This window comes from Bradyrhizobium altum, from assembly GCF_020889705.1.
Lineage (GTDB): Bacteria > Pseudomonadota > Alphaproteobacteria > Rhizobiales > Xanthobacteraceae > Bradyrhizobium > Bradyrhizobium altum.
Map to the genome: position 1 here is coordinate 1 of NZ_JACMYP010000012.1, position 56513 is coordinate 56513.

Below are 56513 nucleotides of genomic sequence, written 5' to 3' on the forward strand. Positions count from 1 at the left end.
CTCGCCATAGGCGCGCGTCACGTGGTGAGATCGATGTCGAGCGCCGACGCCAGCGCGCGGTGGGTCGGCAGCCGCTGACCGCGCACCAGCCGGCCGCTCGCGATATCGGCGGCGAGCGCATCGACGATGCGCAGGAAGATCGGTCCGTGCCATTCCGAAACTGTAGGGATCCAATCCATGCAATTCGGCGCTTTGTCTTTGATTGTATGCTCCACAATTCATATTGTATGGATCATCAGATCAGGTCAAGGACGATAGTCATGACGGAGACAGTTTCCCTTCCCAAGGCAATGTGGCGCGGCTTCACGATGAAGTGCCCGAACTGCGGGCGCGGCCATCTGTTCGGCCGCTTCCTCAAGGTGGCTGACCATTGCGAGGTCTGCGGCGAGGACTTCACCCCGCAGCGCGCGGACGATTTCCCGGCCTATCTTGTGATCGTCGTGGTCGGCCACGTCGTGGTGCCGGCGCTGCTCTGGATGGAAATGACCTACGCGCCGCCGGCCTGGCTGCAACTTGCGATCTGGCTGCCGTTCACGCTGTTCAGCGCGCTCGGGCTGCTGCAGCCGACCAAAGGCGCGATCGTCGGCCTGCAATGGCAGCTTGGGATGGAGGGATTTGCGGCGACGCGGCGTGTCGCCGCGCCGGTGCGGGCGCGGGGCAGTGTCGGACGGACGAGGGAAGTCTGACGCGAATTCAGACTTGTAGCCCGGATGAAGCGAAGCGAAATCCGGGGCTCGTGCCGCAGGCGATACCGTCCCGGATTGCGCTTCGCTCCATCCGGGCTACGGATCAAATCGGATGATGATGCGGCCGGAACATGCGGCCCTTCTCCGTCACCAGCACGACGGCGAGCGCGGCCAGCGTGCAGAGGAAGAAGCCGGTCGCGAACGGCAGCAGCGTGCCGTCGTAATCCTGGCCGATCGTGGTGCCGACGCCGATCCCGAGCAGGGTGGTGATGGTGCCGTAGAGCGACGACGCAGTGCCGGCGATCTTGCCCTGCGGCTCCATCGCAAGCGCGGTGAAGTTCGCCATCATCAGCCCGAACGCGAACATCATCAGACCGGCGAGGACCATGAACAGCGGCAGCGACAGCGTGTCGGTCTTCACCGCGAGGAACAGCGCGCCGGCGACGACGGCAAAACCGGTCAGCGCGGCGTGCGAGATCACCCGCATGCCGATGCGGCCGACGATACGCGAATTGAGGAAGCCAGCGATCGCGACGCCGACCGCGCACGCAGCGAAGGCGACCGGGAAGTAATGTCCGAGCTTGAAGATCTCGGTGAAGATCTGCTGCGAGGAGAACACGAAGGCAAACAGCGAGCCCTGCACGCCGCCGGCGGCGAGCGCGTAGCCGAGCGTCTGGCGGTTGGTGACGGTCTGGCGGAACGCGGACAGCACCTCGGGGATCGCCAGCGACTTGCGCAGTTCGAGCGGCAGCGTCTCCGGCATCCGCATCGCGCTCCAGGCCAGCGCGATCACGCCGTAGATCATCAGCAGCACGAAGATGCCGCGCCAGTGCGTCAGCAGCATCACCGCCTGGCCGAATGACGGCGCGATCACGGGCACCGCGATGAACACCATCATCGCCAGCGACATCACGCTCGCCATCCGCCGGCCGGCGTAGCAGTCGCGCACGATCGAGGTCGCGATCACGCGGGTTGCCGCGGTACCGAGCCCTTGCAGCGCGCGCGCCAAGAGCAGCGTCTCGAACGAGGGCGCCATGATCGCGAGCAGGCCGGCGATGGTGTAGACGGTCATGCCGCCGAGCAGCACCGGGCGGCGGCCGAAGCGGTCCGACAGCGGGCCCATCACGAACTGGCCGACGCCGAAGCCGACCAGGAAGATCGACAGCACCATCTGCGGACGGTTGGCGTCGGCGATCTGGAACGCAGAACGGATGTTCGGCAGCGCCGGCAGCATCATGTCCATCGCCAGCGGGTTGAGCGCCATGATGGAGGCGATGACGACGACGAATTCCGGAAAGCCCATCGGGCGGTGGCCTGAGGACACCCAGGCATCGGCATTGATGTCAGACACTTAAAACCTCTTGGAGACTCCCAGCATAGCGGCCTTGCTGCATTGCACAATCGGCGTTTTGGGATGGGAGACCGTCGGCGGCGGGTGAGGTAACCGGGTCATGGAACCGGCCGCGAGGCCGTCGGCTGGTCCTATATCGTTGCTTCTGCAACTATTTTGCTCGTCCCGCGCCGGAAGCTCTGCTATCCCGGTACCAGCATCCGTGCGGGACAGGCGCATCGCGGCCGATCACACGCCTCGCACGGCCAAGAACGGGTTTGGGGAGGCCACATGTCCATCGAAATCTCCGCGCGCTCGCGCGGCGCTACGCTGTCGGATGAGGAGCGCAAGGTCCTCACCGCAACGCTCGTCGGCACCACGATCGAGTGGTACGACTTCTTCGTCTACGCCCAGGCCGCGGGCCTGGTGTTCGGCGCGCTGTTCTTTGCGCCGATGAACGCGAACAATCCGCTGCTGGCGCAGATCGTCTCGTTCGCGACGCTCGGCCTCTCATTCCTGTTCCGCCCGTTAGGGGCCATCGTCTGCGGCCATCTCGGCGACCGCTTTGGGCGCAAGAATATGCTGGTCGTCACGCTGCTGTTGATGGGCGCTGCGACCGCGCTGGTCGGCCTGTTGCCGACCTACGCGCAGATCGGCGCCTGGGCGCCGGCACTCCTGATTCTTCTCCGCATCCTGCAGGGCTTCTCGGCCGGTGGCGAATGGGGCGGCGCGGCGCTGATGTCGGTGGAATCGGCACCGCGCGACAAGCGCAGCTTCTTCGGCTCGTTCCCGCAGATCGGCACGCCGCTCGGCATGATCCTGGCAACCGGCGTGTTGTGGGTGCTGACCGCGACGCTCGGCAAGCAGGCGATGATCGAATGGGGCTGGCGCATTCCGTTCCTGCTCTCGATCTTCCTGATCGTCGTCGGCATCATGATCCGCCGCACGGTCGAAGAGTCCCCGGTGTTCCTGGCGATGCAGCGCCGGCACAAGGAGTCCTCCGCGCCGCTGCGCGAATTGATGCGCAATCACAGCAAGGAAATCCTGCGCACCGCGTTGATCTTCATGGCCAACAATGCGGCCGGTTACATCCTGATCGCGTTCATCATCAGCTACGGCACCAACACGCTGAAGATGCCGTCGGAGCAGCTGCTGCTGATCGGCACGCTGGCGGCGGTGAGCTGGTTCATCTTCACGCTGCTCGGCGGCATCCTCGGCGACAAAATAGGCCGCGTGCGCTGCTTCCAGATCGGCTACGGGTTGATGGTGCTGTGGGCGGTGCCGATGTGGTTCTTGATCGACAGCAAGAACCTGCTGCTGTTCTTCGTCAGCGCCGTCGGTCTCACCATCGCGCTCGGTCTGTCCTATGGCCCGCAGGCGGCGCTCTATGCCGAGCTGTTTCCGGCCAAGGTGCGCTATTCCGGCGTCTCGATCGGCTACGCGCTCGGCGCCATCTTCGGCGGCGCCTTCGCGCCGATGATCGCGCAATGGATCATCGGCACTTACGGCCAGTCCTGGCGTGTCGGCGTCTACATCGCGGTGCTGTCGCTGATCTCGCTGATCACGGTATCGACCATCAAGGATCCGCAGGGCGTCGATCTCAACGTGAATGACGCGGGCGGGTAGTGGTTCTGTAGATGGGGTGGATCAGCGTCAAGGCGTCATCCGCCTCCTCGTCGCGGTGGATGACGCCTTTGGCTTCAGCGTGAATCCAACTTCGGAGCGGTCGGGGACGTCCGCTTCTGTGCGCATTCTGAGCCCGAACCAGCGGTGAATTGTCCCCACGGCGGCAAGTCGTTCGGCAGCAGGCGCCACGGGCAGCCCGCTCGCGTGACACAGAAGACGCCGTTGACGATCTCGCGCATCGGTCATTCGCGCAGCCTGCCCGTCGCGCCAGGCCTTGGCAGGCGCGGCGCGGTCACGCGCCACTCTGCGTATGTCAGATCGGTCTGGTACCGGGCGACAATGCGGCTATGCTGGTGTTGGATAGTTGGCGTCCACACGGCGAATCCAGGTCGGCTCGGGAAACCCCTGGAATCGCGGCGGGTGCCAAAGACACAACCCTTTTTCAAGAACTGCCTTTGACAAGGCCTAGGGGATTGAAATTGGACATCGACGGTTGGCTCCGCGGGATCGGCCTCGCCCAGTATGCCGAGATGTTCCGTGCCAACGACATCGACATCGAGCTGCTAGGCCGGCTGACCAACGACGACCTCAAGGACCTCGGCGTCGCATCGCTTGGTCATCGCAAGAAGCTGCTGGAAGCTATTGCCGGGCTTGCCGTTGCCGTTCCGGTGTCGCTGCAGCCCGCGTTGATTGGACCGAAGGCGCAGAATGCTGCCGAGCGCCGCCAGGTCACGGTGATGTTCGCGGACCTTGTCGGCTCGACAGCCCTCTCCACCCGCATGGACCCGGAAGACCTGCGCGATATCATTTCCGCCTACCGGAAATGCGCCGCCGAAGCCGTGCGCCGCTTTGGCGGGTTCGTGGCCAAGTACATGGGCGACGGCTTGCTCGTGTATTTCGGCTATCCCCAGGCGCATGAGGACGACGCCGAGCGGGCAGTGCGGGCGGGGCTGGAGCTGGTGGCTGCGGTGAGCGCACTCAAGTCACCCGTTTCGTTGCGAACCCGCGTCGGCATTGCAACCGGCCTCGTTGTAGTCGGCGACCTGATCGGATCGGGGGAGGCACAGGAGCGCGGCATCGTTGGCGAGACGCCGAACCTCGCGGCGCGTTTGCAGGGGATCGCCGAGCCGAACATGGTCGTCATTGCGGAGAGCACGCGAAGACTTCTCGGCAATCTCTTTGAGCTCACGGACCTCGGGCCGAAGGATCTTAAGGGCATCGGCGGGCTGGTACCGGCCTGGGCCGTGCTCCGGACGAGTTCGGTGGCAAGTCGCTTCGAGGCGATGCACGCGGCCGGCCTGACCGCGCTGGTCGGACGGGAAGAGCAATTCGAGTTGCTGCAACGGCGCTGGTCGAGAGCAAAGACCGGTGAAGGCCAGGTGGTGCTCATTTCCGGCGAGGCCGGTATCGGTAAATCACGACTCACCGCCGCGCTGATGGAAAGCCTTGCCGGCGAGCCGCACAAGCGCTTGCGCTATTTCTGCTCGCCGCAGCATATTGACAGCGCGCTTTATCCGGTGATCGGGCAGATGGAGCGGGCCGCGGGGCTAGCGCATGACGACACCCCGCAAGCTAAGCTCGACAAGCTCAATGCCGTACTCGCGCAGACCTCAACCTCCATCCCGGACGTCGCGCTCTTTGCCGAGATGCTGTCGCTACCGAATGATGGACTATATGCCGCGCTTGAGCTGACCCCGGAACAGCGTCGGCAAAGAACCCTGGAGGCCTTGACGACACAGTTCGCCGGATTGGCCGGGCGGCAGCCGGTGCTGGTGATCGTCGAGGATGCGCATTGGGTCGATCCGACGAGTCTGGAAGTGTTCGGTCGGACGGTGGACCAAATCAAGACTCTCCCGGTGTTGCTCATCGTGACTTTCCGTCCCGAGTTCAGCGCGCCCTGGGCCGGGCAATCGCATGTGACCAGCCTGAAGCTGAACCGGCTTGCGGAGAACGAAGCAGCCGCCATCGTTGCAGGCCTGGTCGGCAGTAGGCAGGTGCCGGCAGATGTCGTGGCTGAGATCATCGACCGCACCGACGGTGTCCCGCTGTTCGTAGAGGAAATGACCAAGGCGGTGTTGGAGGCTGAGAGCGAAGGCGAAGCACGAAGGACCGCTGCTGCGGTCCCATCCTCGGTCCTGGCTGTCCCTTCAAGCTTGCACGCAACGCTGATGGCGCGACTTGACCGCCTTGGGTCAGCGAAGGAGATCGCACAAATCGGCGCGGCGATTGGGCGGGAATTTTCGCATGCCTTGCTGGCCGCCGTTGCGATGTGGAACGAGCGCCGCCTGTGTACTGCGCTGGATCAACTCCTGGACGCTGGGCTGTTATTCCGGCAGGGCGTGCCGCCCGGAGCCTCCTATCTGTTCAAGCACGCGCTGGTGCGGGACGCCGCTTACGGCTCTCTTTTGCGCGAGCCGCGTCGCAACCTGCACGCTCGCATAGCGGGAGCCGTGGAAGGCGCCTTCCCGGAGGTAGCTCAAAGCCGCCCCGAGTTGTTAGCGCTCCACTACTCGGAGGCAGGAATGATCGAGCGGGCAGCGAAGCTCTGGGGGATTGCCGGCCAGCGCTCGATCTCCCGCTCTGCGCTGGCCGAGGCAGCCGCTCAACTGAGCCGCGCGGTGAGCCAGATGGCAAGCCTGCCAGAGACATCCGCGCTGCGCCGCGAGCAGATCAAGTACCAGATCGAGCTCGTGACCGTCCTTATGCATGTCAAAGGTTATGGCGCGCCGGGTACCAAGGCGGCGGTCGATCATGCCCGCCTTCTGATCGAGAAGGCCGAGGCGCAGGGTGAGCCTTCCGAGGACCCGCTGTTGCTGTTCTCCGTACTCTACGGCGCCTGGGTGCTTAATGTGGCCGCGTTCAACGGTGAAGCTGCCGGCGCTCTCGCAACCCAGTTCATGGCCCTCGCCGAAAAGCAACGGATGACGGGGCCGCTGATGCTTGCGCACCGTATGGTCGGAATGACCGCGATGTCCACCGGAGACCAGGTCGCAGGATGAAAGCATCTTGATCGGGCGCTCGCGCTTTATGATCCCGCGGAGCACCGCGCACTGGCAACGCGTTTTGGCACCGACGCAAGGGTCGCTATCCTGGAGTGGCGTTCGCGGACGCTATGGCTCCAAGGTTACCCCGATGCTGCCCTCAACGACGTCGACGAGTCGTTTAGGGGTGCGCGAGAGATAGGTCAGGCTGCCACGCTGATGCATGCTCTGGCCCATTCGATTGCCACCCTGATTCTCTGTCGTCATTACAAGTCTGCAAGCGTCCGAGCAGCCGAACTCGTCGACCTGGCGGAAGAAAAAGGCTCTTTGTACTGGAAGGCGAATGGATTGATCTGGCAGGGCTGCCTGTCGGCGCTGACTGGCCGGCCGTTGGATGCGATCGAGATACTCACCACAGCAGTCGCAGCTTACCGATCGACCGCGGCAACAATTTATATGCCTTTCGTGTCGCTGCACCTGGCGCGCGCCCATGCGGAACTAGGGAACTTCACTGACGCCTGGCATCACATCGACGATGCGATCGCAGGAACGGAAAGGAGTCAGGAAAAATGGGCCGAGTCGGAAATGCACCGTACCGCTGGCGAGATCGCGCTGATGCTTCCTGAGGCCGACGAGACCAAGGCCGAAGCCTGTTTCGAGCGCTCCCTGACGGTGGCGCGCAGACAGAAGGCCAAATCCTGGGAACTTCGCACAGCAACAAGCCTTGCACGGCTCTGGCGCGACCAAGGCAAGCGACCGGCGGCCCATAATCTTCTTGCCTCGATCTACGGCTGGTTCACCGAGGGCTTCGATACGCTCGATTTGAAGCAAGCCAAGGCGTTACTGGACGAGCTGAACACCTGACAAATCAATTTCGAAACGGCCTCTAGCCGCACCCGAGCATCCCCTTCAGCTTCTTGACCGCGCTGTCGGGCGTCGTCAGCACCTCGCGGCCGGTGACCTCGGCGACGCGCTCGGCCGCCGGCGCCATGCTGTACTGGGCGAGTGCGATCAGGTCGCAATCGCGCAAGTCCTTGCTGGCTTCGACCACGATGCAGTCGTGCTCGGCGCGGTCGCCGCGATCGAGTGCGGCCAGCGCGCCTTCGGCGAGTTTCGGCACCAGCGTAACGTGCGATGGAAATTCCGGCGGCATCGACACCAGCGTCGGCGGGAAAGTCGAGAGCAGGCCGATGCGTTTTCCCTTCGCCACCGCCTGTTCGATCATCGCCTCGTTCGGCCTCAGCACCGGCATCGGCGCGTGCGCGCGCGCCACCGCCTCGATGCAGGGGCCGAACGCCGAGCAAGTGAAGAGAATGCCGTCGGCGCCGGTGCTCACGGCGTAGCGGCCCATGGTGAGGAAACGCTCGGTCATGCGCTCGCTGAGCTTGCCGTCGCGCGCAAGATCGGCCGACAGGCTGTCGTCGAGCAGGTTCATCAGCCGCGCCTCCGGCCAATGCTTAGCGAATGACGCCTCGATCGGCACGATCGAGTGCTTCAAAGCATGAATGAGGGTGATGCGCATGGCTGCTGTTTTCTTCTCCCTCTCCCCGCTCTTCGCGGGGAGAGGGTTGGGGTGAGGGGCTCTTTCCCCGCAATCGGGGCGAGGTAAGAAGAGTTACTTGAACGGGATCGCGTACATCAAGCCACCCTTGCTCCAGGTGCCGTTGAGGCCGCGCTCGAGCTTCAAGGGGCTCGCCTTGCCGACATTGCGCTCGAAGATCTCGCCGTAATTGCCGCCGGCCTTGATCGCGGCGACCAGCCATTTGTTGTCGAGGCCGAGCCGCGAGCCGAGATCGCCGGACGCGCCGAGCAGGCGCTGGATCGCCGGGACCTGCGACTTCGTCATCTCGTCGACATTGGCCTGCGTGACGCCGAGCTCTTCGGCTTCGACGAGGCCGTAATGCAGCCAGGTGATGATGTCGCTCCAGACCTCGTCGCCGTTGCGGGTGAACGGGCCGAGCGGCTCCTTGCTGATGGTCTGCGGCAGCACGACGTAATCTTCCGCCTTTGGTGCGGCGGTCGCGACCGCGCCCGCGAGCGCCGAGGCGTCCTGGGTCATGGCATCGCAGCGGCCGCCGAAGAAGGTCTGGTACATGGTGTCGGGGCGGTCGAACACCAAAGGCTTCCAGTCGATGCCGTTGGCGCGGCCGTAATCGCCGAGCGTCACCTCATGCGTGGTGCCCTGCGCGACGCAGACGGTGGCGCCCTTAAGATCCTTCAGCTCCTTCACGCCGAGGTCCTTCTTCACCACAAAGCCCTGGCCGTCGTAGAAATTGACCGGGCCCTGGCGCAGGCCGAGCGTGGTGCCGCGCAGATAGGTCTGCGTCGAGTTGCGGTAGAGCACGTCGATCTCGCCGGACTGCAGCGCGGTGAAGCGGTTCTGCGCGGTCAGCGCGACGTAACGCACCTTACTGGCATCGCCGAGCACGCCGGCGGCAAGCGCGCGGCAATAGTCGACATCGAGGCCCTTGAAGTTGCCCTGCGAGTCCGGCGCCGAGAAGCCGGCAAAGCCGGTCGAGACGCCGCACACCAGCGTGCCGCGCTGCTTGATGGTGTCGAGCGTCGCCGCGCTTGCGCCCGCGATGCCTGCGACGAGAACAGCTGTCGTGATCAATCCCCTGTACATTTTACACCTCCTGCTAATGACCAATGTCCTTGAGCGCGCTGTCTACCGCAGCGCCTAGCCTTTCGACGATCATGTCGATGTCGCCGGAAGTTGCGATATAGGGCGGGGCGAGCAGCACATGGTCGCCGCGCTGGCCGTCGGCGGTGCCGCCCGACGGATAGCAGCCGAGCCCGCCGGCAAACGCCGTGGACTTGATCCGCTGATGCAGCTTCAGCTTGGGATCGAACGGCTGCCGCGTGCCGCGGTCGGCGACCAGCTCGATCGCCCAGAACAGGCCGCGGCCCCGGATGTCGCCGACATGGCGGTGATTGCCGAAGCGCTCGGTGAGCCGCTGCTCGAGCTGGCGGCCGCGCTCCTTGACCTGGTCGAGCAGCTTCTCCTCGCTGATCACCTTCTGCACCTCGAGCGCGGCGGCGCAGGCGAGCGGATGCGCGAGATAAGTGTGGCCGTGCTGGAACGCGCCGGAGCCGTTGCGCACGGTGTCGACGATGGTGCTGCTGGCAAGCATCGCGCCGATCGGCTGGTAGCCGCCGCCGAGCCCCTTGGCGACCGCCTGGATGTCCGGCGCGATGCCCTCCTGCTCCCACGCATGCAGCGTGCCGGTGCGGCCCATGCCGCACATCACCTCGTCGAGGATCAGGAGCGCGCCGTGACGGTTGCAGATCTCGCGCACCGCCTTGAAGTAACCTTCCGGTGCCGGCACGCAGCCGGCGGTGGCGCCGACCACGGGTTCGGCGATGAAGGCGGCGACGTTCTCGGGGCCGAGCCGTTGGAATTCCGCCTCGAGCTCGGCGGCGAGCCGCGCCACGAAGGCCGCCTCCGATTCATCGTCGCGCGTCTCGTGATAAGCAAAAGCGGGCGTGACATGGCTGAACGCCGGCGACAGCAGCGGCGCATAGGGCTCGCGGCGCCAGGCATTGCCGCCGGCCGACAGCGCGCCCAGCGTGTTGCCGTGATAGCTCTGGCGGCGCGCGATGAAGCGGGTGCGCTTCGGCTCGCCGCGCTCGATGAAATATTGCCGCGCCAGCTTGATCGAGGCCTCGATCGCCTCCGATCCGCCGCTGACGAAGTAGACATAGCCGAGACCGCCGGGCTCGTGGCCGACCAGCCGCTCGGCGAGCTCTTCCGCGGGCTCCGACGAGAAGAAGCCGGTATGCGCATAGGCAAGTTTGGACGCCTGCTTTGCGATCGCGGCGAGAATCCGCGGATGCTGATGCCCGAGACAGGACACCGCGGCGCCACCGGAGGAATCCAGAATGCGGTGGCCGTCCTCCGCGATCAACCAGACGCCGTCGCCGCCGACCGCTTTCGGCGGGGTTTCGCGCAGGCTGCGATGCATCACGCGGCTCTTGTTGGCGGCCATGATACTTATCCTTTCTCGACAAAATATTGCGACATCGCGGCAAGCCGCCCCTCGGTCTCTTCCAGCTTGCGCTTGGCGCCCGCACCGCCCAGCGTGAAGGCGACGGCGGCAAGCGACTGGGCGACTGCGATCGCACCGGTGAGGCTCGGGAAGAAGCCGGGCGAGGAGGCGGCCTCGAACAGCAAGAGATGATCGGCGCCCTCGGCCATCGGCGCGCTGATCGTGTCGGCGATCGCGATCAGCGTGGCGCGCGCTTGGTGCGCCGCACGCGCGGTCTCGACGCTGACCAACGTGTAGGGCGCAAAGCCGATCACGACCACGGCGTCTTCGGCGCGGAAGGCGCCATGGTCGAGATCGAACGGGCCGGAACCGCCGACCAGCTGCACGGCATCGGGACGGAACAGGCGGAGCTGGTAGGTCAGGAGTTCCGCAACGCTGCGGCAGCTGCGAAAACCCGTGATCCAGATTCTATCAGCGGAATGCAGCGCACGCGCGGCGTCCGCAATCGCGCTCGCCGAAATCCGTGCAAGCCCGGCGGCTTCGGCCTCGATCTTGTCGTGCACCAGTTTGACATCGGCATTCGGCCCGGCGCGCCGGCCCTTGGCGCGGCCAGAGAACGGTGAGCCCTGCGCCGGCCGTCGCGCCTCGGTGAGTGCTGCGCGCAATTCGTCCCAGCCGGAATAGCCGAGTGCCTTGGCAAGACGGGTGAAGGATGCAGGATCGGCGCCGGCGACCGAGGCGAGCTCGCGCATCGAGCGGGTGGTGGCGTCGTAATCATTGGCTGCGACAAAACGCCCGACCTCCTGCAAACGCATCGGCAGCGACGGCAATGCGCTGCACAATTCGTTCAGGGGCGATGGTTTCGGCTGAGCCTGGGCCATGAAACATATGTTGCACGAATATCAATTTGGTGCAACATATGAAGTGCGCAGCTCCGAATACGCTCTTGCGCATGGCAGAAGATCGCTTCTCACTGGGGTCCTTGTGCTGTGACGACATCGACGCCGAAACGCTCTCCCGCCCGGGCTCCAAGTCGGTCCTGGCGGCTTTCGCTCAGCGATCCCCGCGTCGCCGGCCTGTTCTGGCAGGTCTTGGTGGTCGCCATCGCGGTCGCCATCGTCGCCTGGCTGTGGTCGAACGCGGTCCATAATCTCTCGGTGCGGCGCATCTCGACCGGCTTTGCCTTCCTCGGCCGCGAAGCCGGCATGCCGATCGCAGATTCCTGGATCGATTACTCGCCGAAGAACACCTACCTGCGCGCCTTCATCGTCGGCATCGTCAACACGCTGCGCGTCGCTGTCATCGGCATCGTGCTGGCGACCGTGATCGGCACGCTGGTCGGCATCGCGCGGCTGTCGTCGAACTGGCTGCTGGCGCGGCTCGCCGCTGTTTATGTCGAGGTGCTGCGCGACCTGCCGCTACTGCTGCAGTTGTTGTTCTGGTACGTGCTGATGCAGGGCCTGCCGGCGGCGCGCCAGGCGTGGAAGCCGGTCGAGGGCGTGTTCCTCTCCAACCGCGGGCTGATATTGCCGTCGGTCCCGCTGGATGCGGCCAATTGGTGGACGATCCTGGCGCTGGTCGCGGGCCTCGTCGTGCTCCATCTCGTCAGGCGCCGCCTGATCGCGCAGCAGATGCTCGACGGCAAGGCGCGGCCGGCCTGGCCTTACGCGCTCGGCCTCGTGATCGCGCTGCCTGCGCTGGTGTCGTGGCTTCTGGGCGCGAGCTGGAGCATCACGCTGCCGGAGCTGCGTGGCTTCAACTTCGTCGGCGGGCTGACCCTGGCACCGGAATATTTTGCGCTGCTGATCGCGCTCGTCACCTACACCTCGGCGTTCATCGCCGAGATCGTGCGCAGCGGCATCCAGGCGGTGCCGCGCGGCCAGTCGGACGCCGCCAAGGCGCTCGGGCTGAAGCGCAGCTTCGTGTTGCAGCAGATCGTGCTGCCGCAGGCGCTGCGCGTCATCATCCCACCGATGACCAGCCAGTATCTGAACCTGACGAAAAATTCCTCGCTTGCGGTCGCGGTCGGCTACCAGGACATCGTCTCGATCGCCAACACCACGCTGAACCAGACCGGGCAGGCGATCGAGTCGATCGCGCTGATCATGATGGTGTTCCTCACCATCAGCCTCGGCATCAGCCTGTTCATGAACTGGTACAACGCGCGGATCGCGCTGGTGGAGCGCTGAGATGAGCTCGGTCGCCCACCTTCCGCAGGATCCGCTGCCGATCGGGCCGCGACCGGCGCCGCGGGCGCTCGGCGGACATCTCACCGCGTGGCTGCGCGCCAATTTGTTCGCCTCGATCCCGTCCGGCATCATGACGCTGCTGCTGCTGTTTGTGCTCGGCAAGGCCTCCATCGCTCTCTGGCAATGGGGTATTGCCAACGCGGTCTGGATCGTCTCCGGCAGCGACAGCAGCGCCTGCCGGGCGCTGCGCGGCGTCGGCGCCTGCTGGGCCGTCGTCCCCGAGAAGTACCGCTTCATCCTGTTCGGCACTTATCCGTTCGACGAGCAGTGGCGGCCGGCGCTCGCGGTCGTGATCTTCATCGCGCTGTTCGCAGTCTCGAGCCGCCGCAGCTTCTGGCGCAAGGAGCTGTTCCTGCTGTGGGCCGCAGCCTTGATCGCGATCGGCTGCCTGATGTGGGGCGGCTTCCTTGGCCTCACCTTTGTCACGCAGGACCGCTGGGGCGGGCTGCCGGTAACCTTGATCCTCGCGACGTTCGGATTGGCGTTCGGTTTCCCGCTCGGAATTTTGGTCGCGCTCGGTCGACGCTCGAAACTACCGGCGATCCGCTCGCTCTGCGTGCTCTATGTCGAGCTGATCCGCGGCGTGCCGCTGATCAGCCTCCTGTTCATGGCGAGCGTGATGTTCCCCCTGTTCATGCCCGACGGCGTCAACATCGATAAATTACTGCGCGCGCAGATCGCCTTCATCCTCTATGCCGGCGCCTACCTTGCGGAAGTGGTGCGCGGCGGCTTGCAGGCGGTGCCGCGCGGACAATATGAGGCCGCCGATGCGCTCGGGCTGTCCTACTGGGAGAAGAACGCGCTGATCGTGCTACCACAGGCGATCCGCCACGTCATCCCCCCGCTGGTCAACACCTTCATCGCCTTCTTCAAGGACACCAGCCTGGTCCTGATCATCGGCATCTTCGATCTCCTGACCACCGCCAAGACCGCGATCGTCGATCCGGCCTGGCAGTCGTTCAGCGTCGAGGTCTACGTGTTCGTCGGCGTGATCTACTTCGTGTTCTGCTTTGCGATGTCGCGCTACAGCCGCGGCCTCGAGGCACAGCGCGGAACCAACTGAGCGATCGGCTCTCGCCAATTCCTGCAAATCCGGTCGGCCGTCATGCCCGGGATGAACCCCGGGTACGACGATCTTTTGGGGCGATCGCCCCTTGCCAAGCCGTCTCGATCCTATTTATGATCATAAAATGGATAAATCGGCTCTCCCCTCCCTGGACCCGTCGCGGCGCGCCTCGATCAAGCGCAAGCGCTCGGACGCGGTTGCCGATCTGATCCGCAGCCACATCTTCCAGGCCGGCTTGCAGCCGAACGACCGGCTGCCGCAGGAGGTTGAGCTGATCGAGATGTTCGGCTGCAGCCGCTCGACCATCCGCGAGGCGCTCAAATCGCTGGAAGTGCAGGGGCTGGTGCAGAACACCACCGGTCCCGGCGGCGGCGCGCGGGTGGCGCCGGTGTCGATCAACCGGATCGTCGGCCTGCTCAGCAACTACTTCTATTTCCAGTCGATCAGCACCGCGCAGATCTACCAGATCCGCCGCCTGATCGAGCCGGAGCTCGCCTTCAGCGTGGTCGGCCACCTCACCGCGGCGCATTTCGCCGCGCTCGACAAGGCGATCGCGGTTCAGGAGCATCATCCCGGCGGCATCGCGGACTGGGAGCACCACCGTCACGCCGAGATCGATTTCCACGACATCCTGATCGAGGCCTGTCCCAATCCGTTGCTCGGCCTGGTCGCCCGCTTCGTCAACGAGGCGATCCGGCATTTGATCGGCAAGCTCGGCGTGCAGGAATTCGCATCCAGCTTCGCCTGCGAGAATATCGAGTTTCACAAGCGCCTGATGGCCGCGTTCCGCTCCGGCAATGCCGCGCGCGCCCGGCGCGTGATGCTCGACCATGTGCTGAGCGCCGAAGCCGTGGTCGTCCCCGCGGAAGACCGCCGCATGGATCTGCCCGTCTTTCACCAGCCGTTGCGGCTCGACTGAACCGCATCGGCTGACTGTTGCATCACGCGTTGGAGGAAACAACAATGGTCACGCGGCGCGAGAATGAATTGTGGAGCTGGTCGGCCGTCGATCTGGCGCGCGCGATCGCGACGCGTGTGATCTCGAGCCGGGAAGCCGTGCAATCCAGCCTCTACCGGATCGCGCAGGTCAATCCGGCATTGAACGCCATCGTGGAGGTGCTCGCCGATGAAGCGCTGGCCGCGGCAGATGCTGCGGATGAAGCGGTGAAATCCGGCGCGGAGCTCGGCGTACTGCATGGCGTGCCGGTCACGATCAAGGTCAATGTCGATCAGCGCGGCCACGCCACCACCAACGGCGTCGTCGCCTTCCGCGACGTCATCGCGACAGAGGACAGCCCGGTGGTCGCGAATTTCCGCAAGGCCGGCGCCGTCATTGTCGGCCGCACCAACACGCCGGCCTTCTCGCACCGCTGGTTCACCAACAACGATCTGCATGGCGCGACCTATAATCCCTGGAGCCGGCGGCTGACGCCGGGCGGCTCCAGCGGCGGCGCGGCATCGGCCGTCGCCTCCGGCATGGGCGCGATCGCACACGGCAATGATTTCGGCGGCTCGATCCGCTATCCCGCCTATGCCTGCGGCGTCGCCGGCCTGCGTCCGACGCCGGGACGAATTCCTTCGTTCAATCCGTCGACGACTTCAGATCGTCCGATCACGGCGCAGATGATGTCGGTGCAGGGGCCGCTCGCGCGCTCGGTCGCCGATCTGCGCACGGGCCTCGCCGCAATGGCGCAGGCGGACGCGCGCGACGGCACATGGCTGCCGGTGCCGCTGCAAGGTGCGCCACTCAAGCGTCCGGTCGGCGTTGCGATCGCGCCGGCGCCGTTCGGCGACGAGGCGCCGGAGGTCAGCGCAGCGGTGCGCGCCGCCGGACGCTGGCTCGCGGAGGCCGGCTTTGCCGTGGAGGAGACCTCGCCGCCGCGGCTCGCGGAGGCCGCCGATCTCTGGCATCGCCTTGTCATCAATGAGGAGCGGCGCGTGCTGGCGCCGATGATCCGCAAGTTCGGCGACGATCGGAGCCGCTACAATCTGGACGGCCATATTGCCTATGCGCCTGAGCTCGACGGCGATCAGGTGCTGGCCTGCTTCGAGCAGCGGCTGGCCATCGTGCGGGCCTGGCAGCTGTTCCAGGAGCGTTGCCCGGTCATCATCCTGCCGGTCTCGGCGCAACTGCCGTTCCGCTTCGATCAGGATCAGGAGGACGCTACCGTCGTGCATGCGTTGCTCGATGCGCAGCGGCCGCTGCTCGCCGTCCCCGCGCTCGGCTTTCCGTCGGTCGTGGTGCCGACGGGGACCGCCGGCGGCGTGCCGGTTGGCGTGCAGGTGATCGCTGGCCGCTTCCGCGAGGATGTCTGTCTCGCGGTCGCCGAGGTGATCGAGGCGCGTGCGTCGACGCTGACGCCGATCGATCCGCGCGACTGAACCAACAACAAAGCACTCAACATAACGGGAGAACACCACGTGACGAATGCACCGATCTGGCAATGGTCCGCCGTCGAGACGGCCGCGGCGATCAGGAACAACGAAGTGACGTCGGAGCATGTGGTTCGTGCCCATCTTGACCGCATGCACGCGGCCAATCCGGCGCTCAACGCCGTTGTCATCGATCTCGGCGCGTCAGCGATGCAGGCCGCCAAGGCCGCCGACGAAGCGCTGGCGGCAAGCAAAGGGAAGGGCGGCGCGGTGGGACCGCTGCATGGCGTGCCGGTCACGATCAAGATCAACATCGACGTCGAGGGCCAGGCCAATTCGAACGGCGTGGTCGCGTTCAAGGACAATATCGCGCCGGGCGACTCGCCGGTAACGGCCAATCTCAAGAAGGCCGGCGCCATCATCATCGGCCTGACCAACACGCCAGAATTCTCGCTGCGCGGCTTCACCGACAATCCGCTGCACGGCTTGACGCGCAATCCCTGGAACGCGGACGTGACCTGCGGCGGATCCTCGGGCGGCGCCGGCGCGTCGATCGCGGCCGGCATCGGCACCATCGCGCATGGCAACGACATCGGCGGCTCGTTACGCTGGCCGGCCCATTGCAACGGCATCGCCACCATCAAGCCGACCCAGGGCCGGATTCCGGCGTTCAATCCCAGCGCCACGGCGGAACGGCCGCTGATGGCGCAGTTCATGTCGTCACAAGGACCGCTGGCGCGCCACGTCGCGGACGTGCGCCTCGGCTTGGAGGTGATGGCGCAGCGCGACCCGCGCGATCCCTGGTACGTGCCGGCGCCATTGACGGGGCCGAAGCCTGCCGCACCGGTCAAGGTCGCGGTCGCAAAGATCCCTGAAGACATGGCGACCGATCGCGGCGTGATTGCGCTTCAGCGCAAGGCGGCCGATCATCTGGCCGACGCGGGCTACGCGGTCAGCGAGGTCGAGGTCCCTGATCTCAACAAGGTCTGGCAGCTCTGGTGCGATCTGATCATGACCGAGACCCGCGTCCTGCAGCAGGACCAGATGCTGGCGACCACGAGTGCCGACTTCCAGAAGACGTTCCGCGGCTTCATGGCGCTGGCCAACCCGCTCGACCAGGCCGGCTACATGAAGGCGATCGCCGAGCGTTCGCGCCACATCAGGAACTGGATGATGTTCCTTGAACAATATCCGCTGGTGCTGATGCCGACCTCGGTGCGCAAGACACCGGAGGTCAATGCCGATCTCGGCGGCGACCAGCGCGTCAAGGAGTTGTTCTGGAACGACCTGCGCTTCATTTCGTCGATGAACGTGCTGGGGCTGCCGGCAGCCGTGGTGCCGGTCGGCCTGCATGAGGGATTGCCGGTCGGCGTCCAGATCGTCGGCTCGCGCTATCGCGAGGACATGTGTCTCGATGCGGCCGAGGCGATCGAGCGCAAGGTCGGCATCCTGGCAAGGCAATTGTGGGAGCGGAGCTGAGGCGATTTCGAAACCATCCAGCACTGCAAGGAACGCCGCGGCGAGATCTCGCCGCGGCGTTCGCATGATCGGCGACGCGCGCGTGTAGGCGCCATGTTCCTCCTCCCGGAATTCTTGCGCGGAATCGCAGAGCGCCATGCCGGCCACGGGGTTGTCGGCGATCCCTGATTGCTTCAGGAGTTCGTCCGAACCATCCGAACCTTTGGGAACGAAATGTCCATCACGAAACGCTCGCCTGTCCTGCTCGCAATTGCGGCCGCGTGTCTCTCCCTTGCCGCCGGCGCTGCTCGCGCGGAGGACGGTGTCCTGCGGGTCGGCATCATCACCGACATGAGCGGGCAATATTCCGACGGCAACGGCCCGGGATCGGTGATCGCGGCGCAAATGGCCGCGGAGGAGATCGGCGGTAAGGTCGGTGGACGCAAGATCGAGATCATTTCGGCCGATCACCAGAACAAGCCCGACGTGGCAACCGGCATCGTGCGCAACTGGATCGACAACAAGGGTGTCGACGTGATCGCCGAAGGCGTCAATTCCGCGGTGGCGCTCGCGATCCAGACCGTGACGCGCGAACGCAAGAAGCTGTTTCTGATCTCGGGCTCCGGCTCATCTGATCTCACCGGCAAGCAGTGTTCGCCGACCAGCGTGCAGTGGACCTACGACACCTATGCCTCCTCGAACGCCACGGCGAAGGCCGTGGTCGCGCGCGGCGGCACGCCCTGGTTCTTCCTCACGGCGGATTACGCGTTCGGCCAGGCGCTGGAGCGCGATGCGAGCAAGGCCGTGACATCGGCCGGCGGCAAGGTGCTCGGCGCCGTCCGTCATCCCTTTGACACCGCAGATTTCTCGTCCTTCCTGCTGCAGGCCCAGTCCTCCGGCGCCAAGATCCTGGCGCTCGCCAATGCCGGCTCCGACTTCCGCAACGCGGTGTCCCAGGCCGACGAGTTCAACATCCGCGCCAGCATGCAGCTCGTCGCGCTGCAGGTGACGCTCACCGACGTGCCCGCGCTCGGCCTGGCGCATGCGCACGATCTGCTGTTCACCGATTCCTTCTATTGGGATCGCACGCCCGAGACCCGCGTCTTCGCCCAGGAATTCTTCAAGCGGCATGGCGCGATGCCGACGGCCTACCAGGCCGGCGTCAACTCGGCGCTGCGGCACTATTTCAAGGCGGTCGCGGCGACCAATTCGGTCGATTCGGAGACCGTGATCGCGCAGATGCGCAAGACCCCGGTCAATGATTTCTTTGCCCAGAATGGCGTGGTGCGCGAGGACGGCCGCATGGTGCACGACATGTATCTGATGCGCATCAAGAAGCCGGAAGAGTCCAAGAGCAAGTGGGATCTCTACGAATATCTCGCGACGGTGCCGGGCGACCAGGCCTTCCGTCCGCTCGATGAAGGCGGCTGCCCCTACCTCGCCAAGGCGCATTAGGACGCCATCGGGATCCGTAGGGTGGGTTAGCGCAGCAAATATTTCGCTTTATCAGAAGTGCAACTCAGTGCTATGGATTGCCTTCGTCTGGGCGCTGCGCATCGTCACGGGTGTTGCGGTGAGATGCGGTGGACGCCGATGTCACGACTGACGAGCGTGACTGAAGCGGATGGTGAAGTCGTGTGGTCCTGACGCCCTGACGGCCGGTGTCTTTTCACAAAACGCTAACGCGTCTTGTGAAGACGGTGACAAGCAAGCCCGGTCTCGCCGGGGAGAGCACGAAGTAAGCCGTAAAGCCATCGCGCAGGGAAAGCCGGAGTTCCCGGTTACACCTGTGGTCCTACCTCCGGTGCTTTTTGTTGCACGGGACCCATGGGTGCGATCGGCAACCGGCTTTCCCTGCGCCCTCTGCAAGAGGAGGGCGGAACGAACTGCAAAGCTCAGGCAGATGATGTCGCGAGAACGCGAGGCTGCGTCCCCACCACGTCTGTCATCGCCGGCTCGACCGGGCGATCCAGTACGCCGCGGCCCCTCTGGAATACTGGATCACCCGCATGCGCGGGGATGACACCGCATTGTTTGACATCTTGAATCGAGAACCATCCTCAGCGTCGTCCTGGCGAAAGCCAGGACCCATTACCCCAAATCTCAATCGTTGCGCGACGCTGGGGCCGCGATCCCATTCATCACGAAATTCGGTGGTTATGGGTCCTGGCTTTCGCCAGGACGACGGCTGTGATGAAATCGAGCACTTCGCGCACATCTTCCACCGCGAACCGTCATGACGACGGCGGCATCACCGTATCCACCTCAAGAGGCAACATGACCAACACCATCGAGGCTCCCGACGGCGGCTACCGCTTCATGCCCGGCGTCAGTCAGTATTCCTGCGGCGTCGGTGCGCTGCCCGGTTATGCCATCGAGCGGGTCAGGTTCTCCGAACCGGTACCCTTGAGCGCAGGGTTTGAACGGATCCACGAGATCATCAGGGACGCGGGCCGTCCGCTGACCGCTTTCGCGGCCTGCGAACTGCGTTCGCCGGCGCCGTTCACCGAGGACGGGTTCAAGGCGTTCAACGAAATCTACATCAAGACGTTGATCGCCTGGGGCGCGATGCGCGACGGCGTCAATCCGGTGGCGCGCAGCAACGTCTGTCCAAAGCTCGATCCGCCCGCCGAGCCGTCGTTCCACGCCTTCTGCTACACGGTGCCGGCGGCGAAGGACGCGCCGACGAGCTTCGTCGTCGCCGGCAGCGGCGAGTCGATCGAGGGCAAGGCCAATTATCGCGATAATACAGTCGCGCTCGGCGATACCAGCCCGGCCGGCATCCTGGCGAAGGCGAAATTCGTGCTTGGCGAGATGGAACGCAGGATGAGCGCGTTCGGCGGTTCCTGGCGCGACACCACCGCGGTGCAGCTCTACACCGTGCATGACGCCTATCCGGTGCTCGAAAGCGAGCTCGGCCGCCGTGGCGTGCTTCGCAACGGCCTGACCTGGCATTTCGACCGGCCGCCGGTGGTTGGACTCGACTATGAAATGGATTGCCGGCGTGTGCAACTCGAACGCGTAGTGTGATGGTTCGGTCGCGTGACGCATCAAAAGCGCGTGTGGGCGCATGTGTAAGCGCGTGCCCTTTCTTGACACGGGTCGCGTCAACCGTTTCCCTTCGCCATCGAAATCAGCGGCTGGGTGAACGCGGGTGCAGAACCAATCTGTGATCAGGCGGCGGGATTTGCTGGCGTTGATCGGGACCATCGCCGGCAGTTCGGCGATGTATCAGGCGATGACGAGCCTCGGCTTCGCATCCGAGTCCGCCTACAAGGGCCCGCTCAAGCTCGCGGGCGACGTGAAGGGCGCTTCGGTGCTGATTCTCGGCGCCGGGCTTGCCGGCATGACGGCGGCGCTGGAACTGCGCAAGGCCGGCTACAAGGTCCAGATCCTCGAATTCAACAACCGCGCCGGCGGCCGCAACTGGTCGATCCGCGGCGGTGACAGCTTTACCGAGCTCGGCGGCTTCAAGCAGACCTGCCAGTTCGAGCAGGGGCTCTATCTCAATCCCGGCCCGTGGCGGATTCCCTATCATCACCGCGGGCTGCTCGATTACTGCCGCCGGCTCAACGTGACGCTGGAACCCTTCATCCAGCTCAACCACAATGCCTATCTGCACGCGACGCGTGCATTCGACGGCAAGCCGCAGCGCTTTCGCAGCATCAAGGCGGATTTCCAGGGCGGAGTGTCGGAGCTGCTCGCGAAAGTCAGCCAGCAGGGCAGGCTCGACGAGTTCGTCAGCAAGGAAGACCAGGAGATCCTGCTGCAGGCGCTGCGCGACTGGGGCGCACTGGATCGCGACTACAAATACAATGCCAATCTCGGCTCCGCCGACGTCCGCGGTTATGCGCGCGATCCCGGTGGCGGCCTGATGGGCGATCCGCTGCCCAGCGATCCGATCTCGCTGCAGGAACTGCTGCGGTCGCGGATGTGGCGCTACGTGCAGAGCTTTGCGCACTACGATTTCCAGACCACGATGTTCCAGCCGGTCGGCGGCATGGACATGATCGGCAAGGCGTTCGCGCGCGAGGTCGGCGACCTCGTCCGCTATAACGCCAAGGTGACGCAGATCCAGCAGAACGGCTCGGGCGTCACCGTGAGCTATGTCGACACCGCCACTCCGTCCGCGGTGCAGCAGGCGACCGCGGAATGGTGCATCTGCACCATTCCGCTGCCGATCCTGAGCCAGCTGCCGCTCGACGTCAGCGGGCCGATGAAGAATGCGATCGATTCCTTGCCCTACGCCGCCTCGGTGAAGGTCGGGCTGCAGTTCAAGCGGCGGTTCTGGGAGGAGGATGAGGCGATCTATGGCGGTATCAGCTACACCGACCTGCCGATCCGGAATATCGGCTATCCGAACTATGGCTTCAACCGCGGCGGCCGCGGCGTCCTGCTCGGCGCCTATTTGTATGAGGGCGCCAATTCCTTCGAGTTCACGGCGATGACGCCAGCCGAGCGGGTCGCCAGCGCGGTCGAGTTCGGCGCCAAGATCCATCCGCAGTACAAGAGCGAGTTCGAGAACGGCGTCGCGGTGGCGTGGCATCGGGTGCCGTTCACGCTCGGCTGCGCCGGTGAATGGACCGAAGCCGGGCGGGCGCGGCATTATCGCAATCTCTGCCAGATCGACGGCCGCATCGCGCTGGCGGGCGAGCACGCTTCGCAGTTGCCGGCCTGGCAGGAGGGCGCAATCCTGTCCGCGCTTGACGCCATTACCCGATTGCACGAACGCGTGGTGAAGACATGATGGTGCGGACAGGAACATCGGTTATCGCGGCGCTGGCAGTGCTGTCGGCGACCGCGGCCCTCGGGCAGGACAGCGGGGTTACCAAGCGCACCTTCTCTTCAGGCTACCGTTTCGTGGAGATGACCGGCGAGGAGCTGTTCGGCAATGTCTGCCAGGGCTGCCACATGCCGGATGCGACGGGCGCAAGCGGCGCCGGCACCTATCCCTCGCTCGCCGGCAACAAGAATCTCGAAACCGGCAGCTATCCGATCTACCTCGTCGTCAACGGCCGCCGCGGCATGCCGGCGTTCGGCGACATGATGACCGATGGTCAAATCGCCGCTGTTGTGAACTATCTGCGGACGCACTTCGGCAACACCTATCAGGACGCGGTGACGACCAAGGACGTCCAGGACGCCCGCCGCTAACCGCTTTGGAGAGAGTTCGATGAAATTCATCGGTATCGCACTGGGCGCCGCGCTGTCGGCGATGGCGGCCGCTGCCTCGGCTGACGTGGTCAGGCATCCGATTCCCAACTCGACATTCCCGATCGCGCAGGCCGTGACGGTCACCGGCAACACCACGACGGTCTATGTCAGCGGCCAGGTGCCGCCGGTCGCCAACAAGGATGCCGATCCGTCGAGCCCGCAGGCCTATGGCGACACCAAGACCCAGACCGTCGGCGTGCTCAGCCGGATCAAGGCCATTCTCGAAGGCCAGGGGCTTGGCATGGGCGACGTCGTCAAGATGCAGGTGTTCCTGGTGCACAACACGGCAGCGCCGATGGACTTCAAGGCCTTCATGGAGGGCTACACCCAGTTCTTCGGCGGCAGCCAGCCGAACCTGCCGGCGCGCTCGGTGGTCGGCGTCGCCGCGCTCGCCAATCCCGGCTTCCTGGTCGAGATCGAGGTGATTGCGGCCAAGGAGGCTAAATAAGGACACCAAATAAGGACTCCAAATAGCGTGCGCGAAAGCGCGGAGCATGCGCGCGGAAATTGAAGGGCTCGGCGCCTTGCCAAAGCGCGTGCCGCCTGTCTGAATTCATCTCCAATCAGGTGGTGGAATTCTGGGAGAGCACGATGTCGCACAAGGCCCGAAACATGGTTCGATCGCTGCTGATGTCGGTAGCGTTCGCTCCGCTCCTGCTCGCGTCCGGCGCCAGCGCGCAGGGACTGACCGAGCAGCAGCAATTTGCCCGCGGCATCTACCAGGAACTGGTCGAGATCAACACGACCACCGCGACCGGCGATACGCAGAAGGCGGCGGAGGCGATGGGCGCGCGGCTGCGTGCGGCGGGCTTCCCCGAGGGCGACGTGCATGTGTTCTCGCCCGCACCGCACAAGGGCAATCTGGTGGCGCGGCTGCACGGCTCCGGCGCGCGCAAACCGATCTTGCTGGTCGCCCATATCGACGTTGTGCCTGCCAATCGCGAGGACTGGTCGGTCGATCCGTTCAAGCTCACCGAGCAGGACGGCTATTTCTACGGCCGCGGCTCGAGCGACGACAAATACATGGCGTCGGCCTTCATCACCAACCTGATCCGCTACAAGAAGGAGGGCTACAAGCCGGACCGCGACATCATCGTCGCGCTCGAGACCGACGAGGAGATCCTCGATGCCAACGGTCTCGGCATGCAGTGGCTGATCAAGAACCACCGCGACCTGATCGACGCCGAGTTCGCGCTCAACGAAGGCGGCGGCGTCGGCCTGAAGAACGGCAAGGCGATCCGCAACAGCGTGCAGACCAGCGAGAAGGTCTCGATCGGCTACCAGCTCACCGTGAAGGATCGCGGTGGCCATAGCTCGCTGCCGCGCAAGGACAACGCGATCTATCGGCTCGCCGAAGGTCTCGTGCGGCTCTCCAACTACGACTTCCCGATGAATCTCAACGAAACCACGCGGATCTATTTCACGAAGACCGCCGAGGTCGACAAGTCGCATGCCGACGATATCAAGGCAATCCTGGCGCAGCAGCCCGACCCGGCGGCGCTGGCGCGATTGTCGGAAAATCCCGGCTACAACGCGCAGCTTCGCACCACCTGCGTTGCGACCATGCTGGAGGGTGGCCACGCCATCAATGCGCTGCCGCAGCTGGCAACCGCCAAGGTGAATTGCCGGATCCTGCCCGGCGAGCCGGTCGAAGGCGTTCAGGCGACCATCGAGCGCGTGCTCGCCGACAAGCAGATCGAAGTGACCCCGACCGGCAAAGCCGTGCTGAGCCCGCCATCGCCGTTGAACGAAGAGATCATGGGATCGGTCGAGAAGCTGTCGAAGGAGTTCTGGCCGAATGCGGAAATCGTCCCCGTGATGAGCACCGGCGCCACCGACGGCAGCTATCTGCGCAATGCCGGGATTCCGACCTACGGTCATTCCGGGCTCGGCGCCGATGTCGATGACAACAGGAACCATGGCAAGGACGAGCGCGTGCTCGTCAAGTCGTTCTACGAGGGCGAGGAGTATCTCTATCGCCTGGTCAAGATGCTCGCCGGCGGGAAATGATGGCTGACAGCAAGGCAAAGACACGGGTTGCGGTCGCGGGCCTCGGCGCGATCGGCGCCAACGTCGTCAAAGCGCTCGATCAGGGTATCGAGGGCCTGACGCTGGTTGCGGTCTCCGCGAACAGCCCGGACAAGCACCGCGGCTGGGTCGAAGGTCTCAAGTCTGCGGCGAAGTTGGTGCCGATCGAGCAGCTGGCCCAGGTCGCCGACATCGTGGTCGAGTGCGCGCCGAGCAAGCTGGTGCGCGCGATCGTGGCGCCGGTGGTCGAGCGCGGCAAGACCGCGGTCGTGCTCAGCGTCGGCGCGCTGTTGCAGAATGAAGACCTGGTCGACCTCGCGAAGGCGCATGGCGGCCAGATCATCGTGCCGACCGGCGCGCTGATCGGGCTCGATGCCGTGACTGCGGCCGCGGTCGGGACCATTCATTCGGCGAAGCTGGTGACGCGGAAGCCGGTCGCGGGCCTCGTCGGCGCGCCGCATCTGGTCGAGAACAACATCCGGATCGATGACATCACCGAGCCGCTGCGCATCTTCGAGGGCAGCGCGCGCGATGCGGCAAAGGGCTTTCCGGCCAATCTCAACGTCGCGGTGGCGCTGTCGCTCGCCGGCATCGGCCCCGATCGCACCCGGGTCGAGATCTGGGCGGATCCGACGGTGACGCGCAACACCCACCGAATCGAGGTCGATTCCGATTCCGCGCGGTTCTCGATGATGATCGAGAACATCCCCTCGGACAATCCGAAGACCGGCCGCATCACGGCGCTGTCGGTGATCGCCTGCCTGCGCAAGCTGCGCGCGTCGTTGCGGATCGGAACCTGATGAAGATCGGGCCCGACGATCTCTTCCTGATCATCGACGTGCAGAACGATTTCTGCCCCGGCGGCGCGCTGGCGGTGGCCGACGGCGATGCCGTTGTGCCTGTCGTCAACCGGCTCGCCGCGCACTTCGATCACGTCGTGCTGACCCAGGACTGGCATCCGGCGGGGCACAGCTCGTTTGCGACCTCGCATCCAGGTGCGGTGCCGTTTTCCTCGATCACCATGCCCTATGGGCCGCAGACGCTGTGGCCGGATCATTGCATCCAGGGCACGGCCGGCGCCGCATTTCATCCCGACCTCGCAACCGATCGGGCCGAGCTCGTGATCCGCAAGGGGTTCCGTGGCGCGATCGATTCCTATTCGGCGTTCTTCGAGAACGACCGCAAGACGCCGACCGGGCTCGCCGGCTATCTGCGCGAGCGCGGCCTCAAGCGCGTCGTGATGGCCGGGCTCGCCACCGATTTTTGCGTGCAGTATTCGGCGCTCGACGCGCGGCGGCTCAGCTTCGAGACCACGGTCGTGCTGCCGGGCTGCCGCGCCATTGATCTCGGCGGTTCGCTTGCTGCCGCCACGGCGGCGATGCGCGAGGCCGGCGTGGCGCTTGTCGAGGAGATTCCCTGAGCGTGGCCGGGTCGGGGCAAAAACCATTGTTTTGACTGGCCTTTTGTTCTAATCCCCAGCCGTTGATGATCACGCCAGCGGAGCTTTCGTGTCGGGACAGGTTTTGCGGATAGGGACGCGCAAGAGCGCGATGGCGCTCGCGCAGACGGACGAGGTCGCGCGGCTGCTGCGCGCCTCGGCGCCGGACCTTGCCGTCGAAATCGTCAGGTTCGAGACCCGCGGCGACCAGGACCAGACCAGCAAGCTGTTGCGTCACGGCGGCAAGGGCGGCGCCTTCGTCGCCGAGATCCGCGAAGCCATGCGTGCCGGCACTCTGCAGGCTGCAATGCACTCGCTGAAGGACGTGCCGGGCAATGAGGAGACGCCGGGGCTCGTCCTCGCCGCGATGCTGGCGCGCGATGCCGCCAATGACAGCCTCGTGTTGCGGCCGGGCCTGACGCTGGATGCGTTTCGCGCCTCGCGCGGCAAGGGCTTCATGATCGGCACCAATGCCGTGCGCCGCGCCGCCTATCTGCGGAGGCTGTTTCCGGAGGCGACGGTCATTCATTTCCGCGGTGCCGCCGACACGCGAATTGCAAAACTAGATCGCGGCGCCAAGCAGCGGCTGCCCGATGGCGGCGAGGTGGGGCCGGCGGATGCGCTGGTGATGGCGCGCTCCGGTCTCGAGCGCATCGGCATGACCGCGCGCATCGCACATGATTTCTCCGTCGACGAGATGCTGCCGGCGGTCGGTCAGGGCATCGTCGCGGTCGAATGCGTCGCGACCGACTGGGCGACGCGTGCGCGGCTTGCCGGGATCGACAACGCGCAGTCGCGGCTTGCGGCCGAGGCCGAGCGCGAGGTGCTGTGGGTGCTCAACGGCCATTGCAATTCGCCGATCGCCGGCCACGCCACGCTCGCTGGAAACGAGATGACGCTGCGCGCCTCGGTGCTCGACGAGGCCGGTGCCGGCTTCATCGAGGTGACGCGGCGCGGGCCGGCGGACCGGCCGCGCGAGCTCGGCCGCGCCGTCGGGATGGAGCTGCTTGCGAAGGGCGCCGCCGAGATCATCGCCCGGACCCGGGTCGACGAATAGCGTCCGCCGTCGTCGCGATCGATTTCTCAGGCGATGTCGGCGAAATCGCCGTGCCGGCCCTTGCCCGCCGCGAAGCGGCGTGCGCCGGCCTCGGTCTCCCCGCTCGCAACCGTCGCAAGCCCGAGACGAAACTCGTTCAGCGTGGCCTGGTCCCAGCCGAGCTCCCATTGCTCGATCGCGGAGAGCCGGTCGCTGCGCAACGCTGCCTGCGGCAGGCGGCACAGATCATGGGCGAGGCTGCGCGCCTCAGTGAGCGCCGTGCCGGGTGCGACCACGCGGTTGGCGAGCCCGATCCGTCCAGCCTCCTCGCCGGAGACGCCGCGTCCGGTGAGGATCATGTCCATCGCGCGGCTGTGCCCGATCAGCCGCGGCAGTCGTACGGTGCCGAGATCCATCAACGGCACGCCGAAGCGCCGGCAATAGACGCCGAAGGTGGCATCGCGCGCGGCGACCCGGAGATCGCACCAGATCGCAAGCTCGAGCCCGCCCGCCACGGCCGGCCCCTCGACTGCGGCGATCACCGGCTTCGACAGCTTCATCCGCGTCGGGCCCATCGGGCCGTTGCCGTTCTCGACACGGTGGCCGCGATGGCCGGCCGCGGTGCGCTTCAGGTCGAAGCCCGCGCAGAACGCGCCGCCCGCGCCGGTCAGGATCGCGACCGACAGCGACGGATCGCGATCGAAGGTGCGAAACGCCTGTGCCAGCCCCTGCGCGGTCTCCGGATTGACCGCGTTGCGCGCCTCGTCATAGCGGTCGATGGTCACGATCGCGATGGCCTGCTCGGTTCGATATTTGACGGTCGGGTGGTCCAGCATGCTCGGTTCTCGGTCCGCAGTGTTGGAGTGGATCAGCGGGCGCCAGTGCGGCTCTCGATGATCGCAGCCAAGTTCTGGTGAAAATGCCTGATCGCGCCTTCGAACAGGCCGAAGGTGAAGTGGGCATTCGCCCGGGTTGCGAGCCCGCGCTGCGCGGCGCAGGCCATCTCGCGATCTTCGGCCGCGCCAGCGGTGACGAAGTCGCGTCCCTGGGCGACCGCGGCGCGGCCGTCTTCCGCGGCGGTCTGGTTCGATAGCGTGTAGGTGACGAGCCGGGTGCGATCCGCGGCGAGCGGCTCGAGCACCGTCATCAACCGGTTGGTCGGGAAGGTCGACAGCATCACGTTCGGAAACAGGTGATAGACATGCGTCAGCATGCCGGTCGTCTTGCGCTCGCCCGGCGGCACATTGCGCAGTTTCTCGATGCGCCGATAGGGGAAGCTGATCCGGCTGTTGCGGCCGAAGGCTTCGATCACGTTGAGATTGTCGTATTGCAGCGGATAGAACGTATCCTGGTGCGTCGATCGGATGTGGTAGCCTTCGAGAAACCCTTCAGCGACGATCTTCCAGTTGGCCTCGACCTCCTGCGTCGTGGTCGCGTAGAGCTTCCAGTCGTCACCGAACAGCGCTGGCAAGTCGCCGGCGTCTGACGTTGCGGCGGGATCGTCCTGCGAAATGAACACCAGGCCGTCGCGCTCGATGCAGGTGAGCGGCACGAGGCCATGCGTGCTCCTGTCGAGGCCGGGAAAGCCGTGGTCATCGGGGATGCCGCGGAGCCGGCCGTCGAGGCCGTAGGTCCAGCCGTGATAACGGCAGGTCAACGCCTTCCGGCAGCCGGCGCCGTCCACCAACTGCACGCCGCGGTGACGGCATGCATTGCGGAAGGCGCGCGCGACGCCATCAGCGCCGCGGATCGCGACAACGGGCGTCATCGCCGCGTCGCGCGCGACACAGGCGCCGATCTCGGCGAGCGCAGCCGACGGGCAGAACGGCGTCAGCGTGCGGCGGAACACATGTTCGATCTCGGCCGCGAAGCGATCCTGCGACAGATAATGCGCGACGGGTTCATGCCAGACGCCGTCGCTGAGATCGGTCGATTTGGCGTCGATATGCCTGAGGATGCGGTCGACGATGGATGCTTCGTCCGCGAGCTGTGTCGTCATTGCCGTCCTCCCGCTCGGTCGGCCGGGCTTGCCGCCGGTCCGCTTCGAGCGACAGGATTTCGTATTGCGCCCCACGCGACAAGCGAAACGAGCCGGGTTCGGATGAATGACATTCATCCGAACTTACTTTTCGCGCGACATCGACGGGGGCCGGCCGCTAGGATCGGCTGATGAGCAGGAACAACCCGAGGCCGCCGGGGCGCCGGCCACCGTCGCAGGGGAGGGACGATCTCGCCGCAGCGAGCCTTCGGCCGGCGCATTTGCTGGCACTGCAGGCGTTCGATGTCGCGGTCAGGCTCGGCAGCTTCAAGGAGGCGGCCGGCGTGCTCAACGTCAGCGCCTCGGCTATCAGCCACCGTATCCGCAATCTCGAAGTCCATCTCGGCGTCGCGCTGTTTCACCGCGCCCATCGCGTGGTTCGACCGACGCACGCCGGCGAGAGACTGGCCGCTGCGACCGGCCGCGCCTTCGCGCTGCTGGCGCAGGCGGAGTCGGCAGTCGAGGCGGCTGGCCAGCACCGGCTGCGGCTGAAGGTGCTGCCGCAATTCGCGTCGGCGTGGCTGATCCCGCGCCTGTCCTCGTTCCTCACCCAGCATTCCGGGATCGATCTCGCGATCGAGACCTCGAACCGGAATGTCGATTTCGAGACCGAGGCGTTCGATGCCGGCATCAGCTTCGGCCCCGACAAGCCCGAAGCCGTCGTCGCAAATCGCCTGATGGAGGTGAGGACCGTTCCGGTCGGTGCGCCGGCGCTGGCGCGGCGGTTGAAGCTGCGCACCGCAGGCGACCTTGGCCGCGCCGCGCTGATCCATGTGACGACATTCCCCGCAGCCTGGCCGCTCTGGTTCAGGCATGCCGGCGAGCCTGTGCCGCCCGCGACGCGCGCGATCTCGGTCGACAGCTTTGTGGCCGCGCTGCAGGCTGCCGAACGCGGCGCCGGCGTCGCGCTCGCGCTCGAACCCTTCATCGGGGAAAGTGAGCGGCGCGGTACGATCCGCCGGCTCTTGCCGGTCGGTCATGTGACCGGCAGTTATTGGCTGGTTCATCCGCCGGGCGCGCAGCGCAATCGCGCGCTGCAGACATTCAAGAAGTGGCTGTTGGCCGAGCTCGCGAAGCCCGATTAGCGCTTCGGTTCTGATTCAATCAGTACCGAAGCTCTCTTATTTTGACGCGTTCTCTTCACGCGAACCGGTGTCCACTTCGCTCGAAAACGCTCTCGCTCGCAACGGCCAGCTGCCGATGATGCAGAAGCGGGATGCGCTGTCGGCTTGCTTGAACAGCGCGATGCGGTCGATCGCGAGCGTCGCAAGGTCGATCGCGGCGAACCGCTCGCGCAGCCGCGCCACGATCGGGCCCCGCCGCTCCTCGCTCAGCCGTCCGGTCAGGGTCATGTGGAAGCGGAATTCCTCCATGACATAAGGATAGCCCCAGCGATCGAGATAGTCGCGCTGCCGCTCCGTGAGCCGTTGGGGCCTGCGCCGCGCGCGATCGTCCGGCGTCAGCGGCGCACGGAACGTGTCGAATTCGGTGACGCAATCGGCGGCGAGCTGTTGCAGATCATCGGAGCGGCTCGCCGGGATCACGGCGATGAAGCCGCTGATGGCATCGACAACAGGTTCGATCACCGGAATGCGCCGCGCGCGGTCGGCGAACGCCGCGCAGGCATCGAGGAGCTCGGACTCGTTCCTGCCATAGGCAAGCGCAGCGGGTGCCTTGAGCGTCGCGTGAAAGCCGTATTTGCGCGGATCTTCCGTCACCTCGCGCCAGTCGGGCGCAACGCCATCGGGAAACGGCAGGTCGTCGCCTGACACGGCATCGTAGCCGAGCAGCGCCGAACCGAAGCGGTGCAGGGCGCTGTCGGGTGACGGCGCATAATAGATCGCGTAGCGCGGGGTGTTGGCCATGGCGGCAGAATAGGTCCTGACTATGCTGCCGCAACCGTCTTGCGCGGTGCGAGCGAATGAACGAGGCAGCTCGCGTCCGCCAGATGCACCAGCCGTCCGGCTGATATCACGGCGACGATGCGCGGCCGCAGCGGCGCCGTGTCGTCGACGACGATGATGTCGGCGCGGCGGCCGGCGGCGATCACGCCGCGATCGGCAAGCCCTGCCGCGCGTGCCGGTGCCGACGAGATCAGGTCCCAGGCCTTGGTGAGCGGCAGGATGCCATCGGCGGCGAGGCGGAACGCGGCGAGCCGTTGTGCCGGATAATAGTAGTCCGACGCCAGCACCGAGCAGAGGCCCTGTGCGATCATGTCGGATGCCTTGGTCCAGCCGGTGTGGCTGCCGCCGCGCACCACGTTCGGAGCGCCGAATACGATGAAGTCGCCCGCGGCCGCGGCATCGCGCGCTGTCTCTTCATTGACAGGGAATTCGGCGATCGTGGCGCCGAGCGCGCGAAACTCCTGGCGCATCGCCGGGCTGTTGTCGTCATGCGAGAGCATCCGAATGTTCGCCGCGCGCGCAGCAGCAGCCAGTCGCGCGATCGAGGCGGGTACCTCGGGACGGCGCGCCACGATCCGATCGAGCATGCCGTTGACGGCTTCGATGGAGAGCCCGGTGCGTTCGGCCAGCTGGTTGCGCTTCTTCGGCTTGACGTTGCTGTGGTCGTTGAAGGCGAACAGGTCGATGCGGCCTTCGGTGAGCCATTGAATGATCTCAGCCTCGGCCTCGAGATTGTGGGTCTCGTGACGCAGGTGGAAGCGCGTATCGGCGGCGAGCTGCGGCCGCAGCGCCTCGATCGCATTGAGCAGCTTGCGCGCATTGTCCGCGCTGCGCAGGCCGGGCTCCCACGACCAGGTCGTGCCATGGAAGACGGTGGTGATGCCGTTGGCGATCGCCTGCCGGTCGCTGTCAACGAGCGCCACGTCGGTCGGGAAATCGACGCCGGGGCGCGGCATCATCTGCCGCTCGAACGCATCGCCGTGCAGGTCGATGATGCCGGGCAGCACCAGCAGGCCGCCGGCATTGATGTGGAGCGCGGCGCGGCCCTGTTCGGCGTCGAGCGCGCCGATGTCGCGGCCTGAGGTCCGCAGCGAGGTCTCGACCAAGGCACCGTCAACCAGCGTGCGTCCGCCCTCGATGAAAATGTCCGTCACGATACGGGGCTCCGTTATTGATTCTGTGATTGGGATACGGCCTCGGCCTCATACTTGTCGAGGAATTCCTCGACCGCGAGCTTGCGGAAGTCGGGCAGGACACGACGAAGTGTTTCGTGATCCCAGTCCCACCACGCGAGCGCTGTCAGGCGATCCGCTGCTGTCTCGGAGAAGCGCCGCTTGACCGGCCGCGCCGGATTACCGGCAACGATGGTGTAGGCGGGCACATCCTTGGTCACGATCGCGCCTGCAGCGACGACAGCGCCGGTTCCGACGTTCCGGCCCGGCAGCAGGATCGCACCGTGACCGATCCAGACGTCATGGCCGATATGCACGTGATGCGCACGTCGCCAGTTGAAGAAGTCGGTGTCGTCGCTTTCTCCGGGAAAATAGGTGCTGGCGCGGTAGGTGAAATGCGCCTGCGTCGCACGATGCATCGGGTGGTTGCCGGGATTGATGCGGGTCATCGCCGCGATCGAGCAGAACTTGCCGATCGAGGTGTAGGTGATCTGGCTGTCGTTCACGACGTAGGAATAGTCGTCCATGCTGACTTCAAGCAGGATCGCGCGCGCGCCGACCTCGGTATACTTGCCGAGCTTGCTCTCGCGCACCGACGCAGTCGGGTCGATCGTCGGCACAACCGAGAGTGTTTTTCCGGCCATCAGGGCCTCCGCAAAACTTGTAAATCTTTGGTTTCCGGGGAGATGCAGGCTCGTCATCGGGATGCTTGATGACAGCATCATGACGTTGCGATGACGTCAAACGAACGGCAGGGAAGGGGTGTGGACGATCGCCGCACTGCAACGTCACGTCACATAACTGTCAAGCACCGGGGATAGCGATGGCCCAACGCGACGCGGTTGGAGCATTGCATGCTGGTGGTGGAAGGTTTGACGTGCCGGTTCGGCACAAAAGCCGCAGTCGATAACGCATCCTTTTCGATCGCGCCGGGCAGCTTTGTCGGCGTGATCGGCCGCTCCGGTGCCGGCAAGTCGACGTTGCTGCGGATGATCAACCGTCTCGCCGATCCGACCTCCGGCCGTATCCTGTTCGAAGGCACTGACGTGACCGCGCTGCGCGGCAAGGCGCTGCGGCAGTGGCGGGCGCGCTCGGCGATGATCTTCCAGCAATTCAATCTCGTCGGCCGCCTCGACGTGCTGACCAACGTTCTGATGGGCCGGCTCGCGCAGATCCCGTCCTGGCGTTCGCTGGCGCAGGTCTGGCCGGAGCAGGACAGGGCGCTTGCGCTGTCCGCGCTCGAGCAGTTCGACATCGCCCAGCTCGCGGCGCAGCGCGCCGATCAGCTCTCCGGCGGCCAGCAGCAGCGGGTCGCGATTGCCCGCGCGCTGGTGCAGGAGCCCGACATCATTCTTGCCGACGAGCCGATCGCTTCGCTCGATCCGCGCAACACCAAGATCGTGATGGACGCGCTGCTGCGCATCAACAAGCATTTCGGCATCACGGTGCTCTGCAACCTGCATTCCCTCGACCTGGCGCGAACCTATTGCGATCGCCTGATCGGCATGGCGGCGGGTCGCGTAGTGTTCGACGGCGCCCCCGCGGCGCTGACCGACCATATTGCCCGCGAGCTCTACGACCTCGAGGCCAATGACGTCATGGGCGCGGCACCGCTGCCCGTGCCCGACGGCGCAACTGCTCCGGCGCTCGGCACCGCTGCCGCGGCCTGAGCGGCGCATTTTCGAAAACAGGGCAACCGGGCATTTCGCCCGGCCAACAGGCGTAACTACCAAAGAGGGGTAACATGATCACTCGTCGTATCATTCTGGCCGGCGCCGCCGCGCTGGCATTCGCAGGATCGGCTTCGGCCGAGGACTGGAAGACCAAGTATCCGGAGATCACCTTCGCGGTGATTCCCGCCGAAAACGGCTCCGGCGTTACCGAGCGCTACGGTCCGCTCACCGAATATCTGTCGAAGGAACTCGGCATCAAGGTGACCCTGCGCGTCGCCAACGACTACGCAGCCGTCATCGAGGGCCAGCGCGCCGGCAACATCCACATCGGTTACTACGGTCCGGCGTCGTTCGCCCGCGCCCGGCTCACCGGCGTCAAGACCGACGCGTTCGTGATCGACGTCAATGCCGACGGTTCGAAGGGCTATTATTCGGTGTTCTACGTGCTCGCCAAGAGCCCGTACCAGAAGGTCGAAGACCTCAAGGGCAAGAATATCGGCCTGGTCGATCCCAATTCGACCTCCGGCAACAACATGCCGCGTTTCAAGCTGAACCAGATGGGGATCGATCCGGAGACCTACTTCTCCAAGGTCGTCTTCACCGGCAGCCACGAGAACGCCGTGCTGGCGCTGGCGCAGGGCACCGTCGACGTCGCCGCCAACTGGTGGAATGCCGACGACGATTCCAACCTGACCCGCATGCTCGCCAAGAACATGGTGAAATCGAGCGACGGCACGCCGCTGAAGAAGGAAGACTTCCGCGTCATCGTGAAGTCCGACCTGATCATCAACTCGCCCTACGCCTATCTCGAGAGCCTTCCCGACGACATGAAGGCGAAGATCAAGCAGGCCTTCCTCGACATGCCGACGAAGGATCCGGAAGCCTTCAAGAAGCTGTCCGACGGCAAGAACCGTCCGTGGCAGCCGGTCACGAACGCCGACTACGACAAGACCATCGAGCTGATCAAGTTCGTCGACGCTCTGCGCAAGAAGGGCTCCTGATCGCACGTCGCCGCTGAATTGGGCCGGGTTTCGACAACCCGGCCCTTTTCGTTCACCCCTCGAGCAGACTGGCCCGCATCGATGGCGACCGCCATTTCCATCCTTCCAGCGCAGCAATTGGCGACGCTGAACGATGCCTATCGCAAGGCGGTCGCGCGCAAGCGGCTGAAGGCGACGGTGGCGGCCGCCGTATTCTGCGCGGCGCTGTTTATCGCGGCACTCGGCGCCGACGTGAACCTGCATACGTTCTTCACCTATTTCGGCAACTTCGTCAGCTATTTCGACCGCATCCTGACGCTGGATTCCGGTGCGCGGGTCTGGACCGATCCAGTGGAATGGTTCTGGGGCCTGAAGAAATGGCTGCGGCTGCTCGGTGAGACCCTCCTGATCAGCTATGTCGGCACCTTGACCGGTGCTGTGTTTGCCTTTGCGCTGAATTTCTTTGCCGCCCAGAACACCTCGCCGGGCCCGTGGGTGCGCTTTACCGTCCGTCGCCTGCTCGAAATCGCCCGCACCGTGCCGGGCATCGTGTTCGCGCTGATCTTCGTGATCGCGTTCGGCCTCGGGCCGATGGCCGGCGTGCTGGCGATCGCGATCCACACCACCGGGGCGCTCGGCAAGCTGTTCGCCGAGATCGTCGAGAATGCCGACATGAAGCCGGTCGAAGGCATCCGCTCCACCGGCGCGAGCTGGCTGTCCTGCATGCGCTTTGCCATCCTGCCGCAGGTCTCGGCGGGCTACGCCAGCTACGCGCTGCTGCGCTTCGAGGTCAACGTCCGCGAGGCGTCGGTGATGGGCTTCGTCGGCGCCGGCGGCATCGGCCAGGAGCTCGTGGTCGCGATCCGCAAGTTCTACTATTCCGACGTCAGCGCGATCCTCGTCACCATCATCGTCACCGTCTTCATCATCGACATCTCGACCGGCTGGCTGCGCGGCCGGCTGTTCGGCAAGGAGACGCGGCGATGAGCCAGCTGCCGAAGCCGGACACCGCGGAATTGCGTGCGAAATACCCCGGCGTGTTCGAACGCCCCGCGTCGGCGCGGCTGGCGATGCCGGCCACGATCGTGGCAGCGCTCGCGATCTTTGCATACGGCCTGGTCGATCTCGACTTCTCGCCGTCCAGGCTGATCTCGGGAATGAGCCAACTCGGCTGGATCACCATGATGATGATCCCGCCGAATCCCGGCGCGTCGTTCCCGCTCTACATGCAGGCGCTCGGCGAGACGCTGTCGATCGCGCTGCTCGGCACCACGCTTGCGGCGCTGCTGGCGCTGCCGGTCAGCCTCTTGGCGGCGCGCAACATCATCCCCTCCAACCTGATCCGCTTTCCGGTGCGCCGCTTCCTGGATTCGATCCGCGGCGTCGATACGCTGATCTGGGCGCTGGTCTGGATCAACGTCGTCGGTCTCGGCCCGTTCGCCGGCGTGCTGGCGATCATGGTCTCCGACTTCGGCGCGTTCGGAAAGCTGTTCTCGGAGGCGATCGAGGCCGCGGACCGCAAGCAGGTCGAGGGCATCCGCGCCTCCGGCGGCAACGCGCTGCACGAAATCCGCTTCGGCCTGCTGCCGCAGGTGCTGCCCGTGATCGCCGGGCAGGTGCTCTACTTCATCGAGTCGAACACGCGGTCGGCCACCATCATCGGCATCGTCGGCGCCGGCGGCATCGGGCTGCAACTCGCCGAGCAGATCCGCGTGCTGGAATGGCAGAAGGTGTCGTTCCTGATCCTGATGATCCTGATTGCGGTCGCCGCGATCGATTTCATCTCGAGCAAGCTGCGCTTTGCCATCATCGGGCAACGGGCAGTGGTGTAGCCGCGCGCTCAATCCTTCGCCCCTTGTGGGAGAAGGTGGCGTAGGCGGCCTTTGGCCGCCGTCTTCTAGAAGGACGCCGATGCCTTGGCATCGGCTACGGCGCCGGACGAGGGGTCTCTCTCCACGAGTTCAAATGACAGAGTTGGACTCGCGGAGAGATACCTCTCACCCGGATCGCATCTGGCGATGCGATCCGACCTCTCCCACAAGGGGAGAGGTGCACCGTCAGTGTGGCGGCACACTCAGCTATTCTCGACCAGGAACTCCACGCGCTCGGCGGCGAAGCGCGAGCGCTTGGTCACCAGCGGGTGGTCCAGCATATCGACGTCGGTCGCGTCGACCACCAGCACCGGCCGGCCCAGCGGCAGATCGAGCCGAGCGGCGTCGGTCGCATCGGCAATCGCCGCGGTGATCCGGGTCGAGGCGCGGTGGTAATCCTTCACGCCGTAGTGCCCGAGCAGCTTGGTCATCGAACGAACGTCGGCGAACACGCTGCCGGCATCGGGAAAGCGCTCGGCCGACAGCCAGGTGGTGGAAACGCAGATCGGCGTCCGGTCCGCGAGCCGCACCGCCTCGATCCGGATCAGCGGCGCACCGATCTTCAGGCCGAGCTCGCGCGCGATCTCGCGGTTGGCGACATCGCTGCCTGCATCGATCAGCTGGCCGCGCGGCTCGTGACCGCCGGCGCCGACGATCTCGGAGAATCGCGTGCGCGAGCGCAGCGGATAGGCAAGGCGCTGAGCCTCGACATAGGTGCCGCTGCCGCGCTCGGCGCGCACCAGGCCGCGCTCCGCCAATGCGGCGAGCGCCCGCCGCACGGTGTGGCGGTTGACCCGGTAAGTCTCGGCGATCTCCATCTCGCCGGGCAGCTTTTCGCCCGCAGCAAAGCGGCCGTCGGCGATGCCGCGCTCGATGCCGTCAGCGACCTGCCGCCACAAGGCGACGCCGGAACTTTCCTGCATGCTCATGGCGCGGTGATACCAGAAATCTTCGGTTTGTCACGAAACAGTCATGGCGCTCGGCTATCAAGTTGTCTATTATCATAGACAACTTGATGCAAGCAAGGTTGCCCATGAATTCGACCATGAGTTCGACCGGACCAGACAGCAAACAGGCCCAGCGCAAGGCCGCGATGACGGTGCTGGCGCACTCCGGCGTGGCCGACATCGCAGGCAGGCTCGCGGCGATCGCGGTGCCCACGCATGAAAACCTGCGCGAGCCGGAGAATGGCCTCGTGATGATGCGCGGGCGGATCGGCGGTGACGGTGCGCCGTTCAACCTCGGCGAGGCGACGGTGTCGCGCGCTGCGGTGCGGCTTGCGACCGGCGAGGTGGGCTTCGGCTACACGCTCGGCCGCGATGCGCGGAAGGCGCAGATGATCGCGCTGTGCGACGCCATGGTGCAATCGGCGGAGCTGTCCGGCGAGGTCGAAGCCAAGGTGATCGCGCCGCTGCGTGTTGCCATGAATGCCGAACGCGCCCGCAAGGCCGCGGAGACCGCGGCGACGCGGGTTGATTTCTACACGATGGTACGCGGTGAGGGATGATGCAATGACGACGATTGCCGAAATGCCCGCAGGCTTCGCCGACAAGGTGCTGTCGGCGCAATCCACGTTCCGCTCCGTGATGGATGCGATGGCGCGCCCGGGCAGCGTGCAGCGCGTCGCCGCAAGCGTCGGAACGCCCGCCGGCATGATGCGCGGCGCGGCCGCGATCGCGCTGACGCTGTTCGATCACGATACGCCGATCTGGCTCGATGCCGCGATGTCGGCGACGCCTGATGTCGCCCGCTGGCTGAAGTTCCACGCCAGCGCGCCGGTGGTTACGGATTCCGCGATCGCGAGCTTCGCGCTGATCGGCGATGCGGCGAACCTGCCGGCGCTCGAGCGTTTCGCGTTCGGCAGCAGCGAATATCCTGACCGGTCGACCACGCTGATCCTGCAGGTCGACAGCCTGACGCAGGGCCCGGCCTTCGAGCTGAAGGGGCCCGGCATCGACGGCAGCGCGCTGTTGCAGGCGATGATCAAGCCGCGCGACCTGTTCCAGCGGCTGTCGATCAATGAAGCGCTGTTCCCGCGCGGCATCGACGTCGTGCTGGTCCATGACGACAACATTGTCGCGATCCCGCGCACCACGCGGCTGATCGCAAGCGGAGTGTGAGCGATGTATGTAGCCGTCAAGGGAGGCGAGCGCGCCATCGAGAACGCCCATCGGCTGCTGGCGCATGAGCGGCGCGGCGATCGCGATGTACCCGAGGTGACGCTGGCGCAGATCTCCGAGCAGCTCGCGCTCGGTGTCGACCGCGTGATGACCGAAGGTTCGCTTTACGACCGCGAGCTTGCGGCGCTCGCGATCAAGCAGGCGCGCGGCGACATGATCGAGGCGATCTTCCTGGTTCGCGCCTTCCGCGCCACGCTGCCGCGCTTCGGCGCCACCGAGCCGGTCAACACCGGCGCGATGCAGGTGCGGCGGCGCATCTCCTCGACCTTCAAGGACGTTCCGGGCGGCCAGATCCTGGGGCCGACCTTCGACTATACCCATCGCCTGCTCGATCCGCAGCTCGCGGAAGGTTTTGTGCCGGAACAGCCGATGACCGCGGACGCCTCGCAGGCGGCAACGCCGCGGGTCACCGACATTCTCGGCCGCGACGGCTTGATCGAATCGTCGCCGCAGGCAGATAGCGACGCGGCGGTCGGCGACCTCACGCGCGAGCCGCTGAGCTTCCCGGCCGATCGCGATCTGCGGCTGCAGAATCTGGCGCGCGGCGACGAAGGCTTCCTGCTCGCACTCGGCTATTCGACGCAGCGCGGCTACGGCCGCAATCATCCCTTCGCCGGCGAGATCCGCTTCGGCGAGGTCGAGGTCGAATTCTCAGCCGAAGACGTCGGCTTTGCCGTGCCGCTCGGCTCGATCGAGCTGACCGAGTGCCAGATGGTCAACCAGTTCAAGGGCTCGACGACCGAGGCGCCGTGCTTCACCCGCGGTTATGGCCTCGCCTTCGGGCAGAGCGAGCGCAAGACCATGTCGATGGCGCTGGTCGACCGCGCGCTGCGCGCACGCGAACTCGGCGAGGAGGCGGAAGCGCCGGCGCAGGACGAGGAGTTCGTGATGTCGCACTCCGACAACGTCCAGTCGACCGGCTTCGTGGAGCATCTCAAGCTGCCGCATTACGTCGACTTCCAGTCCGAGCTCGGCCTGCTGCGCAAGCTGCGGCAGGAGTTCGCGGAAGCCAACGAGGCCGTGGAAATGCAGGAGGCCGCGGAATGAACGCGCCGACATACAATTTCGCCTATCTCGACGAGCAGACCAAGCGGATGATCCGCCGCGCGATCCTGAAGGCGATCGCGATCCCCGGCTATCAGGTGCCGTTCGCGAGCCGCGAGATGCCGATGCCCTATGGCTGGGGCACCGGCGGTGTGCAGGTGACGGCGGCGATCCTCGGCCCCGACGACGTGCTGAAGGTGATCGACCAGGGTTCGGACGACACCACCAACGCGATCTCGATCCGCAAGTTCTTCGGCAAGACCGCGGGTGTCGCGACCACGACCTCGACGACCGACGCGACCGTGATCCAGACCCGGCACCGCATTCCCGAAGCGTCGCTGCACGCCGGACAGGTGCTGGTCTATCAGGTGCCGATCCCCGAGCCGCTGCGCTTCCTCGAGCCGCGCGAGACCGAGACGCGGCGCATGCACGCGCTCGCCGAATACGGGCTGATGCATGTCAAGCTCTACGAGGACATCGCGCGCTTCGGCCATATCGCGACCGCCTATGCCTACCCGGTGAAGGTGAATGCCCGCTACCTGATGGACCCGTCGCCGACGCCGAAGTTCGACAATCCGAAGATGGACAATTGCGCGGCCTTGCAGCTGTTCGGTGCCGGCCGCGAGAAGCGCATCTACGCGATCCCGCCCTACACCACCGTGGTCTCGCTGGATTTCGAGGATCATCCGTTCACACGGTACCGCTTCGACGCACCCTGCGCGCTGTGCGGCGCCGACAATTCCTATCTCGACGAGATCGTCACCGACGACAAGGGCGGGCGGATGTTCGTCTGCTCCGATACCGACTTCTGCGAGCAGCGCCAGGCCGCCGGCCATCACGGCACCGAGAGCGCGGCGCCGCACAAGGAGAAGGCGCATGTCTGAGCTCTCGAGCCTCGACAACGATCAGCCGCTGCTGGTGGCCGAGGGGCTTGCCAAGAATTACGGCCGGCTCCCGGCCTGTCGCGATGTCTCGTTCGCGCTCTATCCCGGTGAGGTGCTGGCGATCGTCGGCGAGTCCGGTTCGGGCAAGTCGACGCTGCTGCAACTGCTCTCCGCGCAGCTCGCGCCGAGCGCCGGGCGGGTGTCCTACCGGATGCGCGACGGCGTGCTGCGCGATCTTGCCGAGCTCGGCGAAGCGGAGCGGCGCTTCCTGTTCCGCACCGACTGGGGCTTTGTGCATCAGGACCCGGCGCAGGGATTGCGCATGGGCGTGTCGGCAGGCGCCAATGTCGGCGAGCGGCTGATGGCGGTCGGCTGGAATCACTACGGCCGGATTCGCGACACCGCATCGACCTGGCTCGATCGGGTCGAGATCGATGTTGGCCGCATCGATGATGCGCCGAAGACCTATTCGGGCGGCATGCGGCAGCGGCTGCAGATCGCGCGCAACCTCGTCACCGAGCCGCGGCTGGTGTTCATGGACGAGCCGACCGGCGGCCTCGACGTCTCGGTGCAGGCGCGTCTGCTCGACCTGATGCGCAATCTCGTCAGCGAGCTCGGCCTTGCCGCCATCGTCGTGACCCACGATCTCGCGGTCGCGCGCCTTTTGTCGCATCGCGTGATGGTGATGAAGGGCGGCCGCGTCATCGAGACCGGCCTGACCGATCAGGTGCTCGACGATCCCCGCGAGCCCTATACGCAGCTGCTCGTTTCCTCGATACTTCCGCCATGAGCCTGTCAATGACCGCGATGATCGAACTTGCCAACGCCGAGAAGACCTTCACCATGCACCTGCAAGGCGGCGTCGAGCTGCCGGTGGTGCGCGGCGTCTCGTTCCACGCCGATCCGGGCGAGTGCGTGGTACTGTCCGGCCCGTCGGGCGCCGGCAAATCCTCGATCCTGAAGATGATCTTCGGCAACTATCGCTGCGACAGCGGCCGGATCGGCATCCGCCATCGCGGCACGGTGATCGACCTCGCGACCGCCGAACCACGGCAGGTGCTGAGCATCCGCCGCTCGACCATCGGCTATGTCAGCCAGTTCCTGCGCGCGGTGCCGCGAGTGGCGACGATCGACGTCGTCGCCGAACCGTTGATCGTCAACGGCGTGGCGCGCGAGGAGGCCCGCGAACGCGCCGGCCGCCTGTTGCGCCGGCTCAACATCCCGGAGCGGCTGTGGACCCTGCCGCCCTCGACCTTCTCCGGCGGCGAGCAGCAGCGCGTCAACATCGCGCGCGGCTTCATCTCGGACCTGCCGATCCTGCTGCTAGACGAGCCGACCGCTTCGCTCGATGCGGCGAATCGCGCAGTGGTGGTCGAGCTGATTGCGGAGAAGAAGACCAGGGGCGTCGCGATGGTCGCGATTGTCCATGACGACGAAATCCGTCATCTGATTGCCGACCGTATCGTCGATGTGACCTCGTTCGCCGCTGCTGCCTGAAGGACCGTTTGAAATGACCGCCAAGCAAGACACCATCATCGGCAACGCCCGGCTGGTCCTCGCCGATCGCGTGATCGAGCAGGGCTGGGTTGCGATCGCTGACGGCAAGATTGCGGAATTCGGCGAGGGCAGGGCGCCCGAGGCAGCCGAGGATGCCGGCGGCGATCTGCTGATGCCTGGGCTGATCGAGCTGCACACCGACCATCTCGAAATGCATTACGTGCCGCGGCCGAAGGTGTTCTGGAATCCGGTCGCGGCCGTGATCTCCTATGACGGCCAGCTCGCGACCTCGGGCATCACCACGGTGCTGGATTCGCTGCGGGTCTGGCGCGAGGACGGCGCCGAGGACGTCGACGGCCGCGCCGGCGTGCTGGCGGCGGCGATCTCGGCCGCGCGCGAGGAGGACCTGCTGCGCGCCGATCACTTCCTGCATCTGCGCTGCGAGGTGCCGATGCCTGATGTCGTCGCCGAAGCCAAGGAGCTGATCGAGCGGCCGGACGTGCGACTGATGTCGCTGATGGACCATACGCCGGGCCAGCGCCAGTTCCGCGATGAGGTGAAGCTGCGCGACTACTATCGCGGCAAGGGCGGCGGCATGACCGACGCCCAGCTCGACGTGCTGTTCGCACGGCGCTTCGCCTATCAGAAGGAATATGCCGTGGCGAACACCCGCGCGATCGTCGCGCTGGCGCATCAATACAAGATTCCGCTGGCGAGCCACGACGACACCACGGATGAAAACGTGGTCGACGCCGTCAACGACAAGGTCGCGGTCGCGGAATTCCCGACCACGATGGAAGCCGCGCGCGGGCTGCATGCCGCCGGCATCGACATCCTGATGGGCGCGCCGAACGTGGTGCGCGGCGGCTCGCACTCCGGCAATATCGCCGCCGTCGATCTCGCCAATGAGGGCATGCTGGATATCCTGTCGTCGGATTACATTCCCTCCAGCCTCTTGATGGCCGCCCTGCAACTGTCGCGGCATGTGCCGGCGATCGATCTTGCTTCCGCCGTTCGCACCGTGACCAAGACGCCCGCCGAGGCGGTCGGCCTGTCCGATCGCGGCGAGATCGCGGTCGGCAGGCGCGCCGATCTGATCCGCGTGCACGTCGCGCGCGATCTGCCGGTCGTGCGCAGCGTCTGGCGCGAAGGGGGGAGGGTCGCGTGACCGGTGCGTCCGTCGTCGCCGAGCAGCGCACCGCGATCGGTCCCGGCCGGTTGATCCTCGTGGTCGGCCCGAGCGGCGCCGGCAAGGACACGCTGCTGGGGCTGACGAAGGCGGCCTGCGCCGACGATCGCGACATCGTGTTTCCCCGCCGCCTGATCACACGCCAGGCGTCGGCCTCGGAAGATAATGAAGAGGTCAGCGCGGAAGCCTTCCAGCGTGCGGTCGCCGCCGGCGATTACGCCATGCACTGGGAAGCGCACGGCCATCGCTATGCGCTGTCGCGGGCGATCAATGACGAGATCCGCGCCGGGCGCACCGTGATCGCGAACGTCTCGCGCACGGTGATCGCAGCAGCGCGCCGCCACTACGCCAATGCCGTCGTGGTGTCGGTTACGGCACCGCCGGATGTGCTGGCGGCGCGGCTGGCGGCGCGTGCGCGCAGCAGCGACGGCCTGCTCGCGCAGCGGCTGGCCCGCACGGTCGACGAGAGCACGTCGACGCCCGATTTCACCATCGTCAATTCCGGCACCGCGGAATATCACGCGCGACAGCTTGTCCGCATCATCAAGGGCCAGCGCTGGGACGAATAGAGCGTTTTCGAGCGAAGAGGATACCGGTTCGCGTGAAGAAAGCGCGTCAAGAAAGAAGCGAGGAGAACAGAACGAATGTCGGTGATCTCTACGATCGAGCAGCTTGAGGCGATTTATGGCTTCCCGAACGACGCGTCGACCGTGAAGGTCGCCGATCACGTGACGCCGCTCTATCGTGTGCTCATCGAGAAGTCGCCGTTCGTGTCGCTTGCGACCTCGGGGCCCGAGGGGCTCGATTGCTCGCCGCGCGGCGACTTGCCGGGCTTCGTGCGCATCCATGATGCGAAGACGCTGATGATGCCGGATCGCCGCGGCAACAATCGCTGCGATTCGCTGCGCAACATCGTTCGCGATCCCCGCGTCGGGCTATTGTTCCTGATCCCGGGCTCGGGCAGCACGCTGCGCGTCAACGGCCGCGCCTATGTCACGGCCGAGCCGGAGCTCCTGGCCTCCTTCAAGGTGGAAGGCAAGGCGCCGCGGACGGTGATCGTGATGATTGTGGACGAGATCTACTTCCAGTGCGCTCGCGCGATCGTGCGCTCCGACCTCTGGAATCCGGACAAGCGGGTCGATCCGAGGGCCTTGCCGACGCCGGGCCAGATCCTGGCCGAGATGAGCGAGCACACGGTCGGCGGCGAGAAATACGATCGCGAATGGCCGGAGCGCGCACGCCAGACGATGTGGTGACGAAAGAGGCGGCGGCTCAGGCCTTCGCCTGCTCATCGAAGGCCTTCAGCGAGACCGCCGCGATCTCGCGCAGCGCGTTGCGGTCGGCGCCGGAGGAGGCCATCACGCACATGCCGGATGTGACCGCGGAGAGATAGCGGGCAAGCGTGACCGGATCGGCGTTTTCGCCCAAATCGCGGTCCGCCTTGGCGCGGACAAAGCGTTCGCGCAACTGGTCTTCGGTGTGGGTGCGGCGCGCCGCCAGCTCGAATGGAACGTTTTCCGAGCCGGTGCCGCAGGCAAGGCCGCCCTGGACCAGCAGACAGCCGGGCGGGTTGGCGGGATCGGTCTGGGCGTCCGCGTGCTCCATCAGAAATCGTTCGGCCACCTCCCGGGCGGTGGAGGCGCCCAGAACTTTCTCCATCCAGGCGTCGCGCTTTTCGGAGTAGCGGTCGAGCGCGGCCTTCAGCAGGCCTTCCTTGCTGCCGAAGGCTGCGTAGAGGCTGGGCGGATTGATGCTCATCGCCTCGGTCAGCTGCGCGATCGTGGTGCCCTCGTAACCGTGGCGCCAGAATACGTCCATGGCCCGGTCCAAAGCGGCGTCCGCGTCGAAGGCGCGGGGGCGTCCCATTCCCATTTTCGTTGCTCCGTAAGCCGGGCGCCGTTTCTGTGACGGATTGTCCCTGACTTATCCTCTTGTTGCACGTGATGTTTTTCCGCGTCTTCCCATTTCCCCACCAATGAGATAATAAATTCATAGTGCTCGATACATAAGTATCTTGCGAACCGGCGTCCAGCTCCACATCTGTAGCGAACACTACAGATATCTGGAGCGCGTGAATGCCGTCGTCAACCCAAAATCCCCGTTCCGGCCGTTTCCGACACGTCGTCGGCGGTGCCGTGATCCTCGGCGCCCTCGCGGTGGCCGGTTCGATCGCGACCGGCCACTACTTCCACGCTGCGCAGGCGACCGCGGCCGCCGCCGCCACTGAACCGGCGGTGCCGGTGACCGTCTCCGTGATCCAGCCGCGGCCGACCATCCTGTTCGATGATTTCTCGGGCCGGCTCGAGGCCGTCGACCGCGTCCAGCTTAGGCCGCGGGTGGCGGGCGCGATTATGGCGACCAATTTCACCGAGGGCGCGCTGGTGAAGTCCGGCGACGTCCTGTTCAAGATCGACCCCGCGCCTTACGCGGCCGAGGTCGACCGGGCCCAGGCGCAGCTCGAGGCCGCGAAGGCCCGCGCGGTCTTTGCCGCAAACGAGGTCGAGCGCGGCGCACAGCTGGTCGGCAACAACATTGTCACCAAGCGCGACTTCGACCAGCGCGACAACACCAATCGCGAAGCGATCGCCAACGTCAAGGCCGCCGAAGCCGCGCTGCAGACCGCAAAGCTCAATCTCGACTACACCGAAGTCCGCGCACCGGTCGACGGCCGGGTCGGCCGGATCGAGATCACCGTCGGCAATCTCGTCGCGGCGGGCACCTCGTCGCCGGTCCTGACCTCGCTGGTCTCGGTCAATCCGATCTATGCGAGCTTCGATGCGGATGAGGAGGTCGTGCTGCGCGCGCTGAACTCGATCGCGGACGCGTCCGGCAAGCGCGGCAATCTCGATCAGATCCCGGTCGACATGGTGACGTCGGGTGGCCTCAGCGCCAAGGGGCACATCCAGCTGATCGACAACCAGGTCAACGGGCAGAGCGGCACCATCCGCGTCCGCGCCGTGTTCAAGAACGAAGACGGCCGGCTGATCCCCGGACAGTTCGCCCGCGTCCGCATGGGCCAGCCGAAAGAGCAGACGCTGGTGCTGATCGACGAACGCGCCGTCGGCACCGACCAGGACAAGAAGTTCGTCATGCTGGTCGGCGACGACAGCCGCGCGGTCTATCGCTCCGTCACGCTTGGCGGCGCGGTCGACGGCCTGCGGATCGTGACCGCGGGCCTGAGATCCGGCGACCGCATCGTCGTCAACGGCCTGCAGCGCGTGCGCCCCGGCGCACTCCTGAAGATGGAAGTCGCCGAGATGGGCGCCCGCGGCATGCAGCAGGCATCCACTGAAACCAACCAGCACGTCGTGCAGCGCTAGGCGCTGCACGCGGGGGCGGAGCCATGAATCTCTCAAAATTCTTCATCGACCGGCCGATCTTCGCCGGCGTGCTATCGATCCTGATCTTCCTGGCCGGCCTGATCTCGCTGCTGGCAATGCCGATCTCGGAATATCCCGACGTGGTGCCGCCGTCGGTCGTGGTGCGCGCGACCTATCCCGGTGCCAATCCGAAGGTGATCGCCGAGACGGTCGCAACGCCGATCGAGGAGCAGATCAACGGCGTCGAAGGCATGCTCTATATGTCGAGCCAGGCGACCACCGACGGCGCGATGACGCTGACGGTGACGTTCCGGCTCGGCACCGACCCCGACAAGGCGACCCAGCTGGTGCAGAACCGCGTGCAGCAGGCCGAACCGCGCCTGCCGGCCGTGGTGCGCCAGCTCGGCATCATCACCAAGAAGAGCTCGCCCGACCTCACCATGGTCGTGCATCTGCTGTCGCCGAACAACCGTTACGACATGACGTATCTGCGCAACTACGCAGTGCTCAACGTCAAGGATCGGCTGGCGCGGATCGACGGCGTCGGCGACGTCCAGCTCTATGGTGCCGGCGACTATTCGATGCGGGTCTGGGTCGATCCGCAGAAGGCCGCCGAACATGCGCTGACCGCAAACGACGTCGTGCGCGCGATCCAGGCGCAGAACGTCGAGGCCGCGGCCGGCGTGGTCGGCTCCTCGCCCAGCGTCAAGGGCCTCGACCTCCAGCTCTCCGTCAACGCCGAGGGACGGTTGTCGACCGAGGAACAGTTCGGCGACATCGTGGTGAAGACCGGTTCGGCCGGCGAGGTGGTGCGGCTGCGCGACGTCGCGCGGATCGAGCTCGGCGCCTCCGAATACGGCCTGCGCTCGCTGCTCGACAACAAGCAGGCGGTCGCGATCCCGATCTTCCAGGCGCCCGGTTCGAACGCGCTGGAGATCTCCGACCACGTCCGCGCCACGATGGCCGAGATCAAGAAGAACATGCCGGAAGGCGTCTCGTACCAGATCGTCTACGATCCGACGCAGTTCGTGCGCTCCTCGATCGAGGCCGTCATCCACACGCTGCTCGAGGCGATCGCACTCGTCGTGCTGGTCGTGATCCTGTTCCTGCAGACCTGGCGCGCCTCGATCATCCCATTGATCGCGGTTCCGGTGTCGATCGTCGGCACCTTCGCGGTGATGCATGTGTTCGGCTTCTCGATCAACGCGCTCAGCCTGTTCGGCCTGGTGCTTGCGATCGGCATCGTGGTCGACGACGCCATCGTCGTGGTCGAGAATGTCGAGCGCAACATCGAATCCGGCCTGTCGCCGCGCGATGCCACCAACCAGGCGATGCGCGAAGTGTCCGGCCCGATCATCGCGATCGCGCTGGTGCTGATCGCGGTGTTCGTGCCGCTCGCCTTCATCTCCGGCCTCACCGGACAGTTCTACAAGCAGTTCGCGCTGACGATTGCGATCTCGACCGTGATCTCGGCGATCAACTCGCTGACGCTGTCGCCGGCGCTGTCGGCGCTGCTCTTGAAGGGACATGACGAACCGAAGGACTGGCTGACCCGGGGCATGGAGAAGTCGCTGGGCTGGTTTTTCCGCGGCTTCAACAAGGTCTTCACGAAGTCCTCGGAGAACTACGGCCGTACCGTCACCAAGGTGATCTACGGCAAGGCCGTGGTGATCGGCCTCTATGTGCTGCTGATCGGCTTGACCGGCGTGCTGTTCAAGCAGGTGCCGAGCGGCTTCGTGCCGGGCCAGGACAAGCAGTATCTGGTCGGTTTCGCGCGGCTGCCTGACGGCGCCACGCTCGACCGCACCGAGGAAGTGATCCGCAAGATGAGCGACATCGCGCTGACCCAGCCGGGTGTCGAGAGCTCGGTAGCGTTTCCCGGCCTGTCGATCTCCGGCTTCACCAACTCCTCCAACGCCGGCATCGTGTTCTCGACCTTGAAGCCGTTCGACGAGCGCAAGGATCCGTCGCTCAGCGGCCCGGCGATCGCGGCGGCGCTCAACAAGAAATATGCCGGCATCCAGGATGCCTTCATCGCCATGTTCCCGCCGCCGCCGGTCAACGGCCTCGGCACCATCGGCGGCTTCAAGCTGCAGATCGAGGACCGCGCCGGCCTCGGCTATGAGGCGCTGAACGATGCGACCAAGGCGTTCATGACGGCGATGCAGAAGGCGCCGGAGATCGCCGGCGTGTTCTCGAGCTTCCAGGTCAACGTGCCGCAGCTGTTCGCCGACATCGACCGCACCAAGGCGTTGCAGCTCGGCGTGCCGGTCATGGAGGTCTTCAACACGCTGCAGATCTATCTCGGCTCCTACTATGTCAACGACTTCAACAAATTCGGCCGCACCTATTCGGTCTATGTGCAGGCGGACGCGCCGTTCCGCGCGCGTGCCGACGACATCAGGCAGTTGAAGGTGCGCTCGTCGTCGGGCGACATGGTGCCGTTGTCGGCCTTGCTGAAGGTCCGGCAGAGCGCGGGTCCGGAGCGTGCGATCCGCTACAACGGCTTCCTGTCGTCAGACATCAACGCTGCTGCCGCGCCCGGCTTTTCGTCCGGCCAGGCGCAGGAGGCAGCGACGCGGATTGCGGCCGAAACACTGCCGCCGGGCTTTGCCTTCGAATGGACCGATCTGACCTATCAGGAGTTCATCGCCGGCAATTCCGGAATCTGGGTGTTTCCGCTGGCGATCCTCCTGGTGTTCCTGGTACTCGCTGCGCTCTATGAGAGTCTGGCGCTGCCGCTCTCGATCATCATGATCGTGCCGATGGGCCTGCTGGCGGCGATGTTCGGCGTCTGGCTGTCGAAGGGCGACAACAACGTCTTCACCCAGATCGGCCTGATCGTGCTGGTCGGATTGTCGGCCAAGAACGCCATCCTGATCGTCGAATTCGCACGCGAGCTCGAATTTGCCGGGCGTTCACCGATCAGAGCCGCGATCGAGGCAAGCCGGCTGCGGCTGCGGCCGATCCTGATGACGTCGATGGCGTTCATCATGGGTGTGCTGCCGCTGGTGCTGTCGACCGGTGCGGGTTCGGAGATGCGGCGCGCGATGGGCGTCGCGGTGTTCTCCGGCATGATCGGCGTCACGGTGTTCGGCCTGTTCCTGACGCCGGTGTTCTATGTGCTGCTGCGCACGCTCACCGGCATGAAGCCGCTGACGCAGCACGGCGAGGCGACCATTCCCGGAAAAGCACACGCGGCATGATGCCGCGTGTGCAGAGCGTTTTCGAGCGAAGTGGATACCGGTTCGCATGAAGAAAACGCGTCAAAACAAGAAACGAGAGCTTCGGTTTTGATCGAATCAAAACTGAAGCTCTCGTTCGTGTCAGTTTGAAGGGAATCAGGCTGCGATATCGAGCAGCAATTGTGACGAACCGCGGACCAGCACCTTGCGGCCCGCGGGCGTCAGTTCAAACGAATCTCCACGCACCGCAACATAACCGAGCGTGATCAGGCTTTCGACGGCGAACCGGTTCAGCCGTGAAGGGTTTGCTGCGGGAGCCCGCAACGCTTTCAGCGCATCCCACTGATCGGGTCTGAGTTCGAATTCTTCGCTCATTGGTCCAGGCACTCCAGAAGTTCTTGGCGTGCGAGATACAGAGCGCAGATGAATTTCGTGCGACCACAACGAGTCAGGATTTCGATTTATGTGGACACGCCGTCACATCGCCGTGTCATTGGAATACTTCAAGTTTTTCGAATCATTGTGGCGCATTGCCGCGTGATGCCGTCACAGTGATTAACCGCACATCGTCACACAGGTTAATCGCGAGGATTAACCGGGTTAATCGTCAGGATTAACCGGTTTAATCGCCGTCCGTTAACCGCGCCGCACGCTGGCACCGCCATCGACCGGCAACGTCACACCGGTGACGAAATTGGCCTCGTCCGAGGCGAGGAACAGCGCGGCATTGGCGACATCCCAGCCGGTGCCCATCTTGTGACGCAGCGGCACCTTGCTGTCACGCTCGGCCTCGACCTCGGCGCGGCTCTTTTTGAATTCGCGGGCGCGGGTGTCCACCGCCATCGGCGTGTTCATCAATCCGGGCAGGATCACGTTGGCGCGAATGCCATATTGCGCATTCTGGTAGGCGAGCTGTTCGGTGAAGGCGATCATCGCCGACTTGGTCGCCTTGTAGGCGACGTAAGGATAGGTCGTGATGGCCGCCATCGACGAGATGTTGATGATCGAGCCGCGCTGCTGCTTGCGCATGATCGGGATCACATGCTTGGCGGCAAGGATGCAGCTCTTCAGATTGATCGCCACGCAGCGGTCGAACGCTTCCTCGGTGATGTCGAGCAACTCGGCATCGCCGCCGGAGAGGCTGACGCCGACATTGTTGTGCAGGATATCGACGCTGCCCCAGTGGCTATGCGCATCCGCGACCATCGCCTTGATGTCGGCGTTCCTGGTGACGTCGGCCTTGAAGGCGACAGCGGTGCCGCCCTTGGCCGTGATCATATCGACGGTTTCCTGCGCCGACGCCAGATTGTGATCGACGCACAGCACCTTGGCGCCTTCGCGCGCGAAGGTCAGCGCGGTGGCGCGGCCGTTGCCGATGCCTTCGCCGGGGCTCTGGCCGGCGCCGACGACGATGGCGACGCGATCTTGCAGGCGCATGTCACTTCACTCCCGGGATCGGGTACTGCTGCAGTACCTCTTTGTAGGTTGGCTCATTGTCGATCTGCATGGTGGCGAGCACGCGCACGACGGCGCAGTAGAACGCGATGGTCAGCACCAGGTCGGTCATGTGCTCGTCGGAGAGATGCTGCTTGATCTCGGCGAAGGTCGCCTCCGACATCGCGAGCTCGCGCACCATCTCGCGGGCGCCCTTGAGGATCACCTTCGCCAGCGGCTCGAGCTTCGACGGCTTGCCATCGGTCTCCGCGATCAGGCCCTCGATGTCGTCGTCGGTGACGCCGAACTCCTTGCCGATCTTCACATGGTGGGTGAACTCGTATTCCGACTTCTCGAGCCAGCCGACCTGCAGGATCGCGAGCTCGCGCAGCCGCGGGTCGAGCTTGCTCTTGAAGCGGATGTAGCCGCCGATGCCGTTGAAGGCGCGCGCCATGTCCGGCGAGTTCACCAAGAGCTTGTGCAGATTGGTGTTGCGCTTGAGCATGTCGCGATATTCGGGAGCGACCTGATCGGCTTCGAGATAAGGCAGGCGGGCCATTTGTTGTTGTCCTTGTTGCGGCGGCTTGCGGGAGAGACGGCTGTCGCTTCAGCCGTAGAGGGCTTTGTGCTCGCGCTCGTAATTGGCGTAGGAGTCCTTCATGCTGGCGCCGTTCAGCAGCATCGTCGCAACCTCGGCGTTGTCGGAATCGAACACGGTCGAACGTACCCACATGCTCTCGGTGCGCTTGCTGCCCGAGAGCGCCACGACCTCGCGCTCGACCCGATAGGTCTCGCCCGGGAACAGCGGCCCGCGCAGCAGGCGGATCTCCTGATCGGCGAACAGCCCGACGGCCGGGCCGCGAACCGGTAGCCGGTCCTCGCGCGCGCGATACTGGAACAGCACGCTCAGCATCTCCATCGGGATGATGGCGCGGCCCCAGGGATTGTACTCCAGCGAATAATAATCCGACGGCTCGGTGATCACCTTGAGCTTGTCGGCCAGCGAGAACGGATAGAGATCGCCCATGTTCTGGTCGAAATCCATCTTGATCGCCTGCCGGGCCGTCTTCATGCCGACCTTGATGTCGGCGAGGATCACGGGATCGGTCAGCGGCTTCAATTCGCCGAGCCTGCGGGCGAGCGCCGTCTCCGTGCCGTCACCGTCGATCGAGGCGGTGCCGCGCAGGATCTCGGTGCCGTCGGGCTTGATCATTCCGATCGTGCAAACGGTCTGGCCCGGCTTCGGCTTCTCGATCTGGGCCTGCACCTCTTCGCCCTCGAACACCGGATTGCGGTAATGCGCGGACAGGCACCCGGTCATGAACCAGGCGCGGCCCCAGATCCGCTCGCATAGCGGCGCGAACTGGCTGAAATGGGTCGGTCCCTCGATCGTGCCGCCGCGGAAGCCCAGCTTCTGCGCGGTTGCATCGTCGTGAATCGAGGCGTGGGAGTCGTAGGTCTGGGCCTGAAGCATCTGCTTCGGGCTACGCCAGGGACCCACGAGCAGATTGCCGTTCTCCACGATTTCCGTCGTGAACGCGGATTCGACTTTAATCATCCTTGGTCTCCCTTTGCGCACCACCGTTCCAAAGATGCCGGGGTTCGGCAAGCCTCGGATGCACAACATGAGATATGTGCTGCGGCCATGGAACGGGGCTGTTCATGCATAACAAAATCAGTGCGTGCTGATGCATGATCATGGGCAAGAGAATGAGACCGGTTCGGACCGGCGTGACCTGATCGGCGGGGAGCCTGAAACTGATGGCGTTGATGGAAGTTGGACTGGACGACAAGTACCGGTTGGATACGAAACGAATCTTCCTCTCCGGTACCCAGGCTCTGGTCCGATTGCCGATGTTGCAGCGCGAACGCGACCGCGCGCACGGGCTGAACACCGCAGGTTTCATCTCCGGTTACCGCGGTTCGCCGCTCGGCATGTATGACCACGCGCTGTGGCGGGCGAAATCCTTTCTGAAAGAGCATGACATCGCGTTCGTTCCCGGCCTCAACGAGGACCTGGCGGCGACCGCGGTGTGGGGCAGCCAGCAGGTCGGCATGTTCCCCGGGGCCAAGGTCGATGGCGTGTTCGGCATCTGGTACGGCAAGGGTCCCGGCGTCGACCGCTCGCTCGACGCGCTCAAGCACGCCAATTCGGCCGGCACCTCGCCGAATGGCGGCGTGATCGCGCTGGCCGGTGACGACCATGGCTGCCAATCCTCCACCCTCGCACATCAGAGCGAGCAGGTGTTCGCCTCGGCGCTGATGCCGGTGGTCAATCCGGCGACGCTGCAGGATTATCTCGACCTCGGCATCCTCGGCTTTGCGCTGTCGCGCTATTCCAGCTGCTGGGTCGGCTTCAAGGCGATCTCCGAGACCGTCGAAAGCTCGGCCTCGATCGTCAGCGATCCCGATCGCATCAAGATCATCATGCCCGACGATTTCGAGATGCCGCCGGGCGGGCTCTCGATCCGTTGGCCGGATCCGCCGCTGGAGGCCGAGCGCAGGCTGCACGGGCCCAAGATGGAGGCGGTCGCGGCTTTCGCCCGCGCCAACCGGTTCGACCGCATCGTGCTGGATTCGAAGCCGGCGCGCCTCGGCATCATGGCGACCGGCAAGGCCTATCTCGATCTGCGCCAGGCGCTCGCCGATCTCGGCATCACCGATGCCGAGGCCCAGGCGCTGGGCCTGCGCATCTACAAGGTGGCGCTGACCTGGCCGCTGGAGGCGCGGGGCGCGCGCGACTTCGCCGAAGGCCTGCAGGACGTGCTCGTCGTCGAGGAGAAGCGCGGCTTCATCGAGGACCAGCTGGTCCGCATCCTCTACAACATGGACGCCTCCAGGCGTCCCTCGGTGGTCGGCAAGCGCGACGAGAGCGGCGCGCCGCTGCTGCCGAGCGAGGGCGAGCTGACGCCGACCATGGTGGCGGCCGCCGTCGTCGCGCGGCTGCGCAAGCTCGGCCATCGCAGCCCGCTGCTGGAGCAGCGCCTGGCAAAACTCGAGGCGTTCGATCGCCCGGTCGAGGGCACCGGTACGGCGAAGCTGCAGCGCACGCCGTATTTCTGCTCAGGCTGCCCGCACAACTCCTCGACCAAGATTCCCGACGGCAGCCGCGCCATGGCCGGCATCGGCTGTCACGGCATGGCGCTGTCGGTACCGAACCGCAACACCCAGACCATCTCGCATATGGGTGCGGAAGGCGTGAGCTGGATCGGGCAGGCGCCGTTCACCAGCGAACAGCACGTGTTCCAGAATCTCGGCGACGGCACCTATACGCATTCGGGCTTGCTGGCGCTGCGCGCGGCGGCCGCGGCCGGCGTCAACATCACCTACAAGATCCTCTACAACGACGCGGTGGCGATGACCGGCGGCCAGCCGGCCGAAGGCGGCTTCACGGTGGCGCAGATCGCGCACCAGGTCGCGGCCGAGGGCACTAAGCGGCTGGCGATCGTCTCCGACGATCCCGACAAATATCCCGCCAATTATTTCCCGTCCGGCGCCACCATTCATCATCGCCGCGAGCTCGATGCCGTGCAGCGTACCTTGCGCGAGATCGAGGGCCTCACCGTCCTGATCTACGACCAGACTTGCGCTGCCGAGAAGCGCCGCCGCCGCAAGCGCGGGCTGTTTCCCGATCCGGCCAAGCGCGTCTTCATCAATGAGCGGGTCTGCGAAGGCTGCGGCGATTGTTCAGTTGCGTCGAACTGCGTCTCGGTGCAGCCGCTGGAGACCGAGCTCGGCCGCAAGCGCCGCATCGACCAGTCGAACTGCAACAAGGATTTCTCCTGCATCGAGGGCTTCTGCCCGAGCTTCGTGATGGTGCAGGATCCCAAGCTGCGCAAGGCTGACCGCACCGCGGCCGATCCCAAGGCGCTGTTCGCGGACCTGCCGGCGCCGCCCGCGGCCGCGCTGAGCAATCCCTACAACATCCTGATCACCGGCATCGGCGGCACCGGCGTCATCACCATCGGCGCGCTGCTCGGCATGGCCGCGCATGTCGAGGGGCTCGCCTGCTCGACGCTCGACTTCACCGGCCTGTCGCAGAAGAACGGCGCGGTCATGAGCCATGTCCGGCTCGCGCCCACGTCCGACATGCTGACCACGGTCCGCATCGCCCCCGGCAATGCCAATCTGATCCTCGGCTGCGACCTCGTCGTCGCCACCAGCGTGCCGGCGCTGAGCCGCGCCGAGCGCGGCGTCACCCGCGCCGTCGTCAACGCCGACCTGCTGCCGACCGCAAGCTTCGTGATCGATCCCGATATCGACTTTGAAGCCAGCTCGATGCGCGACGCGCTGAACGGCGCGGTGAGACCGGATGATCTCGACATCCTCGATGCCACCGGGCTTGCCACCGCGCTGATGGGCGACAGCATCGCGACCAACGCCTTCATGCTCGGCTTCGCGTTCCAGCGTGGCGCGATCCCGCTGTCGCTCGAGGCCATCCTGAAGGCGATCGAGCTCAACGGCGCTGCGATCGAAATGAACAAGACCGCGTTCTCGTGGGGCCGGCTCGCCGCGCATGATCTGCAGCGCGTGGTCAGCGCCGCGCGCTTCAAGAACGCGGGCGCCGCACCGGCGAAAAAGACGCTCGACGAGGCGATCGCGTTCCGTGCCAAGTTCCTCACCGATTATCAGGACGCGGCCTACGCCAAGCGCTATCTCGACGACGTC

General features: G+C 65.3%; 53 protein-coding genes (1 of these 53 running past the window's edge). 35 read left to right on the top strand and 18 right to left on the bottom strand.

The features are described from left to right. Positions 1-17: 17 nt before the first annotated feature. Positions 18-179 (bottom strand): GntR family transcriptional regulator, encoded by a 162-nt coding sequence (locus tag H8B02_RS05840; RefSeq protein WP_376711600.1) that lies wholly within the window; start codon positions 177-179, stop codon positions 18-20. A gap of 81 nt (positions 180-260) precedes the next feature. Here H8B02_RS05840 and H8B02_RS05845 point away from each other — a divergent pair, with 81 nt between their 5' ends. Next, on the top strand, positions 261-686 hold the full coding sequence (locus H8B02_RS05845; RefSeq protein ID WP_229165292.1) for a DUF983 domain-containing protein: 426 nt from the start codon (positions 261-263) through the stop codon (positions 684-686). A gap of 103 nt (positions 687-789) precedes the next feature. On the opposite strand, the gene H8B02_RS05850 is transcribed toward H8B02_RS05845, so the two are convergent. Then, positions 790-1989 (bottom strand): multidrug effflux MFS transporter, encoded by a 1200-nt coding sequence (locus H8B02_RS05850; RefSeq protein WP_233287523.1) that lies wholly within the window; start codon positions 1987-1989, stop codon positions 790-792. A gap of 318 nt (positions 1990-2307) precedes the next feature. Here H8B02_RS05850 and H8B02_RS05855 point away from each other — a divergent pair, with 318 nt between their 5' ends. After that, on the top strand, positions 2308-3642 hold the full coding sequence (locus tag H8B02_RS05855; RefSeq protein ID WP_229165294.1) for an MFS transporter: 1335 nt from the start codon (positions 2308-2310) through the stop codon (positions 3640-3642). 74 nt (positions 3643-3716) lie between these two features. Here H8B02_RS05855 and H8B02_RS48825 read toward each other — a convergent pair whose 3' ends face one another. Beyond that, positions 3717-3881, bottom strand: coding sequence for a transposase (locus H8B02_RS48825; protein WP_376711601.1), 165 nt, complete (start codon positions 3879-3881; stop codon positions 3717-3719). A 240-nt stretch (positions 3882-4121) separates the two neighbouring features. On the opposite strand from H8B02_RS48825, the gene H8B02_RS05860 reads away from it, so the two are divergent. Beyond that, positions 4122-6641 carry an ATP-binding protein gene (locus H8B02_RS05860; protein WP_229165295.1) on the top strand — a complete coding sequence of 840 codons (2520 nt, stop codon included), beginning with the start codon at positions 4122-4124 and terminating at the stop codon, positions 6639-6641. 201 nt (positions 6642-6842) lie between these two features. Next, on the top strand, positions 6843-7487 hold the full coding sequence (locus H8B02_RS05865; RefSeq protein WP_229165296.1) for a hypothetical protein: 645 nt from the start codon (positions 6843-6845) through the stop codon (positions 7485-7487). A gap of 22 nt (positions 7488-7509) precedes the next feature. On the opposite strand, the gene H8B02_RS05870 is transcribed toward H8B02_RS05865, so the two are convergent. The 4 genes from H8B02_RS05870 to H8B02_RS05885 form a co-directional block, all read right to left on the bottom strand. After that, positions 7510-8145 carry an aspartate/glutamate racemase family protein gene (locus H8B02_RS05870; protein ID WP_229165297.1) on the bottom strand — a complete coding sequence of 212 codons (636 nt, stop codon included), beginning with the start codon at positions 8143-8145 and terminating at the stop codon, positions 7510-7512. Between the two features lie 93 nt (positions 8146-8238). Further along, on the bottom strand, positions 8239-9249 hold the full coding sequence (locus H8B02_RS05875) for an amino acid ABC transporter substrate-binding protein (RefSeq protein ID WP_229165298.1): 1011 nt from the start codon (positions 9247-9249) through the stop codon (positions 8239-8241). Positions 9250-9262: 13 nt separating this feature from the next. Continuing rightward, on the bottom strand, positions 9263-10612 hold the full coding sequence (locus H8B02_RS05880; protein WP_229165299.1) for an aspartate aminotransferase family protein: 1350 nt from the start codon (positions 10610-10612) through the stop codon (positions 9263-9265). A 5-nt stretch (positions 10613-10617) separates the two neighbouring features. Continuing rightward, positions 10618-11493, bottom strand: coding sequence for a MurR/RpiR family transcriptional regulator (locus tag H8B02_RS05885; protein WP_229165300.1), 876 nt, complete (start codon positions 11491-11493; stop codon positions 10618-10620). Between the two features lie 195 nt (positions 11494-11688). Here H8B02_RS05885 and H8B02_RS05890 point away from each other — a divergent pair, with 195 nt between their 5' ends. From H8B02_RS05890 to hemC, 14 genes are all read left to right on the top strand, one after another. After that, positions 11689-12801, top strand: coding sequence for an amino acid ABC transporter permease (locus H8B02_RS05890; protein ID WP_229165347.1), 1113 nt, complete (start codon positions 11689-11691; stop codon positions 12799-12801). Position 12802: 1 nt separating this feature from the next. Next, positions 12803-13924, top strand: coding sequence for an amino acid ABC transporter permease (locus H8B02_RS05895; protein WP_229165301.1), 1122 nt, complete (start codon positions 12803-12805; stop codon positions 13922-13924). A gap of 127 nt (positions 13925-14051) precedes the next feature. Next, complete coding sequence (locus H8B02_RS05900; protein WP_229165302.1) at positions 14052-14846, top strand: FadR/GntR family transcriptional regulator; 795 nt, start codon at positions 14052-14054, stop codon at positions 14844-14846. Positions 14847-14890: 44 nt separating this feature from the next. Continuing rightward, the gene (locus H8B02_RS05905; protein ID WP_229165303.1) at positions 14891-16309 is read left to right on the top strand and encodes an amidase family protein; all 1419 of its coding nucleotides are present in this window, start codon (positions 14891-14893) and stop codon (positions 16307-16309) included. A 39-nt stretch (positions 16310-16348) separates the two neighbouring features. Next, positions 16349-17779 carry an amidase family protein gene (locus H8B02_RS05910; protein ID WP_229165304.1) on the top strand — a complete coding sequence of 477 codons (1431 nt, stop codon included), beginning with the start codon at positions 16349-16351 and terminating at the stop codon, positions 17777-17779. A gap of 213 nt (positions 17780-17992) precedes the next feature. Then, positions 17993-19213, top strand: coding sequence for an ABC transporter substrate-binding protein (locus tag H8B02_RS05915; RefSeq protein WP_229165305.1), 1221 nt, complete (start codon positions 17993-17995; stop codon positions 19211-19213). Positions 19214-20035: 822 nt separating this feature from the next. Beyond that, positions 20036-20788, top strand: a complete 753-nt coding sequence (gene cnbZ, locus H8B02_RS05920) for a 2-amino-5-chloromuconate deaminase CnbZ (protein WP_229165306.1) — start codon at positions 20036-20038, stop codon at positions 20786-20788. Positions 20789-20912: 124 nt separating this feature from the next. After that, positions 20913-22505, top strand: coding sequence for an NAD(P)/FAD-dependent oxidoreductase (locus tag H8B02_RS05925; protein ID WP_229165307.1), 1593 nt, complete (start codon positions 20913-20915; stop codon positions 22503-22505). Then, positions 22502-22912 carry a c-type cytochrome gene (locus H8B02_RS05930; protein ID WP_229165308.1) on the top strand — a complete coding sequence of 137 codons (411 nt, stop codon included), beginning with the start codon at positions 22502-22504 and terminating at the stop codon, positions 22910-22912. Before H8B02_RS05925 ends, H8B02_RS05930 begins: the two co-directional genes overlap by 4 nt. 19 nt (positions 22913-22931) lie before the next feature. Then, positions 22932-23420, top strand: coding sequence for a Rid family hydrolase (locus H8B02_RS05935; protein ID WP_229165309.1), 489 nt, complete (start codon positions 22932-22934; stop codon positions 23418-23420). A 143-nt stretch (positions 23421-23563) separates the two neighbouring features. After that, a complete protein-coding gene (locus tag H8B02_RS05940) occupies positions 23564-24982 on the top strand; it encodes a M20/M25/M40 family metallo-hydrolase (RefSeq protein ID WP_229165310.1) in 1419 nt (472 codons plus the stop codon). After that, positions 24982-25800, top strand: a complete 819-nt coding sequence (locus H8B02_RS05945) for an aspartate dehydrogenase (RefSeq protein WP_229165311.1) — start codon at positions 24982-24984, stop codon at positions 25798-25800. Before H8B02_RS05940 ends, H8B02_RS05945 begins: the two co-directional genes overlap by 1 nt. Further along, positions 25800-26420: a bifunctional nicotinamidase/pyrazinamidase gene (gene pncA / locus H8B02_RS05950; protein ID WP_229165312.1), complete on the top strand. Its 621-nt coding sequence runs from the start codon at positions 25800-25802 to the stop codon at positions 26418-26420. The genes H8B02_RS05945 and pncA overlap by 1 nt, the downstream gene beginning before the upstream one ends. A gap of 103 nt (positions 26421-26523) precedes the next feature. Then, a complete protein-coding gene (hemC, locus tag H8B02_RS05955; protein ID WP_283842148.1) occupies positions 26524-27495 on the top strand; it encodes a hydroxymethylbilane synthase in 972 nt (323 codons plus the stop codon). Positions 27496-27521: 26 nt separating this feature from the next. On the opposite strand, the gene H8B02_RS05960 is transcribed toward hemC, so the two are convergent. Further along, positions 27522-28310, bottom strand: coding sequence for a crotonase/enoyl-CoA hydratase family protein (locus tag H8B02_RS05960; protein ID WP_229165313.1), 789 nt, complete (start codon positions 28308-28310; stop codon positions 27522-27524). 32 nt (positions 28311-28342) lie between these two features. Further along, positions 28343-29473 (bottom strand): aromatic ring-hydroxylating oxygenase subunit alpha, encoded by a 1131-nt coding sequence (locus tag H8B02_RS05965; protein WP_229165314.1) that lies wholly within the window; start codon positions 29471-29473, stop codon positions 28343-28345. Between the two features lie 170 nt (positions 29474-29643). Between H8B02_RS05965 and H8B02_RS05970 the strand changes: the two genes are divergently transcribed. After that, entirely contained in the window at positions 29644-30597 is a 954-nt protein-coding gene (locus H8B02_RS05970; protein ID WP_229165315.1) for a LysR substrate-binding domain-containing protein, read from the top strand. Positions 30598-30633: 36 nt separating this feature from the next. Here the strand turns inward: H8B02_RS05970 and H8B02_RS05975 are convergent, their stop codons facing one another. From H8B02_RS05975 to H8B02_RS05985, 3 genes are read right to left on the bottom strand one after another with little or no spacing between them, the layout of a single operon-like run. Then, positions 30634-31377 (bottom strand): DUF1045 domain-containing protein, encoded by a 744-nt coding sequence (locus tag H8B02_RS05975; RefSeq protein WP_229165316.1) that lies wholly within the window; start codon positions 31375-31377, stop codon positions 30634-30636. 20 nt (positions 31378-31397) lie between these two features. Next, complete coding sequence (locus H8B02_RS05980) at positions 31398-32570, bottom strand: alpha-D-ribose 1-methylphosphonate 5-triphosphate diphosphatase (protein ID WP_229165317.1); 1173 nt, start codon at positions 32568-32570, stop codon at positions 31398-31400. Positions 32571-32584: 14 nt separating this feature from the next. Further along, positions 32585-33232, bottom strand: coding sequence for an LbetaH domain-containing protein (locus H8B02_RS05985; RefSeq protein ID WP_229165318.1), 648 nt, complete (start codon positions 33230-33232; stop codon positions 32585-32587). A 210-nt stretch (positions 33233-33442) separates the two neighbouring features. Here H8B02_RS05985 and phnC point away from each other — a divergent pair, with 210 nt between their 5' ends. From phnC to phnE (H8B02_RS06005), 4 genes are all read left to right on the top strand, one after another. Beyond that, positions 33443-34258 (top strand): phosphonate ABC transporter ATP-binding protein, encoded by an 816-nt coding sequence (phnC, locus tag H8B02_RS05990; protein WP_092126925.1) that lies wholly within the window; start codon positions 33443-33445, stop codon positions 34256-34258. 74 nt (positions 34259-34332) lie between these two features. Beyond that, positions 34333-35262: a phosphonate ABC transporter substrate-binding protein gene (phnD, locus tag H8B02_RS05995; RefSeq protein ID WP_229165319.1), complete on the top strand. Its 930-nt coding sequence runs from the start codon at positions 34333-34335 to the stop codon at positions 35260-35262. An 81-nt stretch (positions 35263-35343) separates the two neighbouring features. Beyond that, positions 35344-36228 carry a phosphonate ABC transporter, permease protein PhnE gene (gene phnE / locus H8B02_RS06000; protein ID WP_229165320.1) on the top strand — a complete coding sequence of 295 codons (885 nt, stop codon included), beginning with the start codon at positions 35344-35346 and terminating at the stop codon, positions 36226-36228. Then, entirely contained in the window at positions 36225-37073 is an 849-nt protein-coding gene (phnE, locus tag H8B02_RS06005) for a phosphonate ABC transporter, permease protein PhnE (protein ID WP_229165321.1), read from the top strand. The genes phnE (H8B02_RS06000) and phnE (H8B02_RS06005) overlap by 4 nt, the downstream gene beginning before the upstream one ends. A 242-nt stretch (positions 37074-37315) precedes the next feature. Here the strand turns inward: phnE (H8B02_RS06005) and phnF are convergent, their stop codons facing one another. Next, entirely contained in the window at positions 37316-38041 is a 726-nt protein-coding gene (gene phnF / locus H8B02_RS06010) for a phosphonate metabolism transcriptional regulator PhnF (RefSeq protein WP_229165322.1), read from the bottom strand. A 116-nt stretch (positions 38042-38157) separates the two neighbouring features. Here phnF and phnG point away from each other — a divergent pair, with 116 nt between their 5' ends. The 9 genes from phnG (at position 38158) to H8B02_RS06055 (ending at position 45162) form a co-directional block, all read left to right on the top strand. Then, a complete protein-coding gene (gene phnG / locus H8B02_RS06015) occupies positions 38158-38619 on the top strand; it encodes a phosphonate C-P lyase system protein PhnG (protein WP_229165349.1) in 462 nt (153 codons plus the stop codon). 4 nt (positions 38620-38623) lie between these two features. Continuing rightward, the gene (phnH, locus tag H8B02_RS06020) at positions 38624-39232 is read left to right on the top strand and encodes a phosphonate C-P lyase system protein PhnH (RefSeq protein WP_229165323.1); all 609 of its coding nucleotides are present in this window, start codon (positions 38624-38626) and stop codon (positions 39230-39232) included. Between the two features lie 3 nt (positions 39233-39235). Continuing rightward, the gene (locus tag H8B02_RS06025) at positions 39236-40339 is read left to right on the top strand and encodes a carbon-phosphorus lyase complex subunit (RefSeq protein ID WP_229165324.1); all 1104 of its coding nucleotides are present in this window, start codon (positions 39236-39238) and stop codon (positions 40337-40339) included. Beyond that, complete coding sequence (locus H8B02_RS06030; RefSeq protein WP_229165325.1) at positions 40336-41220, top strand: alpha-D-ribose 1-methylphosphonate 5-phosphate C-P-lyase PhnJ; 885 nt, start codon at positions 40336-40338, stop codon at positions 41218-41220. Before H8B02_RS06025 ends, H8B02_RS06030 begins: the two co-directional genes overlap by 4 nt. Then, positions 41213-42010: a phosphonate C-P lyase system protein PhnK gene (gene phnK, locus H8B02_RS06035; RefSeq protein WP_050423104.1), complete on the top strand. Its 798-nt coding sequence runs from the start codon at positions 41213-41215 to the stop codon at positions 42008-42010. The genes H8B02_RS06030 and phnK overlap by 8 nt, the downstream gene beginning before the upstream one ends. An 8-nt stretch (positions 42011-42018) precedes the next feature. Further along, the gene (phnL, locus tag H8B02_RS06040) at positions 42019-42717 is read left to right on the top strand and encodes a phosphonate C-P lyase system protein PhnL (protein ID WP_229165350.1); all 699 of its coding nucleotides are present in this window, start codon (positions 42019-42021) and stop codon (positions 42715-42717) included. A gap of 13 nt (positions 42718-42730) precedes the next feature. Then, a complete protein-coding gene (locus H8B02_RS06045) occupies positions 42731-43885 on the top strand; it encodes an alpha-D-ribose 1-methylphosphonate 5-triphosphate diphosphatase (protein WP_229165326.1) in 1155 nt (384 codons plus the stop codon). Continuing rightward, complete coding sequence (phnN, locus tag H8B02_RS06050; protein ID WP_229165327.1) at positions 43882-44475, top strand: phosphonate metabolism protein/1,5-bisphosphokinase (PRPP-forming) PhnN; 594 nt, start codon at positions 43882-43884, stop codon at positions 44473-44475. Before H8B02_RS06045 ends, phnN begins: the two co-directional genes overlap by 4 nt. 75 nt (positions 44476-44550) lie before the next feature. Continuing rightward, the gene (locus H8B02_RS06055) at positions 44551-45162 is read left to right on the top strand and encodes a pyridoxamine 5'-phosphate oxidase family protein (RefSeq protein ID WP_229165328.1); all 612 of its coding nucleotides are present in this window, start codon (positions 44551-44553) and stop codon (positions 45160-45162) included. A gap of 16 nt (positions 45163-45178) precedes the next feature. Here the strand turns inward: H8B02_RS06055 and H8B02_RS06060 are convergent, their stop codons facing one another. Next, positions 45179-45778, bottom strand: coding sequence for a TetR/AcrR family transcriptional regulator (locus tag H8B02_RS06060; protein WP_229165329.1), 600 nt, complete (start codon positions 45776-45778; stop codon positions 45179-45181). A 203-nt stretch (positions 45779-45981) separates the two neighbouring features. On the opposite strand from H8B02_RS06060, the gene H8B02_RS06065 reads away from it, so the two are divergent. Continuing rightward, positions 45982-47226 carry an efflux RND transporter periplasmic adaptor subunit gene (locus tag H8B02_RS06065; protein WP_229165330.1) on the top strand — a complete coding sequence of 415 codons (1245 nt, stop codon included), beginning with the start codon at positions 45982-45984 and terminating at the stop codon, positions 47224-47226. Positions 47227-47249: 23 nt separating this feature from the next. Then, on the top strand, positions 47250-50432 hold the full coding sequence (locus H8B02_RS06070; RefSeq protein ID WP_229165331.1) for an efflux RND transporter permease subunit: 3183 nt from the start codon (positions 47250-47252) through the stop codon (positions 50430-50432). 135 nt (positions 50433-50567) lie between these two features. Here the strand turns inward: H8B02_RS06070 and H8B02_RS06075 are convergent, their stop codons facing one another. The 4 genes from H8B02_RS06075 to H8B02_RS06090 all read right to left on the bottom strand — a co-directional run bounded on the left by H8B02_RS06075 (position 50568) and on the right by H8B02_RS06090 (position 53403). Further along, positions 50568-50786, bottom strand: a complete 219-nt coding sequence (locus H8B02_RS06075; protein ID WP_076828992.1) for a hypothetical protein — start codon at positions 50784-50786, stop codon at positions 50568-50570. A 261-nt stretch (positions 50787-51047) separates the two neighbouring features. Beyond that, positions 51048-51848, bottom strand: coding sequence for an SDR family NAD(P)-dependent oxidoreductase (locus tag H8B02_RS06080; protein ID WP_229165332.1), 801 nt, complete (start codon positions 51846-51848; stop codon positions 51048-51050). Position 51849: 1 nt separating this feature from the next. Then, complete coding sequence (locus H8B02_RS06085) at positions 51850-52404, bottom strand: carboxymuconolactone decarboxylase family protein (protein ID WP_229165333.1); 555 nt, start codon at positions 52402-52404, stop codon at positions 51850-51852. Positions 52405-52452: 48 nt separating this feature from the next. Further along, positions 52453-53403 (bottom strand): hotdog family protein, encoded by a 951-nt coding sequence (locus H8B02_RS06090; RefSeq protein ID WP_229165334.1) that lies wholly within the window; start codon positions 53401-53403, stop codon positions 52453-52455. Between the two features lie 203 nt (positions 53404-53606). On the opposite strand from H8B02_RS06090, the gene H8B02_RS06095 reads away from it, so the two are divergent. Further along, a protein-coding gene (locus H8B02_RS06095) for an indolepyruvate ferredoxin oxidoreductase family protein (RefSeq protein ID WP_229165335.1) crosses the window boundary here: on the top strand, positions 53607-56513 show its 5' portion. The gene runs 567 nt beyond the window's last position; the window shows 2907 of its 3474 coding nt (coding positions 1-2907); it begins with the start codon at positions 53607-53609; its stop codon lies off the right edge, out of view.

Coding starts and splice junctions, on each gene's coding strand:
- phnH (WP_229165323.1), top strand. CDS start 38,624: ATGACGACGATTGCCGAAATGCCCGCAGGCTTCGCCGACAAGGTGCTG.
- phnG (WP_229165349.1), top strand. CDS start 38,158: ATGAGTTCGACCGGACCAGACAGCAAACAGGCCCAGCGCAAGGCCGCG.
- H8B02_RS05975 (WP_229165316.1), bottom strand. CDS start 31,377: ATGGCCAACACCCCGCGCTACGCGATCTATTATGCGCCGTCACCCGAC.
- H8B02_RS05970 (WP_229165315.1), top strand. CDS start 29,644: ATGAGCAGGAACAACCCGAGGCCGCCGGGGCGCCGGCCACCGTCGCAG.
- phnK (WP_050423104.1), top strand. CDS start 41,213: ATGTCTGAGCTCTCGAGCCTCGACAACGATCAGCCGCTGCTGGTGGCC.
- H8B02_RS05840 (WP_376711600.1), bottom strand. CDS start 179: ATGGATTGGATCCCTACAGTTTCGGAATGGCACGGACCGATCTTCCTG.
- phnF (WP_229165322.1), bottom strand. CDS start 38,041: ATGAGCATGCAGGAAAGTTCCGGCGTCGCCTTGTGGCGGCAGGTCGCT.
- H8B02_RS06070 (WP_229165331.1), top strand. CDS start 47,250: ATGAATCTCTCAAAATTCTTCATCGACCGGCCGATCTTCGCCGGCGTG.
- H8B02_RS06055 (WP_229165328.1), top strand. CDS start 44,551: ATGTCGGTGATCTCTACGATCGAGCAGCTTGAGGCGATTTATGGCTTC.
- H8B02_RS05895 (WP_229165301.1), top strand. CDS start 12,803: ATGAGCTCGGTCGCCCACCTTCCGCAGGATCCGCTGCCGATCGGGCCG.
- H8B02_RS05965 (WP_229165314.1), bottom strand. CDS start 29,473: ATGACGACACAGCTCGCGGACGAAGCATCCATCGTCGACCGCATCCTC.
- H8B02_RS05880 (WP_229165299.1), bottom strand. CDS start 10,612: ATGGCCGCCAACAAGAGCCGCGTGATGCATCGCAGCCTGCGCGAAACC.
- H8B02_RS05915 (WP_229165305.1), top strand. CDS start 17,993: ATGTCCATCACGAAACGCTCGCCTGTCCTGCTCGCAATTGCGGCCGCG.
- H8B02_RS06025 (WP_229165324.1), top strand. CDS start 39,236: ATGTATGTAGCCGTCAAGGGAGGCGAGCGCGCCATCGAGAACGCCCAT.
- H8B02_RS06065 (WP_229165330.1), top strand. CDS start 45,982: ATGCCGTCGTCAACCCAAAATCCCCGTTCCGGCCGTTTCCGACACGTC.
- H8B02_RS05900 (WP_229165302.1), top strand. CDS start 14,052: ATGGATAAATCGGCTCTCCCCTCCCTGGACCCGTCGCGGCGCGCCTCG.
- H8B02_RS05930 (WP_229165308.1), top strand. CDS start 22,502: ATGATGGTGCGGACAGGAACATCGGTTATCGCGGCGCTGGCAGTGCTG.
- H8B02_RS05870 (WP_229165297.1), bottom strand. CDS start 8,145: ATGCGCATCACCCTCATTCATGCTTTGAAGCACTCGATCGTGCCGATC.
- phnC (WP_092126925.1), top strand. CDS start 33,443: ATGCTGGTGGTGGAAGGTTTGACGTGCCGGTTCGGCACAAAAGCCGCA.
- H8B02_RS05885 (WP_229165300.1), bottom strand. CDS start 11,493: ATGGCCCAGGCTCAGCCGAAACCATCGCCCCTGAACGAATTGTGCAGC.
- H8B02_RS05845 (WP_229165292.1), top strand. CDS start 261: ATGACGGAGACAGTTTCCCTTCCCAAGGCAATGTGGCGCGGCTTCACG.
- H8B02_RS48825 (WP_376711601.1), bottom strand. CDS start 3,881: ATGCGCGAGATCGTCAACGGCGTCTTCTGTGTCACGCGAGCGGGCTGC.
- pncA (WP_229165312.1), top strand. CDS start 25,800: ATGAAGATCGGGCCCGACGATCTCTTCCTGATCATCGACGTGCAGAAC.
- H8B02_RS05960 (WP_229165313.1), bottom strand. CDS start 28,310: ATGCTGGACCACCCGACCGTCAAATATCGAACCGAGCAGGCCATCGCG.
- H8B02_RS05850 (WP_233287523.1), bottom strand. CDS start 1,989: ATGGGCTTTCCGGAATTCGTCGTCGTCATCGCCTCCATCATGGCGCTC.
- phnE (WP_229165321.1), top strand. CDS start 36,225: ATGAGCCAGCTGCCGAAGCCGGACACCGCGGAATTGCGTGCGAAATAC.
- phnE (WP_229165320.1), top strand. CDS start 35,344: ATGGCGACCGCCATTTCCATCCTTCCAGCGCAGCAATTGGCGACGCTG.
- phnD (WP_229165319.1), top strand. CDS start 34,333: ATGATCACTCGTCGTATCATTCTGGCCGGCGCCGCCGCGCTGGCATTC.
- H8B02_RS05940 (WP_229165310.1), top strand. CDS start 23,564: ATGTCGCACAAGGCCCGAAACATGGTTCGATCGCTGCTGATGTCGGTA.
- H8B02_RS06045 (WP_229165326.1), top strand. CDS start 42,731: ATGACCGCCAAGCAAGACACCATCATCGGCAACGCCCGGCTGGTCCTC.
- H8B02_RS06075 (WP_076828992.1), bottom strand. CDS start 50,786: ATGAGCGAAGAATTCGAACTCAGACCCGATCAGTGGGATGCGCTGAAA.
- H8B02_RS06080 (WP_229165332.1), bottom strand. CDS start 51,848: ATGCGCCTGCAAGATCGCGTCGCCATCGTCGTCGGCGCCGGCCAGAGC.
- H8B02_RS06090 (WP_229165334.1), bottom strand. CDS start 53,403: ATGATTAAAGTCGAATCCGCGTTCACGACGGAAATCGTGGAGAACGGC.
- H8B02_RS05875 (WP_229165298.1), bottom strand. CDS start 9,249: ATGTACAGGGGATTGATCACGACAGCTGTTCTCGTCGCAGGCATCGCG.
- H8B02_RS06060 (WP_229165329.1), bottom strand. CDS start 45,778: ATGGGAATGGGACGCCCCCGCGCCTTCGACGCGGACGCCGCTTTGGAC.
- H8B02_RS06085 (WP_229165333.1), bottom strand. CDS start 52,404: ATGGCCCGCCTGCCTTATCTCGAAGCCGATCAGGTCGCTCCCGAATAT.
- cnbZ (WP_229165306.1), top strand. CDS start 20,036: ATGACCAACACCATCGAGGCTCCCGACGGCGGCTACCGCTTCATGCCC.
- H8B02_RS06030 (WP_229165325.1), top strand. CDS start 40,336: ATGAACGCGCCGACATACAATTTCGCCTATCTCGACGAGCAGACCAAG.
- H8B02_RS05905 (WP_229165303.1), top strand. CDS start 14,891: ATGGTCACGCGGCGCGAGAATGAATTGTGGAGCTGGTCGGCCGTCGAT.
- phnL (WP_229165350.1), top strand. CDS start 42,019: ATGACCGCGATGATCGAACTTGCCAACGCCGAGAAGACCTTCACCATG.
- H8B02_RS05855 (WP_229165294.1), top strand. CDS start 2,308: ATGTCCATCGAAATCTCCGCGCGCTCGCGCGGCGCTACGCTGTCGGAT.
- H8B02_RS05935 (WP_229165309.1), top strand. CDS start 22,932: ATGAAATTCATCGGTATCGCACTGGGCGCCGCGCTGTCGGCGATGGCG.
- H8B02_RS05865 (WP_229165296.1), top strand. CDS start 6,843: ATGCATGCTCTGGCCCATTCGATTGCCACCCTGATTCTCTGTCGTCAT.
- H8B02_RS05985 (WP_229165318.1), bottom strand. CDS start 33,232: ATGGCCGGAAAAACACTCTCGGTTGTGCCGACGATCGACCCGACTGCG.
- H8B02_RS05945 (WP_229165311.1), top strand. CDS start 24,982: ATGGCTGACAGCAAGGCAAAGACACGGGTTGCGGTCGCGGGCCTCGGC.